43 protein-coding genes (2 of these 43 only partly in view) are annotated in these 57,671 nt (G+C 56.7%); 21 read left to right on the forward strand and 22 right to left on the reverse strand.

The genetic code is table 11. The annotated features are described in order from the left end of the window. Both JF535_RS09040 and JF535_RS16720 read right to left on the reverse strand, forming a co-directional pair. Positions 1–2,040, reverse strand: the 5' portion of a protein-coding gene (locus JF535_RS09040) for an ADP-ribosylglycohydrolase family protein (RefSeq protein WP_340674154.1). 264 nt of this gene lie to the left of the window's left edge; the window shows 2,040 of its 2,304 coding nt (coding positions 1–2,040); its start codon is at positions 2,038–2,040; its stop codon lies off the left edge, out of view. 38 nt (positions 2,041–2,078) lie between these two features. Further along, the gene (locus JF535_RS16720; protein WP_422880008.1) at positions 2,079–5,237 is read right to left on the reverse strand and encodes a cellulase family glycosylhydrolase; all 3,159 of its coding nucleotides are present in this window, start codon (positions 5,235–5,237) and stop codon (positions 2,079–2,081) included. 687 nt (positions 5,238–5,924) lie between these two features. Between JF535_RS16720 and JF535_RS09065 the strand changes: the two genes are divergently transcribed. Then, complete coding sequence (locus JF535_RS09065) at positions 5,925–8,075, forward strand: carbohydrate-binding protein (protein WP_277987239.1); 2,151 nt, start codon at positions 5,925–5,927, stop codon at positions 8,073–8,075. A gap of 58 nt (positions 8,076–8,133) precedes the next feature. Here the strand turns inward: JF535_RS09065 and JF535_RS09070 are convergent, their stop codons facing one another. The 4 genes from JF535_RS09070 to JF535_RS09085 form a co-directional block, all read right to left on the reverse strand. Beyond that, on the reverse strand, positions 8,134–9,645 hold the full coding sequence (locus JF535_RS09070; protein WP_207001372.1) for a tryptophan halogenase family protein: 1,512 nt from the start codon (positions 9,643–9,645) through the stop codon (positions 8,134–8,136). Continuing rightward, positions 9,642–11,018 carry a tryptophan 7-halogenase gene (locus tag JF535_RS09075; RefSeq protein ID WP_207001375.1) on the reverse strand — a complete coding sequence of 459 codons (1,377 nt, stop codon included), beginning with the start codon at positions 11,016–11,018 and terminating at the stop codon, positions 9,642–9,644. The genes JF535_RS09070 and JF535_RS09075 overlap by 4 nt, the downstream gene beginning before the upstream one ends. Further along, entirely contained in the window at positions 11,015–12,553 is a 1,539-nt protein-coding gene (locus JF535_RS09080) for a tryptophan halogenase family protein (RefSeq protein ID WP_207001376.1), read from the reverse strand. Before JF535_RS09080 ends, JF535_RS09075 begins: the two co-directional genes overlap by 4 nt. 97 nt (positions 12,554–12,650) lie before the next feature. Beyond that, a complete protein-coding gene (locus JF535_RS09085; RefSeq protein ID WP_207001378.1) occupies positions 12,651–15,560 on the reverse strand; it encodes a TonB-dependent receptor in 2,910 nt (969 codons plus the stop codon). Positions 15,561–15,696: 136 nt separating this feature from the next. Between JF535_RS09085 and JF535_RS09090 the strand changes: the two genes are divergently transcribed. Together JF535_RS09090 and JF535_RS09095 are read left to right on the forward strand one after the other, a co-directional pair. Continuing rightward, positions 15,697–15,942, forward strand: coding sequence for a hypothetical protein (locus tag JF535_RS09090; protein WP_207001380.1), 246 nt, complete (start codon positions 15,697–15,699; stop codon positions 15,940–15,942). Positions 15,943–15,961: 19 nt separating this feature from the next. Beyond that, positions 15,962–17,164 (forward strand): helix-turn-helix transcriptional regulator, encoded by a 1,203-nt coding sequence (locus JF535_RS09095; protein ID WP_207001382.1) that lies wholly within the window; start codon positions 15,962–15,964, stop codon positions 17,162–17,164. 751 nt (positions 17,165–17,915) lie between these two features. Here JF535_RS09095 and JF535_RS09100 read toward each other — a convergent pair. The 3 genes from JF535_RS09100 to JF535_RS09110 all read right to left on the reverse strand — a co-directional run bounded on the left by JF535_RS09100 (position 17,916) and on the right by JF535_RS09110 (position 20,381). Further along, positions 17,916–18,965, reverse strand: coding sequence for an oxidoreductase (locus JF535_RS09100; RefSeq protein ID WP_207001384.1), 1,050 nt, complete (start codon positions 18,963–18,965; stop codon positions 17,916–17,918). A gap of 22 nt (positions 18,966–18,987) precedes the next feature. Continuing rightward, complete coding sequence (locus JF535_RS09105) at positions 18,988–19,668, reverse strand: zinc metallopeptidase (protein ID WP_207001386.1); 681 nt, start codon at positions 19,666–19,668, stop codon at positions 18,988–18,990. 152 nt (positions 19,669–19,820) lie between these two features. Further along, positions 19,821–20,381, reverse strand: a complete 561-nt coding sequence (locus tag JF535_RS09110; protein WP_207001387.1) for an NlpC/P60 family protein — start codon at positions 20,379–20,381, stop codon at positions 19,821–19,823. A gap of 510 nt (positions 20,382–20,891) precedes the next feature. On the opposite strand from JF535_RS09110, the gene JF535_RS09115 reads away from it, so the two are divergent. Next, positions 20,892–21,539 carry a GNAT family N-acetyltransferase gene (locus JF535_RS09115; RefSeq protein WP_207001389.1) on the forward strand — a complete coding sequence of 216 codons (648 nt, stop codon included), beginning with the start codon at positions 20,892–20,894 and terminating at the stop codon, positions 21,537–21,539. Between the two features lie 131 nt (positions 21,540–21,670). On the opposite strand, the gene JF535_RS09120 is transcribed toward JF535_RS09115, so the two are convergent. From JF535_RS09120 to JF535_RS09145, 6 genes are all read right to left on the reverse strand, one after another. Next, positions 21,671–22,198 (reverse strand): hypothetical protein, encoded by a 528-nt coding sequence (locus tag JF535_RS09120; protein WP_207001391.1) that lies wholly within the window; start codon positions 22,196–22,198, stop codon positions 21,671–21,673. A 318-nt stretch (positions 22,199–22,516) separates the two neighbouring features. Then, a complete protein-coding gene (locus JF535_RS09125; protein ID WP_207001393.1) occupies positions 22,517–24,169 on the reverse strand; it encodes a P-loop ATPase, Sll1717 family in 1,653 nt (550 codons plus the stop codon). Between the two features lie 226 nt (positions 24,170–24,395). Further along, a complete protein-coding gene (locus tag JF535_RS09130; RefSeq protein ID WP_207001395.1) occupies positions 24,396–25,697 on the reverse strand; it encodes a ribonucleotide-diphosphate reductase subunit beta in 1,302 nt (433 codons plus the stop codon). A 213-nt stretch (positions 25,698–25,910) separates the two neighbouring features. Then, positions 25,911–28,844 carry a ribonucleoside-diphosphate reductase subunit alpha gene (locus JF535_RS09135; protein ID WP_207001397.1) on the reverse strand — a complete coding sequence of 978 codons (2,934 nt, stop codon included), beginning with the start codon at positions 28,842–28,844 and terminating at the stop codon, positions 25,911–25,913. A 956-nt stretch (positions 28,845–29,800) separates the two neighbouring features. Then, entirely contained in the window at positions 29,801–30,715 is a 915-nt protein-coding gene (argF, locus tag JF535_RS09140; RefSeq protein WP_207001399.1) for an ornithine carbamoyltransferase, read from the reverse strand. Positions 30,716–30,733: 18 nt separating this feature from the next. Continuing rightward, complete coding sequence (locus JF535_RS09145; RefSeq protein WP_207001401.1) at positions 30,734–31,921, reverse strand: acetylornithine/succinylornithine family transaminase; 1,188 nt, start codon at positions 31,919–31,921, stop codon at positions 30,734–30,736. A 282-nt stretch (positions 31,922–32,203) separates the two neighbouring features. Between JF535_RS09145 and grxD the strand changes: the two genes are divergently transcribed. After that, on the forward strand, positions 32,204–32,548 hold the full coding sequence (gene grxD, locus JF535_RS09150; protein ID WP_207001403.1) for a Grx4 family monothiol glutaredoxin: 345 nt from the start codon (positions 32,204–32,206) through the stop codon (positions 32,546–32,548). Between the two features lie 70 nt (positions 32,549–32,618). On the opposite strand, the gene bfr is transcribed toward grxD, so the two are convergent. The 3 genes from bfr to JF535_RS09165 all read right to left on the reverse strand — a co-directional run bounded on the left by bfr (position 32,619) and on the right by JF535_RS09165 (position 35,246). Continuing rightward, entirely contained in the window at positions 32,619–33,101 is a 483-nt protein-coding gene (bfr, locus tag JF535_RS09155) for a bacterioferritin (RefSeq protein ID WP_066965668.1), read from the reverse strand. Between the two features lie 402 nt (positions 33,102–33,503). Then, positions 33,504–34,838: a DUF2254 domain-containing protein gene (locus JF535_RS09160; protein ID WP_207001405.1), complete on the reverse strand. Its 1,335-nt coding sequence runs from the start codon at positions 34,836–34,838 to the stop codon at positions 33,504–33,506. 195 nt (positions 34,839–35,033) lie between these two features. Further along, positions 35,034–35,246 (reverse strand): bacterioferritin-associated ferredoxin, encoded by a 213-nt coding sequence (locus JF535_RS09165; RefSeq protein WP_066965659.1) that lies wholly within the window; start codon positions 35,244–35,246, stop codon positions 35,034–35,036. A gap of 383 nt (positions 35,247–35,629) precedes the next feature. Between JF535_RS09165 and JF535_RS09170 the strand changes: the two genes are divergently transcribed. The 8 genes from JF535_RS09170 to JF535_RS09205 all read left to right on the forward strand — a co-directional run bounded on the left by JF535_RS09170 (position 35,630) and on the right by JF535_RS09205 (position 43,685). Beyond that, complete coding sequence (locus JF535_RS09170; RefSeq protein ID WP_207001407.1) at positions 35,630–36,232, forward strand: peroxiredoxin; 603 nt, start codon at positions 35,630–35,632, stop codon at positions 36,230–36,232. Positions 36,233–36,641: 409 nt separating this feature from the next. Next, on the forward strand, positions 36,642–37,841 hold the full coding sequence (locus JF535_RS09175; RefSeq protein ID WP_242523776.1) for a serine hydrolase domain-containing protein: 1,200 nt from the start codon (positions 36,642–36,644) through the stop codon (positions 37,839–37,841). Between the two features lie 133 nt (positions 37,842–37,974). Further along, positions 37,975–39,891 carry a molecular chaperone HtpG gene (htpG, locus tag JF535_RS09180; RefSeq protein ID WP_207001409.1) on the forward strand — a complete coding sequence of 639 codons (1,917 nt, stop codon included), beginning with the start codon at positions 37,975–37,977 and terminating at the stop codon, positions 39,889–39,891. A gap of 270 nt (positions 39,892–40,161) precedes the next feature. Next, positions 40,162–41,220 (forward strand): NAD(P)H-dependent glycerol-3-phosphate dehydrogenase, encoded by a 1,059-nt coding sequence (locus tag JF535_RS09185; protein ID WP_207001411.1) that lies wholly within the window; start codon positions 40,162–40,164, stop codon positions 41,218–41,220. Between the two features lie 8 nt (positions 41,221–41,228). Further along, on the forward strand, positions 41,229–41,507 hold the full coding sequence (locus JF535_RS09190) for a DUF4389 domain-containing protein (protein ID WP_066965648.1): 279 nt from the start codon (positions 41,229–41,231) through the stop codon (positions 41,505–41,507). Between the two features lie 69 nt (positions 41,508–41,576). Continuing rightward, a complete protein-coding gene (locus tag JF535_RS09195; protein WP_207001413.1) occupies positions 41,577–42,140 on the forward strand; it encodes a DUF4389 domain-containing protein in 564 nt (187 codons plus the stop codon). Positions 42,141–42,186: 46 nt separating this feature from the next. Then, a complete protein-coding gene (sixA, locus tag JF535_RS09200; protein ID WP_207001415.1) occupies positions 42,187–42,645 on the forward strand; it encodes a phosphohistidine phosphatase SixA in 459 nt (152 codons plus the stop codon). A 155-nt stretch (positions 42,646–42,800) separates the two neighbouring features. Continuing rightward, positions 42,801–43,685 carry an alpha/beta fold hydrolase gene (locus JF535_RS09205; protein WP_207001417.1) on the forward strand — a complete coding sequence of 295 codons (885 nt, stop codon included), beginning with the start codon at positions 42,801–42,803 and terminating at the stop codon, positions 43,683–43,685. Here JF535_RS09205 and JF535_RS09210 read toward each other — a convergent pair. Beyond that, on the reverse strand, positions 43,682–44,038 hold the full coding sequence (locus JF535_RS09210; protein ID WP_207001419.1) for a 5-carboxymethyl-2-hydroxymuconate Delta-isomerase: 357 nt from the start codon (positions 44,036–44,038) through the stop codon (positions 43,682–43,684). The genes JF535_RS09205 and JF535_RS09210 overlap by 4 nt on opposite strands. A gap of 40 nt (positions 44,039–44,078) precedes the next feature. Further along, entirely contained in the window at positions 44,079–44,618 is a 540-nt protein-coding gene (folE, locus tag JF535_RS09215) for a GTP cyclohydrolase I FolE (RefSeq protein ID WP_207001421.1), read from the reverse strand. 155 nt (positions 44,619–44,773) lie between these two features. Here folE and prmB point away from each other — a divergent pair, with 155 nt between their 5' ends. Both prmB and aroC read left to right on the forward strand, forming a co-directional pair. Continuing rightward, a complete protein-coding gene (gene prmB / locus JF535_RS09220) occupies positions 44,774–45,706 on the forward strand; it encodes a 50S ribosomal protein L3 N(5)-glutamine methyltransferase (protein WP_207001423.1) in 933 nt (310 codons plus the stop codon). Positions 45,707–45,767: 61 nt separating this feature from the next. Beyond that, positions 45,768–46,868, forward strand: coding sequence for a chorismate synthase (gene aroC / locus JF535_RS09225; RefSeq protein ID WP_066965633.1), 1,101 nt, complete (start codon positions 45,768–45,770; stop codon positions 46,866–46,868). Positions 46,869–46,971: 103 nt separating this feature from the next. Here aroC and JF535_RS09230 read toward each other — a convergent pair whose 3' ends face one another. Beyond that, complete coding sequence (locus JF535_RS09230) at positions 46,972–47,709, reverse strand: TIGR04219 family outer membrane beta-barrel protein (protein WP_207001425.1); 738 nt, start codon at positions 47,707–47,709, stop codon at positions 46,972–46,974. Between the two features lie 146 nt (positions 47,710–47,855). Continuing rightward, entirely contained in the window at positions 47,856–48,734 is an 879-nt protein-coding gene (locus JF535_RS09235) for a LysR family transcriptional regulator (protein WP_066965627.1), read from the reverse strand. Between the two features lie 114 nt (positions 48,735–48,848). Between JF535_RS09235 and leuC the strand changes: the two genes are divergently transcribed. The 6 genes from leuC to JF535_RS09265 all read left to right on the forward strand — a co-directional run. Next, positions 48,849–50,297: a 3-isopropylmalate dehydratase large subunit gene (leuC, locus tag JF535_RS09240; protein WP_207001428.1), complete on the forward strand. Its 1,449-nt coding sequence runs from the start codon at positions 48,849–48,851 to the stop codon at positions 50,295–50,297. Then, entirely contained in the window at positions 50,297–50,944 is a 648-nt protein-coding gene (leuD, locus tag JF535_RS09245; RefSeq protein ID WP_207001430.1) for a 3-isopropylmalate dehydratase small subunit, read from the forward strand. Before leuC ends, leuD begins: the two co-directional genes overlap by 1 nt. Positions 50,945–51,054: 110 nt before the next feature. Next, entirely contained in the window at positions 51,055–52,128 is a 1,074-nt protein-coding gene (leuB, locus tag JF535_RS09250) for a 3-isopropylmalate dehydrogenase (protein WP_207001432.1), read from the forward strand. 100 nt (positions 52,129–52,228) lie between these two features. Next, on the forward strand, positions 52,229–53,344 hold the full coding sequence (gene asd / locus JF535_RS09255; RefSeq protein ID WP_207001433.1) for an aspartate-semialdehyde dehydrogenase: 1,116 nt from the start codon (positions 52,229–52,231) through the stop codon (positions 53,342–53,344). Positions 53,345–53,495: 151 nt separating this feature from the next. Beyond that, positions 53,496–54,500, forward strand: a complete 1,005-nt coding sequence (locus JF535_RS09260; protein ID WP_207001435.1) for an Asd/ArgC dimerization domain-containing protein — start codon at positions 53,496–53,498, stop codon at positions 54,498–54,500. A 299-nt stretch (positions 54,501–54,799) separates the two neighbouring features. Continuing rightward, positions 54,800–57,671 carry the 5' portion of a motility hub landmark protein FimV gene (locus JF535_RS09265; protein WP_207001437.1) on the forward strand. 347 nt of this gene lie beyond the right edge of the window, so the window shows 2,872 of its 3,219 coding nt (coding positions 1–2,872); the start codon lies at positions 54,800–54,802; the stop codon falls past the right edge of the window.

Here is a 57,671-nt window from a genome sequence, read left to right on the forward strand (position 1 = left end):
ATTGGCGTGACGAACTTGGTCACTTTCGTGGTCCCAATGTACATCAATGAGCCCGAAACGATAGGCACCGCGACGCAGGATGACCAGTTCGCCGGTGCGTACCGCATTGGGGCCATCGGTCATGTCAAAGCGTACGTTATACTCGAATTCCAGCCCTTGGCAGCGGTTGGCAAAAACTTGATAACGGCGCATCCAACAATCGCCTAAAGCTTTGGCCAGCGCTTCTGCGCGGCCGTAATCGGTGGGTAGGCCGCGGATCTGCCAATCGTTGGCACCCTCCTGAACTGCCAGCAGATCCACGTCATGCTCGTTGACGAGCTGCGCATAGTCGGCCGCAGCCGCTGGCATAGTGGCGTGCCCGTAAAGGTTCAGTGACAAGACGGTAATGGGCGCCGCAGCGCCCTGTGACTTTGCCAGGCGTTGGTTCTCAGGTGCCTCTATACGCTGCCCGACACATGGGTTTTTTTTCGCCGGGCGTGGGATGTGCCAGTAATTGCCTTTTGTGTCTATTGATCCGCCCAGTACTTCTTGTACTACTCGGTCTACGATATTTACACCTACCTGCGCCATACGCACAAACGTGTCTTGTCCATTATTGGGAAACCCGCCGCGGGTGCGGTGTATATTGAAGTCGTCAGATAGCGGGCCAAACAATTCGATGAGTTTTTCATGTCCGTAGATAAAACCCAGTAGTCCACCCCAGGTCGCTGCTGGGTTATCGGAATCCCAGCCCATTAATACTGCCAGCCTTACGGTTTGCTGGTAGCTCCCCTCACCATAGAAGAGGCTAATCAAGCTGGCACCAAAATTAATGCCAGCAGCGAAGCAACCATTGCAGTAGAGGTTGCGTGTGCCTAGATCGTACCCGGCTGCGCCTTTTACCTGATACCTCTCGTAAAGACCATTGCGCACCTCTTCCCAGGGGACTTTCCGTTGATACTGTTCTTTCACATATTCATACATGTCTGCACTGTAACTGCCCGGGGGTAACTGCTGGCGAGCGTGTTCGGCGATGTGAAGGATCTGGGGCTTGACCGGCTGAGTGGGGTCAATTGCGGCAGCAAGGGCGTGCATGACCACGTAAAATTCGGCAGTCCAGGCAGCGTTTTTGCGCGCGGTAGTGCGGATGGGAAGGTGAGCCATGGCGAGTGCAGTATCCGGTCTGCCGGGGGCAAAAAGGCCGAATATCTCCGTGGTCAACTGTGCGTCGATCATTTCGAAATGGGGGTTGTTGGCGGGCTCGCTGGTCGCAGGTGGTAGTAGTGACTGTTCGCGCATTAAGTCATGAGCACGTTGGTTAGATACCCAGAGAAAATTCTCCGGCTTTCCCTCGGATGTGGTAAATGGTGTATTTTCGTCTGAATAAATATGCGTTAGCCAGCCGTCTCTGATTTGCTCGGGCGTAAGTACCGTGGCCTGGTGCTGATCCAGTAAGTGTTGATACAAATATTCGATGTCGGTGTCGTCATCCGCTCCCCACACTTCGCCCGGTCGGCGCAGGACCCAGTCGATGGTTTTCGATAGGTCACTCGGTATTCCTTGCCCCCAGATACTCGGCTGGTCGGTTTTGCCCCAGTCGTTACGGGTATAGAAGACGCCGTGGGGTCCTGCACCACCAATTTTATCCATTTCAGTGACCAGACCTGTCCAGTTGGCAATGCTTTGCCCTAACCAGAATCCACGTAGCTTGTCCTGGTACTGCGCACGCGATAGCGTAATTGCCCCGGAATTGGTGGCGACTGGTGCTGGCGTATCAGCCAAGCACTGTGGCCCGCTGATAATACTCGCGAAGGCCAGAATGGCGGCCGTGAAGGTCGCTGCTATCCGGCGCTTTTTGATACGATGGATTTGTGTCATTTTTAATGCCCGATCAAGCTTTTTCGATTTGGCGTGTTTTCTAGTCGTCGCGATCAATTGAATGGTGCATGTGGATTTCCATTTGATACCTCGATAGAGGAGAATTATTTTTGCGACGATCTTTTGGATTGCACTGATTTCTCGATGGGATACAAGTATTTCAGATACCCAAAAAAAGGGCACGCTAAAAGCGTGCCCTTTTCATCTCTGGCTGTAGGATATTACTGAACGACCGGAGTCATCCGGATCCAGTTCAGGTTGTAACCACCTTGCGGAACGCCGACACCAAAATTCTGCTGCCCGGCATTCAGTTGTACCTGCATGCTGATGGTCGTCCAGTTCTGCCAACCGCCGGTTGCCTGCACGTTAATCGTGCCGAGTACGGTTGTGCCTTCATTTTGCTCCAGGCTGATGGAACCACCACCAGTTTCAGCCGCTATACGGAACTCAACCTGGTAGGTGCCCGCCGTTTTGACGTTGATGTCGTGGTACGCCATCCAGTCGCCGGCATCGATGTAACCCACGTTCTGTCCACCACCAGCATCAGAGGTTGCCTCTGTTTGGACGCCGCTCATGTAGGTGTAGTTCTCTGCTTCGATGAAAATTGGCTCGCCTGTGGGCGGCGGGGGAGGCGGTGTTCCATCCTGGTTGATCTGGAACCAGTTCAGGTTGAAGCCGCCCTGCGAGATTGCCAGTCTGATTCTCTGCACTCCCGCATTCAGGTTGACTTGGTGAGAAGCATCAGCCCAGTTTTGCCAGCCGCCAGTAACAGGCATGGAAAGGTCAGCCAAGGTCGTACCGGAGACGCTCAGGCTCAATTGACCTCCCGCGCTTTCACTGGCTACTCGGTAGTCCACGCTGTAGAGCCCCGCCTCGGCAATGTCCACCTCATACTCTAGCCAGTCACCGGCATCCAGCCAGCCAACATTTTCGCCACCGCCCTGATCGGAAGTAGCTTCCGTCTGAACGCCACTCATTGCGCAGTAGCGCTCTGCCTCAATACGTACACCCACGCTTGCGATTACGCATTCCTGCGGCTGGTTGCCGTTCCAGTTGCGAATCATGTCGCGTACATACAGGCCCGCACTTGTGAGCTGACTGTCGCTCCAGCCTCCTTGCGTGCCAGAGCCAGGCACCAGATGTGAAGAAGGCTCGGGCTTGTCGATAATTGACCAGGCGGCGCTAGAGATATTGTTGGTCTTGAGGAAATTGGCCCACGCGTCTGCTTCGCCGTAGTCACAGCAGGTATTTCCAGCACCCCAGAACCCCCACTCGGTGACAAACAATGCAGCTCCCATGTTGAGGGCGTTTTGCGCCTTGTCTCGCAGGGACTGCCCGTGAGTACCTACGTAAAAATGCAATGCATAGGCAATATTGCTGTGACTGGTGATCGGGTCCGCGGCCGCCGCGTCTACGTCCTGCGACCAAGTGGGCGTGCCCACGACAATCAGATTGTCCGGGTCAATCGCACGGATCGCCGCGATAACCTGTTCGGCATAGGGTTTGATGGTGCCACTCCAGGAAACTTGCAGCGGTTCGTTGTAGATCTCATAGATCACATTGGGCAGGTGCCCGTAGTTTGTCGCCATTTCCTGAAAGAAGGCGATGGATTGAGCGGTGTACTGCTCGGCATGATGGGAGTGCCAGTCGATGATGACATACATGTCATTGGCTACGGCAGCATCCACCACCGCCTTGACCCGGCTCTTGTTACCTTGTGGGTCTTCCAGATAGCCACCGCCATCCTCAACACCCATGGCGGCGCGAATCAGGGGGCTCTGCCAGTCAGACTTGAGCCAGCTCACCACATTGCTGTTGTAATACGCATCTCCCCAACCGTTATTGCTCCAGAATAGACTGTTGCCGGCAAAGCTCGCTGGCTGGCCGCCGGCAAGTACCTGGTTGCCACTCACAGAAAGCGGTCGGACGCTGCCAGAGGTGGGAGGGGGAGGAGGGTCAACCGGGTCGGTGAAATCACTTTCCTCAAATTTGATCCAGTTGAGATTGAACTCGGCAGAGACCACCGCAAGGGTGATTTCCTGCTCACCGGCCGCCAGAGCTAAGGTCTGGGTTACAGTGGTCCAGTTCTGCCAGCCGCCGGTGTCCGGGACATTAACAACCGGATTGTTGCCCAGCTGAAAGGCTCCGCTACCATTGTTGCCGGCTACGCGGTAGGAAACGTCGTAGTCGCCTGCGGTGGCAACATTGATCTTGTAGGTGAGTGAATCACCGGGGTCTAGCCAGCCCACATTGCTGCCGCCACCCGCATCGCTGGTGGCTTCAGTCTGTACACCCTGCATGGAGCAGTAGTCTTCCGCCTCGATGTGGGCGGGGACCGACGCGGCGTAGCACTCTTGCGGCGGCGGAGGTGGTAGCGTTAGTCCGCCCCAGTTGCGAATGATATCGCGGACCTTGTTACCTGATTCTGTAAGCTGAGACCCAGACCAGCCACCGGTGCCGCTGGCACCCGGCACCAGCGAAGATGCGCCTTCGCTCTTGTCATTGATCGACCAGTTTGCGTGGCTGATATTGTTTGACTTGAGAAAGTTCATCCAAACGTCGGTTTCGCCATGGTTAACCGCGCCGTTGCCATCGGCATTGACGGTCCCCCATTCAGTAACGAACAGGGCAATGCCGTTGTTCAGTGCCGTCTGAGCCTTGTCGCGCAGATATTGACCGTGTGTGCCCGCGTAAAAATGCAGGGTGTAAGCAATATTGGTGTAGCCGGTGATTGGGTCGAATGAGGCCTGATCCACATCCTGAGACCAGGTGGGTGTGCCTACGATAATCAGGTTGTCGGGATCGATTGCTCGGATCGCACCAATGATCGCCTCCGCATAGGGCTTAATGTCCGCACTCCAGGATACCTGCTTCGGCTCATTGAATACTTCGTAAATGACATTGTTGGTGTGCCCGTAATCTTGAGCCATGCGTTGGAAGAAGCTGATTGCACGACTCCAGTCATGAGTGTTGGCGTAGTGTGAATGCCAGTCGATGATGACATACATATCGTTGGCGATGGCTGCATCCACGATAGCGCGTACCTTGGCTTCGTTTCCTGCGGGATCATCAAAATACCCGCCGGGGTCTTCGACTCCCATCGCGGCACGCACTACGGTGGAATTCCAGTCTGACTTCAACCAGCCTACGGTGCTGGCGTTATAGTACTTCTCACCGCCCCAGCCGTTATTGCTCCAAAAGTAGCTGTTGCCGGCAAGGCTGCCCTGATTGCCGCCGATCAGAATTTGATTGCCTGATACGCTCAGCGGCTCAACCGCCATCGCGCCAAATGAAAGAAAGCTAAGGATAAACAGGAAAATACCGCCTACGAGCCGTAAACGCTCACAAACAGAAAAAACCCATCTTCGCATGATGCTCATTGTCTACTCCATTATTGGATTATTATTTTTATTCGGAATATCGCAGCGCAGGGATATACGGGTTCGGAAGTGCACTCGATTAAGAGCATGTGTGGATCAGATCTGCCGCAAACACGCTGATGATTGCCGAACAATCTGGCCCAAAAACAGAATGCTAGGCCTGCGATACCTCTATCGCTTTTAGTTCTCAGATTCGAGGTTTTCGCGGCATTTATCTTGCATCGGTTTTCAGAGTTTAGAACATTTTTTCGCTCGAATGGGTTAAAAACGCGCTTAGTAGGATTGGACGTTTTTATTTCGGTTTACATCACCGCCAAAGCTGCACTTTAGTGCCAGATTCACTGTGTTATTCATGGCGGTTCAAGGCTGGCAGGCTAAAGTGTTTCTGCTCATTCTATGGGTCATTGAGTGCTCGAGAACGATTGGCTATTCAAGGTGTTTTCTTCATGCGGCCAAATAGTATGCGCCTGCCATTTAATCTTTATTTTGATCCGCTTTGTCGAAAACTATTTTTCGGGATTTCTATTTCATTGGCGAAATTATTTTTCATATTCCTGTCCAGTACCGTTAATGGCTTCATTGCGAGCGTTAAAGTCCCAATCTTGGTTAATACCGATTTTGGTACGAATGCCGAGGTCTCTCCCGATAAATTTCATCGCTCAATAATAAACTTTGATGGTGAGAATAATGATGAAGGAAAGTACACGTCGTCCTATCGGTCGGCGGATTCAGTCATCTGTCGCTGCGCTTTGCTCGGCGGTCGGTTTGGTGATCGCGGCCGGGACTGCTGCAGCGGTAGAACCGCTGCAAGTCCAAGGCAACAAAGTGCTGGTTGGTGGCCAGGCCAAGAGTCTGGAAGGGATATCCCTATTCTGGAGCAACACTGGCTGGGGCGCAGAGAAGTGGTATACCGCCAGTGAAGTTGCTCGTATCAAGAACGAATTCGGTGCGGACATTGTGCGCGCAGCCATTGGCCACGGTGAACCGGGCGGAATTCAGGATGACTGGGATGGGAATATGGCCCGCCTGGATACCGTAGTACAGGCAGCGATCGATAACGATATGTATGTAATTGTGGATTACCACAGCCATATTGCCCACACCAACTGGGAGGCCGCCGATTCTTTTTTCACCCAGGTGGCACAAAAGTGGGGCCAGTACGACAACGTAATCTACGAAATCTATAATGAGCCGAAGCAGGTTGACTGGCACACGTCGCTAAAGCCCTACGCAGAGCATGTGGGCAATACCATCCGTGCCATTGACCCAGATAACCTGATTATCATGGGTACGCCTATCTGGTCTCAGGATGTAGATATTGCCTCCACCAATCCGGCCAATGTCTCCAACATGGCTTACACCATTCACTTTTACGCCAACTCCCATAAGGGGGAGCTGCGGGCCAAGGCGCAGACCGCTATGAACAATGGCATTGCCCTGTTTGCCACCGAATGGGGTATGGTGAATGCGAACGGTGCCGGTCCGGTCAACTACGACGAAACCTGGGCCTGGATGGATTTCCTGCGCAGTAATGGCATCAGCCATGCCGCCTGGGCCTATCACGACAAAGAGTTCAATCATCTTGGTGAAGTCGAGTCTAGTTCTTTTTTTTGGGCTGACGGCACTTATAAGGACTCTGGTAATTTCATCAAAGAAATTCTTGGCGGCGGCGGTGATCCTGATCCGGACGGCAGCGTCGTTGATGGCCCCTGTGATACTGGTGGCGACGGCACCCAAATTGAAGCCGAGAGCTTCTGTCAGGCCAGCGGTATTGAGTTCGAAACCGCCAGTGACTTTGGTGGCGGCCAAAATGCAGGCTGGATTGATGATGGCGACTGGCTCACCTTTGATGTGAATCTGCCTCAGGCAGGTACGGCTACGGTCACTTACCGTGTGGCTTCCGCGCAGAGTGGCGGCCGCATCAAGCTGGAGCAGGGTGGCGGCACCACCACTTATGGTACGGTGGATGTACCTAATACCGGTGACTGGCAGAGCTGGATGGATATTTCCCATGAAGTGCAGCTACCTGCGGGCCAGCAGACTCTCGGTGTTGCCGCGGAGGTCGGCGGCTGGAACCTGAACTGGCTGCGTATTGATGTTACCGGGCCTTGTACCTCTGGCTGCGAGCCCGACGGCGAAGGCGTACGTATTGAAGCGGAAAACTGGCGGGAAGCCGGCGATGTGCAGACGGAAGCAACCACCGATGTTGGCGGCGGTCAGAATGTAGGCTGGATTGATGCCGGCGACTGGATGACGTATGACGTAACTCTGCCCGCCAGCAGCTCTGGTGAGTATGAAATCAGTTATCGTGTGGCCTCGGAGGGTGGCGGCAGTCTGAAGCTGGAACAGCCTGGTGGCGGTGTAGAGTACGGCAGCCTCAGCTTCGGTGCGACCGGCGGCTGGCAGAGCTGGACCACGGTATCCCATACCGTAAACCTGCCTGCGGGTACGGCGGAGCTCGCCATCGCCGCGAACAGCGGTGGTTGGAACATCAACTGGTTTGAAATCAAGGCGGTCAATGGTTCTGGCTGTAATAACGATCCGAGCTGCCTGGATGACGACAACGACGGCGTGTCCAACGCTGTAGACCAGTGCCCGGCGACTCCGGCCGGTACAACCGTAGACAGCAATGGTTGCCCCGTTTCCACCGGCGGTCAATGTGACGGCGTAACCGAGTATCCCAATTGGTTACACGCAGACTACGAAGGTGGTCCCAATACCCACCTTCTGGGCGGTGACCAGATGACTCATGAGGGGAATCTATATGAGGCCAACTGGTACACCAATAGCGTCCCGGGTAGTGATAATACCTGGACACTGATTGGCAGTTGCCAGTAATCAAAAAGAAAGGGGCTGCATCGCAGCCCCTTTTTTTTTGCGTTTGTTGATGAATCGTTTAGCGCAGCGATGCGCAGTAACGCGCGATAAAGTCCTGATGGCGAGGCAGTGCGCTTACCACCTTCTGAATGCCACCGCGCACCTCCTCCAGTTTTCCTATCAATTCCTGTTCGGGTAGCTTCATGGTGAGCGGGTGGTAACCATGGGCACGGATGCCCTGTCCGTGCAGCACGGCCAGCCAACTTGGCACGCTGAAGAGTTCATCGTCCTCGCGGAAAATATGTCCGGTTTCCCGATACAGCGAGAGCTTGCCAGCGAGGTGGTCCGGAATATTTGCGGCGGCGCAATAACGCCAAAACGGCTCTGGCCGCTTGTTGGCCCAGTAGTGCAATATGAGAAAATCGCGGATTTTTTCGTACTCGTGCACGGTGCGCTGATTGAAAATGCGCCGCTTCTCTTCCTCGCAGGCCCGGCTTGGGAAGAGCGCCAGCAGCTTTTGTATTGCCGTCTGGATGAGGTGGATGCTGGTGCTTTCCAGCGGCTCCAGAAAGCCGGCAGAAAGTCCAATGGCTACACAATTTTTCTCCCAGAATGTGTGCCGGCGTCCGGCAGTAAAGCGCAGTACCTTTGGCTCCCCCAATGCTGGCCCCGGAAGATTATGCAGTAGTATTTCGGTAGCCTGATCTTCATCGATATATTCGTCGCAGAATACGTGGCCGTTTCCTGTGCGGTGCTGTAGAGGAATTTGCCATTGCCAGCCGGCAGCTCGCGCCGTGCTGCGCGTGTAGGGGCGTAGTTCCCCTGGATTTTCGCTGGCAACGGCAACCGCGCGATTGCAGGGTAGCCAGTGGCTCCAGTTCTCAAACCCCACGCCGAGTTCACACCCCAAAAGAAGCGAACGAAACCCTGAACAATCGATAAACAGATCGGCACTGAGTTCCGAGCCGTCCTCGAGCTGGATCGAAGCGATAAACCCATCTTCGGTACGGCGCTTACAATTTGTGATACGCCCCTCGATACGACGAACGCCACGCGTCTCCGCATATGTACGCAAGTAGCGGGCATAGAGCGAGGCATCAAACTGGAAGGCGTGCACCAGGGCATCGAAAGGGGCCTCAGTGAGCGGCGCCATGCGGGCGAATTTCCCTGCACGTGCTGCTGCCGCAGCCAGTGAGAACTGCTCCAGGTCCGGCACCTTGCCCTCGTTGTATAGACGCAGCCACCAGTGGTGAAAGTCAATATTGTCGAGGCCCTTGCCATAGGTGCTGAAAGGGTGGATATAACTCTCGCCCTCTGCCCCCCAGCCGACAAACTCGATCCCGAGTTTAAAGGTTGCCTGAGTCGCGGCCATTAACTCATTTTCGTCCAGCCCCAGCATCTGGTTGAACTGTGCAATGCTGGGAATGGTGGCTTCACCGACACCGACGGTGCCAATTTGCTCAGATTCCACAAGGTGAATTTGGCACTCTGTGCCCTCATGTGCCTTGGCTAGGGCTGCCGCAGTCATCCAGCCAGCGGTGCCGCCGCCGACGATCAAAATATTGCGTATCGGCGCGATGCGAGGATTCATGGTGCCTCCCTTAAACCCGCTTTGTGCATCAGGGTTTCCAGATGACGTTGATAGCTTGGCAGAGTTGTGGCCAGCTTCCGGTATCGCTGGGCGAGACCGTCTAACCAGCGCATATAGTCATCCCCGTTTGTGGGGACCGGAAATGCGCTTTTTCGTGGCGGCAGTCCGGCAAGTAGTGGCAATAGAAGCCAGGTTTCATCGCTGAGTAAGGTCTCGTCGGCCTGCTTGGTACGACCGCAGGTTCGGAATAGTGCAAGCTGTTCCCGGGCACCTGCGGAGAGTCGCCGGCTGTGACCTGCCAACCAATGGCAGAGACTGTGTAGGTCGATTACTTGCTGATTGTATTGTGCTACCCGCTCATTAAATTCTTCTTGCTGAGCGCGGTAATTGGATCCTTGTGGTAGTAACGGCAGTAAAAACTGCAATTGTTGTTGCGCTTGTGCCAGTGGGTCGATTGCGAAATGCCCCAAATTGAGGGCATTGCCAAGGCCGATGAGGTTACCGATCCACGCTGATTGAAAACCGGAGTGAAACTTTCCGGCGATAATTTGATGATCGATCCGATCCCCGCGGATATCGAGCAGCCAGCGGGTTGGTTCAATGACACAACTGGCGGCGGGGCTACGTTGATATGGCCTGCTGGGTGTCTGCGTGCTTCGGTTCGCTGGAACGGGCAACAGCGTACGCATGTGGCCATGATCAGCGGCGGCGCTTGCTAGTAACGCACCGTCGCAGTCGAGGATAAAGTCTGCGTGTTGTACGGTGGTGTCGTCCAATATCAGATTGTACTGCGAGCCATTTTTCGCCGATAGCAATGCACTTTGGTGTAAAACGGTAAGGCCGAGCGCGCGCGCTCGTGCCGCTAAGTGATTGCAGTAGTCGGTATAACGAAATTGCATTCCTTGGTGAACTTTTGGTGCGCCGGGCGGGGTTTCGCCGCAGCGTCCGGCGGCGGCAGCAAGGCAGTTAAGGTTAAACGTGGTAGCCGTCGGCGCATTGGGCAGCTGCTGGCTCGGTTGCCACCACTGAAAAAAAGGCTGGCGCCGGTGCGAAAAGCCATAACCGGCGGAGGCAAGCCATTGAGGTGCACGATTATGTGGCGAGGTTACTGCCAGGGCTAGAAAAGTGTCAGCAATGTCGCTACATAGCAGTTCCTGTGTGCTGATACCGATCTCGCAGTGCGCCTCGGCCGCCGTAGAATCTATGAATCCTGCGCCCGAAACAGGCGAGGGCGGTGCGACAAGGAGGACATCCAGATGTTCCTGAGGTATCTGTTGATACAGGTAGTGGAGGCAATAGTGTGCGGCCGGGTTGTTACCATAGATGACACAGCGGAGGGTTTTGGACGATTTTGAGGCATGGGAGGTGATCATTGCTCAGCTCCTCGGTACAGGCTCATTGCAGCCGAAGGCGCTTGCCGGGGTCTGGCGCTGAGTTGGCGTGCAATTACATCTGCGTGTGCGGGTAATGCTGCGACACCCTTGTGAACGAGCTGACTATAGCCAGAAAGCAGCTGGCCGATCTCTTTGTTTGCCAGGTGGTCAGCCTGAATGGAATGGTTGTCCGGCAGAATACGCTGCCCGTGGTAAACCGCGAGCCAACTGGGTTCGAGAAACAGGCCGTGACGATAATTCACGATATGCCCCTGCTGCCGGTACAAGTCCATTTTCCGCTGCAGGTCATCCGGAATGGGCATGGTGCGACAGTAGTTCCAGAAGGGGGTGTCGTCGCGTTCGGTTGCGTGGTAGTGCAGGACAAGAAAGTCACGGATACGGTCGTACTCCAGCGCCATCTGTCGGTTGAATTCATTTCTGCAACTGCGGTAATTGTCCGTCAGAGGAAGCAGGGCCAGGAACTTAGTGATAGCGATCTGGATCAGATAAATACTGGTGCTCTCGAGAGGCTCCAGGAACCCGGCCGAGAGTCCAACCGCCAAACAGTTTCGTTGCCAGGAGTGTTTGCGCCGTCCAGCCTTAAAGCGCAGCAATCGAGGCGCGTCCGTGGCTGCTCCCGGAAGATTGTCCAGCAGGTGCTGGCAGGCTTGGTCGTCACTCATGTACTCGCGGGCGTAGACCAGGCCATTCCCCATGCGGTGTTGCAGCGGTATCTGCCACTGCCAGCCGCTGCCGTGAGCAATGGCTTTGGTGTAGGGCAATGGTGCATCGGTCATGTCACTGGGGACCGCTACGGCACTGTCGCAGGGTAGCCAGTGTGACCAGTCGATGAATTCTGTTTGCAGTGCATCGCCCAGAAGCAACGATCGGAAGCCGCTACAGTCCACGAAAAAGTCTGCCGAGATCCGGTTCCCATCCTGCAATACGAGCGTGTGGAGATCACCGTACTCGTCATGCACTACCGCACTGACTCTGCCCTCGATTCGCTGTATGCCAAGCTGCTCGGCGAATTCACGCAGATAGCGCGCATAGAGTCCCGCATCCAGGTGAAAGGCGTAGGAGTAGGTGGAAAGAATTGACCTGGGGTTGCCATCGGGAAAATCGAATTTTCCGGCGGCTGCCGCCATGACCGGTAGTGAGTAGTGGTCCAGGGGTTCTGCAATACCGGCGCGGTGGGCCTTCAACCATAGTTGATGGAAGGGAATGCCGTCGAGTTCGCGTCCATATTCGCCAAATGGGTGGATATAGGCATCACCAGGCCTCCCCCAGTTCTGGAACTCGATACCCATTTTATAGGTGGCCTGGGTGGCCTTCATAAAGGCGTTTTCGTCAATGCCCAAAATCTGGTTGAAGAAACGCAAGTGGGGAAGTGTTGCCTCGCCGACACCGACGGTGCCGATTTGGTCTGATTCGACGAGCGTGACTTCAATGCCACTGGGGACTAACAGGCGGGCCATGGCTGCGGCTGTCATCCAGCCGGCGGTGCCTCCGCCAAGTATTATTATTTTTTTCATTCTTTGCGACCACTCAAAGCGAAATAGTGGAGCTACCGTCTAATGCAGCATTGAGCAGGCACGCCTGAAAGCGTGCCTGCTCAATGTTTTTCCGCACTTAGAAGTTCATGCGAATGACAGCCGCGATACGCCGGTCGTTAATAAACCACGAGCGATCGAGTTTTGTGCCATCCTCATCTACCTGCATACGTGTTTCGGTCACCTGATCGAGAATATTGGTCGCCTCCAGGCCCACCTTCAAGTTCTCGTTGATGTTGAAGAACACCGAACCATCCAGCTGGCCGCCCTCTCCATTATAAATGGGTAGTTTGGTGATAACGTCCCGGGTTGTCAGCAGGTACTCGGAACGCCAGTTGTAGGCGAGGCGCGCAGAAATGTCCTCGTATTCATACAGGCCTACTAGGTTATACGTGTGTTCGGACATGCCGGCAAGTGGCAAACTTTCAAATGCCACTTCGACGTTACCCCCTTCCTGTGAATCCAGGTTCTGATTGGGAACGCTTTTGCTGTCCACATAGGTATAGTTTGCCTGAAGACCCAGTCCACTCCAGGCGCCGGGCAGTGTGTCAAAGAACTGCTGATAGGCGAGCTCCAGACCATTGATTTGGCCATCGCCAAAGTTAACTGGGCCCTCAACTTCTACGATGCGTGTAACGCCGTTGTTGGTTATTTCACGGGGAAAGGCACCACTTGTAAAGAAGTCGGAGATATCCTTGTGGAACACGGTCGCGGAGAGCGCGCCCACATCGCTGAAGTACCATTCCAGGGCGATGTCAAAGTTATTTGCCCGCATGGGCTTCAGCCTGGAATTACCGGTGCCTGCGCGGTAGTCGGTGACGACCGCCGTATCCTCTACGTCATCATTGTCTGTATCAAAGGATTCAACAATTCCGTAGACGCCCAGGTAACTGCGCAGCATCCCCATATCCGGGAAGGCGATTGCCTGAGATGCGGCAAAGCGGGCCAGCAAGTCTTCCTGTATTTCGTACTTGAGGTTAAAGCTCGGTAGGAGATGCTGGTCACTGACTTTGTCGTCGAAAGAGGTGGTCGCACCATTGAAGAACGCAATGTCATCGGCTGGCAGTGGCAGGCGATCGTCAAGCGGGTCAAACGAGGAGCCTCCAGTCGTTTCATAGCTCAGGTCGACATAGCGCAGGCCAATGTTACCGCTCAGGGTTTCAGCCGGGTTGGCAAATTCCGCCATTACGTAGCCTGCGAAGCGGTCTTCGGTAATTGGGTTGATTTCATCTGGCAGGAATGGCCCCTCTGCCAGTCCATCGCGGTCGGCGATGGAGGTAAACCATTCGGGAGAAAGTGCCTTGAGTTGCGAGCGATAGTTGTTAAAGCTCTGCACCAGGTTGGGGCTGGGAGCCAGCACGGTGCCCCCGGCAATGCCGGTCGTTTTCCCACGGAAGAAATCATTGAAATCGACAGTGCCGTATTCGGGGGCGGCGTAAGTGTCGGTACCCGGCTGTCCGTCCCAGGGGTTAGTGTCGTGAACCCCGTCAAAAAACTTCTGGCCGCCGGCCCAGTCGGCAGAAAGAACGCCCCACTGGTAGGTAGACCAGCGGGTGGTCTGTTCGCGCTGCGATGCACGCAGGCCGCCTTTTACGCTGCGGAACCAGCCTTTATCCAGCTCGTAGTCTACGTCCAGTGTGAACGCTGCTTCTTTACCTTCGTTGTCTTCAATGTGATCCATTTCGGCGAGGTAGAAGAAGTTCGCCGGATCGGTGAAGTACTCTTCGCTGGTCTGCGCGGACGCTGAGGGGGCCAGGAAGGCGACATCCGGGGTGCCACCACCGAAATCGGCATAAACATCAGCGGCAGTATGGCCGTAAACCGAGAGGTCGATGACCTCGGTACTGGCATCTACATATTGCGCGTCGAGCACAACCTGGAGGCGCTCGGTCGGATTAAGCTCCAGGTTCAGGGAGAAGTCTTCGACCAGGGTGTTGGAGTGGGACTGGCGCGTGTAGCTGTTATAACCGGTAGCGCCTTCAAGGGTACCACTGACAAAACGGCGATCGTTGTAAGTGCTGTCCGCAGAGGGCAGGCCTACGGTATTGTCGGACTGGAAGGCGTACTCCAGCCAGGACTGGGCGGCATCGGAGCGCACGTACTCTGCGGTAAATAGCTTGGTACCGTCATTATCGGCCCACTGGAACACCATACTACCGCCAGTGCGCTCACGGTCCTGGTCCACCTGGCGCGCGCCGACGTTGATTGGGACCCAGCGCTCGCCGACACCTGAGATTTCTCGCAGCTCGGGTACACCTTGCTGGATGGAGTTATTGCTAACTTTCAGGTTTGAATTGGCTGCACTGATCAGAAAGCCGAATTCACCCGCATCGGTTTCCCAGCGATTACTGTATAGCCCGGAAAAATCTGGAGTGGCGGCCTCACGCATATCGGTGTAGTTCACTGCGCTGTTGAAGGCGATCTGCTGGCCGTTGCTGTCGAAAGGTTTTCGGGTTTCCAGGTTAATAGTGCCGGCAATACCGCCCTCAATCATGTCGGCGGTCTGGTTCTTGTACACAATGACCGCGCCCATCAGCTCTGGCGGTACATCCTGAAAGTTCAGGCCGCTGCCGTTATTTGCGGAAAAGCTGTCACGGCCGTTGAATTCACTGCGGCTCTGTACCATACCGCGCAGGGTGGCACCGCTGCCCTCGATGGAGAAGTGGTCGGGGTCTTCAGCTGCGGCAAAGCGCTCTATGGAAACGCCCGGCACCCGTTGCAGGGCTTCCAGGACACTTTTGTCTGGCAGCGCGTTGATATCGGAAGCAGAAATCACGTCCGATACGGTCGATGCATCGCGTTTCATATCCTGGGCGTTCATAAGGGAGCCACGCACGCCCTCAACAACCACTTCTTCCAGCGCCTCACTGCTGTCCGCCTGCTGGGCCCAGCTGCCCGCACTTGCCGACGCTATACATGCCGCCAGTAGAGACCGCCTGAATATACTATGCCGCTTGACTTCCACTTGGACGATTTCTGTCTTACTCATCTCTAGTCTCACTCTTATCGTTGCAATTATTTTGCTTCGTCGTTGTAGGCGAGAAAAATGGAATTGGCCTGACCGAACTCGTAGTTGGCCTTTCAGATTTTTACGTCATTTTCCCGCCTAGCATGGTGTTTCTAACATGGATTGGAGAGGCTTCTTTTGGGTTGCGGTAAACGGGATTGAATCGGCGATAACTCGGAGGCAGGCCAGCGACTGGAAAATGACCGTAGATTTTAGCGATCCGGTTTTAAAACTATTTGCGGATGCGTCTTATGGGCTCTTGACCAATATCGGGCCGCTGCGTTGGCGATCCTTTTTACAAAGTGGCAAGATACGGGGATATATAAAAGGTGTTGATGTGACGCTTTTTGGCCTCAACGTATGAATTCGGGCGGCTTGGCGGTATGGACATAGTGCTATTTAATACGCACGATATCGTGATTTTCGTGACTATCTATCTTTGTCTCCTGTTTGCCGTCATCGCCATGGCTGGCAGGCACAGTCAAGGATGGCGAAATGTTTGGCTCAGCGGCTTCCTTTTGTCGCAGGCGTTCGTGGCGTTCTATGTGCTTGCGTTGTGGGGGGAGGGCTTTCACAGCTGGGTGCTCAGCCATACCCCCTGGATTTTCTCTGTCTTGGAGCTCGCTCTTTGGGTGGAGGGGCCACTTCTGTTGCTTTACGTGCGCAGCGTCCTTTTCAGGCGAACGCAATTTCAGCGATTTGACTTGATTTTAGTGGCCCCTGTCGCGGCCTATCTGGCGGTATTTATCGCCGTTCATTTAGCATTCGACTCCTCTGAAGGGCCTCCTATGCTGCAGCTGCTCAAATCTGCATCGGTGCAGCAGTATGAGGACGTTCGCAATCTCGTTCGGGCCAGCTTTGGGGGCTGGGCACTGTGGACCATTCTTCGTTATGAGCGGCATATGTCGGATGTGTACTCTAATGTCGACTTGTTGAGCTACCGCTGGCTGAAAATACTGGTGCTGGGTTTCATCGGACTGAGACTCTGGACCGTTTTGTATCTGACTGTTTACTTGGTAATCAATTTTGTGGCTGGAGCCGGTACCGTTGCCGCAGATGACCTTGGCACACTTGGGCTTCTTGCCAATTATGGTCAACTGCTGCTGATATCCGGTCTTTTGTATTATGGGCTGGGCGGTGGCTATGAAAGTCAGCGGGTGGCGCAGCGGACCTTGGAAGAGGTGGGAGAGGCCAAGGCGGATAACCGGCAGGCCTATTCGGCTGAGCAAGTTCAAAGGCTTTCGCGGCACATGGCGCAGGCGCGTCCCTACCTAAACAGCAACCTCAGGCTGGAGGATCTGGCGCACCAGGTGTCGCTTTCGAGCAAGTTGTTATCCAATCTGATAAACAGAGAGTTTGGCTGTAATTTTTTTGAGTATGTGAATCGTTATCGCTTGGCTGAGGTAAAGGCTGCGCTGGCTGATCCGGAGCAAGTGGACACTTCGGTATTGGATCTCGCTTTACGTGCGGGCTACAACAGCAAGACAACGTTCAATCGGCTATTCAAGCTGGATACCGGGGTTACTCCTTCCCAGTTTCGAAAAACGGAACTCGCGGTGGTGCCGGTACGAGAGCCGGCCGGTTAGTTTTTAATCGGCAGGGCGGCCCTTAGCTGCATGAAAGGGCAAATAGTAAGTGCCATCTTCGGATTTGCACCGATTTGATACGCAAATCCTGTCACTTTTGAATAATTTCACCCTCGGATAATAAAATAATATTTCTGAGGTGAGAGATGATGGCGAAAAACCTGAGTGCCAGGTGGCTTAGTAGTCAGCCCCGACCAGTGCGCATCGCGATTGATACGGCAACGATTATGTGTGTACTCGCCGCGTTATTTGGCGCGCTGACCGCAGAAGCTGCGGCAAAGCCAGGGTATCCTGAGAGAGAGCTATGTCACGTAAACGTCTCATTCGATGAGATAAGTCTTCCTCCTATTGAGCGCCCTTCTCGTTAGGGGAGAGCAGGCACACTATCTGGTACGCACGCTTGGCCTTATGAGGTGCGTTGCCACAAAAAAGCGGGCTTTCGCCCGCTTCAGTACCTATCGTTCTGTGAGTCACTGTTTTGTGTAGGAATCCCTTCTCTGCCGTGAGTGCAATGATTGGCTGGCGGCTCACCACTGCAGCACACCCCTGGTTTGGTATTCGATAACCCGTGTATTGACGAAGTCTTGCCCCTTGCGCCGGTTGCGGGACGATGAGGTGGCGTGGGGCCAGCCTCCATCGCGAGCGGGTCACTGGCGCCGGGCTCGAGTGGTTAGTTGCATGACCAGGGTCAAAGCAGAATGTATGTATCACAGCGGGTTTTGCGCTCGGGCGCGCGCCCTATCAGGGAAAATCAGTTGTTGTGATCGACCTGGATTGTTTGGCCACTGGCAGCGCTCTGCTGCGCCAGGTGGATCAAGCGGATATTCCACAGGGCCTGCTCTGCGCTCACCGGTACTTCGCCACCATCTAGAATGGCCCGCGCAAGCATATGATAGTAATGCTGGTAGCCGCCGGTTTCTGTGGGGATTGTGGTAACCCCGTCGGCTGAGTAAAGCTGACCGTATTGCTCCGGGGGCTCCTGCGCCCACGTTTCGGTAACCGGTAGTTGTCCTGATCTCAGGTGATCTTCCTGAGGATCCAGGCCGCGCTTTATAAAATTGCCGGTCTCACCCTGTACCTCGAAGCGCAGGTTAGGCGAGGCACAGAAGGGGCTGCTGCGCAGCACAGCCAAGTGCTCTGGGTAGTGCAGGGTGAGGTGGAAAAAGTCATCGACTTCCGCCTGGGGGCGCAGGGTTTTTACCTGTGCCGTAATCGCCATCGGTGGGCCAAACAGTTGTAGCGCCTGGTCGAGCATATGCGGCCCGAGGTCGAACAGGATGCCACCGCCTTCTACCGCAGACTCCCGCCAGCGCTTGCGCACCTCGGGGCGGAAACGGTCGAAGTGGCTTTCAAAGTAACGCACCCTACCCAGGCGGCCATCGGCAATCAGTTTCTGCACCGTCAGGAAGTCACCGTCCCAACGGCGGTTGTGGTAAACGCTCAATACCCGCTGCTGTTTTTGGGCCAGTGCGATCAGCTCGTCTCCCTGTTCAACGCGGGTGACAAAGGGCTTTTCCAGCACCACATGCTTGCCCTGCTGCAGGGCGAGCTTGGCCAATGCAAAGTGCGCTTTGTTGGGCGCGGTGATGATTACCAGGTCGGCATCGCTCTGGCTTAAAAGGGCTTCCGGCTCCGCATAAACCTCTACCTCCGGGTGCTGTTGCTGGACCTGTTCTCCCTTGGACGTACTGACCGCGGTAAAGCGGAAGGGCGGCAGGTTCAGGATGAACGGCAGGTGAAAAGTGGTGGCGGAAAAACCGTAGCCGATTAGGGCGGTTTTGATTTCGGCGGTGGTGGTCATGGTAAAGCGGGCTCCGCAGAACTTATCGGAAAAATCGTATCCAGCGCCACAGCCTGAGTACGTCCAGCAGGGCACCGGCCACGTAGGTCAGGGCGCAGGCCTTAAGCACACTGTGGGCCTTGCCCCACAGGTGTTCCGGCAGGTAGCCCTCTCTCAGTATCGGCAGCGCCTTGTTGAAGCTCGCATCATACTCTTCCGGCAGTATCGCCACGTACATCAGCGCGGACGCGAGCATGGTAATCACCGCCACCACGCCAATCCACAGGAAGATGACCGGTGACTTGATCAGCAGGGTGAGAATAGGGGCGGCGATCAGAATGGTGGCGCCAATCTTCTGGATCTGGCCGGCCCGGCCCAGGTACTTGTCCCGGAGTTTGGAGATAGGCTCCTCGCGGCAGAACTGCATTGCGTGGCCCACTTCATGGGCGGCCACCGCCACTGCGGTGACTGATTTGCCGTGATACACGTCAGGGCTCAGTGCCACGATCTTTTCCGACGGCGAGTAGTAGTTCTGGTCCTTGCCGGCCTCGATCACCTTTACACCCTCGAGTTCGTAGCGCTCGATCAGGTGTTTGGCCAGTTCGGCGCCAGACCCCGGCATATCACCAAGTTCAGTGGAGTGCCGCCAGAGTACAAAGCGCACCCACAGCTGGGGGCCGATGATAAGGGCCACTAGGGCCAGGGTGATCAATACGTAGGGCATCTGTGGCGATCGTGCTCAATAGGTCGCGGGGTTGGGTGGGTCGCTGTGGCGGACGTCAAAACTCTACTCCGGCCCCGATGATTATTCCAGCGTAAAGGCGTATAGAAGCGGTTGATCAGCGGGCGCGGTGTGGCCACTGGCGCTCTGGGTGATCAGGACTGATTGCTGGATTCGAGGTCCAGCCTGCGTGCCCGCCAGTAGCGGCTTTTCCAGTAGTAATCCGTCAGCTGAGAGATGGTGACGCCCTTGGACACGGAAGCGTGCAGAAACTTTCCCTCCTCGATATAGATCCCCACGTGCCGGCCCCGGCGGCCGGTTCTGAAAAACACCAGATCCCCGGGGCGCAACTCGCCCTGTTCAATGGCCTCGCCGGCCACGGCCTGATACTGAGTGGTGCGGGGCAGCTGGATTCCCATATGGTCGCGGTAGATGAGGTACACCAGCGCTGAGCAGTCGATGCCGCGCCTGCTCATACCGCCCAGTCGGTACGGGATACCCTTCCGTGCCTGATGTTGCTGGTACAGGCTGGCCTTGAGCAATTCAGCCGGTGAGGGCGCGGGTTCGGGCGTGGGTGGTTGGGCGGGCTGCGGGCGTCCTGTGGCGGGGCTGTGCGAGGCGTCGGCGGCGTCATCTGGCGAATGCTGATAGGGCGCCATGCTGCAGCCGGCGGTTGTCAGGATCGCGAGGGAGTAGGGCAGCAGCTTTCTTTTCATCGGTTACATCAGTGCCAATACAGCAAACAGCGCCCACTGGGAGCGGCCGAGGTTGGTTTTAGGATGACACCATCGTACCGGTTCTGGCTGAATCGACGCTGAACCGCTTAGTTTCCGGGTAATCCAAGCGCGCATGTTTGCACTCAGGCTGCTCGCGATTCCTGTGCGCTTTTTGATCGTGTAGGCCAGTGGCGGCGAATCGAGTTGGGGGCGGGTTTGTGCGTTAAATCTCAGCTCTGCCCTTAACATTCTGTTCTCTGTCTACCCAGCGAATTTTTGCTAGTGGGGTTCAATGTCAGCATGTTGATCTGACCCATATATTTAGTTCCGCGCCAGACCCGGGCATATCACCGATTTCGGTGGCGTGCCGCCAGAGTACAAAACACACCCACCGATGGGGACCGACGATAACGGCCGCTATGGCCAGGGCGATCAGCGCGTGAGGCATGGGGCGGTCGTGTTCAAGAGAGTATCGTTTTATATGCCAAAGCCTGACTGTACCGCAAAAATTTGGCCCTGATTATTATACTGACCTGGAGACTTTCCGGTGTAGTGGCGCGCTACCGCTGGTTTTCACCGCCGCAGGTCTCATCACTGCCACAAACGACGGGGTCGGAATTGATGCATTGCAAGTTGTTTGATGAATCGGAGGCCGAGCAGGTTATCGCCCTGTTCCGGTCCGTGTTCTCCGTCTCGGAGGGGGCCGCCGAAGGTGAAACAATCGCCACCCTGGTCTCGCATTTGATTGAGCAAACGGCGCCAGATGATTTACTCGGGTGTGTGGCCAAATGCGGAAACCGTATTACGGGTAGCATCTTTTTCAGCCGCTTCACCGTGCCGAATGGAGCGACAGCCTTTATTCTCTCACCCGTCGCCATAGCCACCGATGTACAGGGGACAGGAGTAGGACAAAGGCTGATTCGTTACGGGCTGGATGAGCTGCGATCGCGCGATGCGCGCTTGGTATTTACTTACGGTGACCCTGCTTTCTATTCGAAAACCGGCTTCCAGCAAATTGGCGAAGATATGGTCGCCGCGCCTTATCCGCTCAGCCAGCCCATTGGTTGGCTGGCCCAATCTCTCGATGGCGAGCCGGTTCCCGCCATGCAAGGGGCCACCCATTGTGTTGCGGCATTGAGTGACCCAGGATATTGGTGAAAGCAAAGTGGGCCCCCACCGCTATGGATTGGGAATAGGGGCACGATGGCCGGGGATGATGAGTGCGTATGGCCATTACAGATGTCACGTTACCATATCGATGGCATTACGGTGAGAGAGCTACCCTCTCGCTAATTATTGTGTAAAAAATTAGCGAGACCGTTGTCTGGGTCCATGATCTTCTTGGCGGCACCCAGCAGAACTATATCGCTGAATTGACCGTCGACAGTGAGCCACCTCTGGCCGAGTTCGGTTCCATAAAACTGGAATCGGTCGGATTTCTTTTCGCTCCCTGATAGCGCATTGGAAATAGCCCTGAGTTCAGCGGTGCTGAAGTTGTCCTTCAGTAGCCTCTCCAGTTCTGGCCTGAAATTGGAAAGCTCTATATTTTCCGAGAAATAGCGTTCAACCAGATCGCTTTTCTCTGACAATCCTGGGTTGTCTTGATAGGCGTCTTGAAGGAACGCCTGGTTCGTTTCCGCCAAGGTCTCTCTTATACCCGAGTATTCGATAATGCTGTCTATGTCATCAGCCATTACAGATGTGGAGATGATTAGCAGCGCTATCAGTAGCAGTGCCTGCATAAGGTTATCCTCGAATTTTCCCGCCGGGCATTGTCTGCTCGTTGAAAGTGCAAAATTGAGCTTGATTTCGTCCATCTTGCATCATTGGTTGTTCTGGGGGTAGGGCAATATACATGTCAAAACTTTGATCTGACCCCAATTATTCAAGGGGGTCGGTAAGGGACCGGAAGGCGTGCTCCGAATAGGTGATGACATCGCTATTGCTGTCCCATCCTTCGGCAAAACTATCCCAGCTGTTGTCGGTCATTGCGGATTACTTCTCCAGTGATCAGTGCGAGCTTAGGGTCGTCGGTAGTCGGTAAAGTGAAGCTATTGGCTTATCTTTGTGTTGGGTGTTTGAACGCCAAAAGTTTGATCTGACCCCATTTATTTCTAAGCAGATAATCGCATTGGCTAAGTTACCCTTTTATCTATTGCTAAGCATCGCCATAGAATTTTATGAATATGTACGATTGAAGTTGTGTCGATCATTTTGGGGGTTAAGTTTTGAGTTCTATCATGTCCCCATCTAACTGAACTAGTTCCATCCACCTTAATTCCAATGACGCCTATTTTGTAAAGTATAAAAAGGATATTCTGCCTTAGCTGCATCATGAGTGCTTGAGAAGAGGGGTATTCAGACTTTAAATAGGCGTGAGCATTTTTTACTGCGATATCTCCAGTTTCCTCTTCTAGCTCAGCCAATTCAAGGATTATTAGTTCTAACTCTTCATCTGAAATGCTATTTACTTTGAATCTACTAGTTTTTTGGTGGAGTAATTCAATGTATTTCCCTAATAGTGGATGTTCGACCTGCCATTCAAATTTTAGTGAGTCTAAGCGGCCTTGGGAGTAAGCAAGTTCGGCTTGCTTTATCATTGCTCCGGTTATTTCAGTTTTTCCTTGCGCTTCAATTAGGCATTCATTCACAAATACAATTGCATCTCTTGGGCGAAGGAGTGTTCTGTCGATTATGTAATCCAGGGAAGTTGTTTTGTCGATCTTGCTGGGAAATATGTCTTCGAAGTAGACATCGCTATTGGTATATTTATTTTTCAATAGCTGGTTTACGCGTTTATCTAATAGGCATTTTAGTTGTTCTTTGTTCCAGCCCATTTTTAAATATAGGCTGTTATATTTCTCTGGCTGGAATCCAGAATCTACTGTTTTTTCCAAAACTCTATTTAGGAGGTCTGTTCTTAATGTTATTACTATTTTTACCGGTTTAATGTTTCTGAATTTTTTTATAGTTTCTATTAATGATTTTATTAGTTTATATCTAAGGTCATCGTCGACCCAGTTTTCATCGAGTCTGTCAATTAGGATGTAAGTTTTTTGCTGTCGATCGTTGAATATGTCTTCGGCGAGTAAGTGAACGATTTTCGAGAGTTTCTCAATTTGTACTGTGCTTACTACTTTTTTTCCGTAGTGAATTACTTCTGATTTTTGTTCTTCAGATAGTGTTGCGCCTGCTGTACCGGAAATTTTAATTCCAGGAACATTTGAGTCTATTGATGATTTTAGGTTTGCCTCAAGTTTATCTGTAAACTCTTTTATTCGCGTTTCTGTGTCAACCCAGAACTTATCGCCCCATTCTTCTATGTAATTTAGGGCCTGTTGTTTTTTGTGGTTTCCGCTTAGTAAAGAAGAAATTTGATCTATAAATTTTGTTTTTGCATGGGCAGAATCAATATTGTATTTATTTTTTATTAGCTCTACGGCAAAAGTGTGCTGCCAGAGTAGGTTGTAAAATATATCTAAGTTTACGCCAATTTCCTCGAAAAATTTTAGGATTGTGGAGTTTGATATATGCCTTAGTGCAAGGGCTTCTGGTTCTATTCGGATTACGCGTTCAGAATTATTTTCTAACTGTTCGATTAGCGCACTTTTACCTATTCCAGTTCTTCCAAGTACGATCGACTGCGAATTTTCAGTGTTCTCTACAACTTCATAATCTCCAATGTCTACAAAGCATTCCGCCAAGAATTGAGTGTCATTTTCTGCGTCTGCTTCGCCAACTGACATGTGTTTTTTGAAAATAAAATCTTGCCTAGCTACTTTTGCCATTTTTCCACTTATTGTTTCTTGATGAGCATTAATTAACTAATCTTGCTTTTGCCTAATTGATAGAGCTACCGGGAGGAGGGAGAGGAGAGGTGGTAATTACTTTGTATGTGATCGTTATAAAAAAAGCGGATGCATCTCGCGATACATCCGCTTCAATACCTCTCATCCTGTGAGCGACTCTTTCTTGTAGGTATTCCTTATCTACGGTCGATGTGTTCTCAGTGCGTTACCACTGCAGTGCACCGCCAGTCTGGTATTCAATAACCCGCGTTTCGAAGAAGTTCTTCTCCTTGCGCAGGTCCATGATCTCGGACATCCAGGGGAAGGGGTTCTGGGCGCCGGGGAACTGTTCTTTCAGGCCCAGCTGGCTCAGGCGGCGGTTGGCGATGAAGTGGAGGTATTCTTCCATCATCGCGGCATTCATGCCGAGTACGCCGCGGGGCATGGTGTCGCGGGCGTAGGCCACTTCCAGTTCCATACCTTCCAGAACCATCTGCGTCACTTCCTGCTGGAACGCGTCGGTCCACAGGTGCGGGTTTTCCAGTTTGATCTGGTTGATGACGTCGATACCAAAATTGAGGTGCATCGACTCATCGCGCAGGATGTACTGGAACTGCTCGGCAACGCCGGTCATCTTGTTGCGGCGGCCCATGGACAGGATCTGGGTGAAGCCACAGTAGAAGAAGATGCCTTCAGTAACTGCGTAGAAGGCGATCAGGTTGCGCAACAGTTCCTGGTCGGTTTCTACGGTGCCGGTCTTGAAGTTGGGGTCGCTGATGGAGCCGGTGTGCGCGAGGCTCCAGGCGGCTTTCTTGGCAACGCTCGGGACTTCGCGGTACATGTTGAAGACTTCGCCTTCGTCCATGCCCAGGGACTCTACACAGTACTGGTAGGCGTGGGTGTGGATGGCTTCTTCAAAGGACTGACGCAGGATGTACTGGCGGCATTCCGGGTTGGTGATGTGGCGGTAGATGGCCAGCACCAGGTTGTTGGCTACCAGGGAGTCGGCGGTGGAGAAGTAACCCAGGGAGTATTCCACGATGCGACGCTCGTCCTCGGTCAGACCGTTGGGGTCTTTCCACATGGACACGTCTTTGTTCATGTTCACTTCCTGCGGCATCCAGTGGTTGGCACAGCCGTCGAGGTATTTCTGCCAGGCCCAGTCGTATTTGAACGGTACCAGCTGGTTCAGGTCGGCGCGGCAGTTGATGATGCGCTTTTCGTCCACCTGGATACGGGCGGCGCCCATTTCCAGTTCTTCGAGGCCCGGGGCCGGGTCCAGCTCGCTCACTGCGGCGCGCGCGGCTTCTACCGCGGAAGACGCGGAGGCGGTGCTGGATTGGCTTTGGGCCGCGGTCGGTGCCGGGGCACTGCTGGCGCTATCTACCTGGTAGTTAGCGCCGGGTTCGGTGACTGCCTGCTGCTCGGATGGCAGTGCTCCCGGCACCGGTTGCGGTTCGGCTTTCTGTTGTTGGCCGCTGAGGGCTCCTGTTTCGGGTTTGGAATCGATATCGTCCCAGCTCAGCATGACTTCCCCTTATTTTTTCCGGTGACCCCTGTGGTGGCACAGGCGATCGAAAGTGTGTCGTGTGCGGCCTGCGCCCGACCCGGGTGTTCACTCTTGTACTGAGTGTTGGCCCGGTGCCGGGGCGGCGCTTATGGTCTTGGTTGCGCATTGCCGCGATTGGTTCGCGGCGTTGCGCGGTGCTCTCCCCCGAGAGTCTTTAAAACAGCGTGACGCTTACTGGCAGGCTTCGCAGTCCGGGTCGTCCAGTGAGCAGGCCGCGGGTACGGCTGCCGGTGCTGGCTCGGCTTGCGGTGCTGCCGGGGCTGCGCTGGCGGCCGGGGCGCCACCGGAACTTACTGCGTTCAGGGTGCCGCTGTTCACGGTGGATTTCTCCGTGGAGGTGGCAGCCAGTGCACGCAGGTAGTAGGTGGTTTTCAAACCGCGGTACCAGGCCATGCGGTAGGTGAGATCCAGCTTCTTGCCATTGGCGCCGGCGATGTAGAGGTTCAGGGACTGGGCCTGATCGATCCACTTCTGACGGCGGCTGGCGGCGTCCACGATCCAGCGCGGCTCCACTTCAAATGCGGTGGCGTACTTGGCTTTCAGGTCGGCCGGGATGCGGTCGATCTTCTGCACGGAACCTTCGTAGTACTTGAGGTCATTGACCATCACCTTGTCCCACAGGCCGCGGGCTTTCAGGTCGTGTACCAGGTAGGGGTTCACGACGGTGAATTCGCCAGACAGGTTCGATTTCACGTACAGGTTCTGGTACGTGGGCTCGATGGACTGGGATACGCCGGTAATGTTGGCGATGGTTGCGGTCGGGGCGATGGCCATGACGTTGGAGTTACGCATGCCCTGGCTGGCAACCTTGTTGCGCACCACGTCCCAATCCAGGGTGCTGCTGGTGTCCTGGTCGATGAACTGCTCGCCGCGGTTCTTGGCCAGGATTTCGATGGAGTCGATCGGCAGGATGCCCTGGCTCCACAGGGAACCTTCGTAGCTGGTGTAGCTGCCGCGTTCCGCCGCCAGATCACTGGAGGTGGAAATGGCGTAGTAGCTGATCGCTTCCATGGTGGTGTCGGCGAACTGTACGGCTTCATCGCTGGAGTAGGAGATGCCGGCCTTGTACAGCGCGTCCTGGAAGCCCATCAGGCCCAGGCCCACCGGACGGTGGCGCATGTTGGACTGACGCGCGGTTTCCACGGAGTAGTAGTTGATGTCGATGACGTTATCGAGCATGCGCACGGCGGTCTTCACGGTGCCTTCCAGCTTGACCATGTCGAGCTTGCCGTCTTCGCCAATGTGCTGGGACAGGTTGACCGAGCCCAGGTTACAGACCGCGATTTCGTCGTTCGCCTTGGTGTTCAGGGTGATCTCGGTGCACAGGTTGGAGCTGTGTACCACACCGGCGTGCTGCTGCGGGCTGCGCAGGTTACAGGCGTCCTTGAAGGTGATCCAGGGGTGGCCGGTTTCAAACAGCATGCCCAGCATCTTGCGCCACAGGTCCAGCGCGCGCACTTTCTTGTGCAGCTTCAGCTTGCCGGTGGCGGCCAGGTTTTCGTAGTGGGTGTAGCGCTCTTCGAACTTGTCACCGAACAGGTCGTGCAGGTCCGGGGTGTCTGCCGGAGAGAAGAGGGTCCACTCTTTGTCTTCGAACACACGCTTCATGAACAGGTCCGGCACCCAGTTGGCGGTGTTCATGTCGTGGGTACGGCGACGGTCGTCACCGGTGTTCTTGCGCAGCTCGAGGAATTCTTCGATATCCAGGTGCCAGGTTTCCAGGTAGGCACACACCGCGCCCTTGCGCTTGCCGCCCTGGTTCACCGCTACCGCGGTGTCGTTGGCCACTTTCAGGAAGGGCACAACACCCTGGGATTTGCCGTTGGTGCCTTTGATGTAGGAACCGAGCGAACGCACTGGCGTCCAGTCGTTACCCAGGCCGCCGGCCCACTTGGACAGCATGGCGTTGTCCTGAATGGCACCGTAAATACCGTGCAGGTCGTCGGGCACGGTGGTCAGGTAGCAGGAGGACAGCTGCGGACGCAGGGTACCGGCGTTGAACAGGGTTGGGGTGGAGCTCATGTAGTCGAAAGAGCTCAGCAGGTTGTAGAACTCGATGGCGCGCTCGTTCGGGTTCTCTTCATTGATAGCGAGGCCCATGGACACGCGCATGAAGAACAGCTGCGGCAGTTCGAAGCGCACGTCGTCGGAGTGCAGGAAGTAGCGGTCGTACAGGGTCTGCAGGCCGAGGTAGGTGAACTGGTGATCGCACTCGGGCTTGATGGCGTCGCCCAGTTTTTCCAGGTCGAAGTTGGCCAGTGCCGGGTCCAGCAGTTCCAGTTCGATACCTTTGGCCACGTAGGCGGCCAGTGCCGGCTTGTACAGGGCTTTCATTTCCTGCTGGGTGGCGGACTCGGCGACACCCAGGAAGCGCAGTGCTTCGGCGCGCAGCTTGTCCAGCAGCAGGAATGCGGTGGCGTAGGTGTAGTTGGGTTCCTGTTCCACCAGGGTGCGCGCGGTAATTACCAGCGCGGTATTGATGTCGGTTTCGGAAACGCCGTCGTACAGGTTTTTCAGCGCTTCGTTCAGGATTACCTCGCCGTCTACATCGGTGAGACCTTCACAGGCTTCTTGCACGATGGTGCGCAGGCGCTCCATGTCCAGCGGTACCAGAGAACCGTCTTCCATTTTTACCCGGATGCTCGGGTGGGCAGCGGCAGGCTGGGCCGCCGGCTTTTCTTTTTCTTTCTGAGCACGCAGGCGCGCGTGCTCTTCGCGGTACAGCACGTAGTCACGGGCAATCTTGTGTTCGCCAGCACGCATCAGCTCCAGTTCGACCTGGTCCTGAATTTCTTCGATGTGAATGGTGCCGCCGGAGGGCATGCGACGCTTGAACGTCGCACTGATGTGGGAAACCAGGTCGGCCACGCGCTCGTGGATACGGCTGGACGCTGCGGCAGTACCGCCCTCAACCGCGAGGAATGCCTTGGTGACGGCCACGGAGATTTTGCTGTCGTCATAAGGTACGACGGTGCCATTGCGCTTGATGACGCGGACCTGACCGGGGGCCGTGGCAGCCAAAGAGGTGCTGCTGGCTTGGTCTGTTACCGATTCCTTGGTAGTGCCGTTGGGCACAGACTGGGAGCGCCCTGTCTCTGTGTGCATGAAATTCTCCGTAAAGTTTGCGCGCGTGTCTGGTCGACTTGCTTTGGTTTTTGCTTTGGTTTTTGCGTAACAAATAGTGCGTACGCCGGCTTGTGGCCGAACATTCTTTACCGCTGCCTACTGAACACGGCGATACACCGGGCCGCTGGGGCAGTCTGTACAAGTCGCAGGCACAAGCAGTGTCGGCGAAGCCGCGGCTCCGCTCGGGTAACTCTTGTGGGGTACTGCTTGAGACTGCGTATGAACGTCGATGCCGCCCAGCGCTCGGGGTATGGTACCGATGGCTCGGTGGGTGGATGGCTGCGCGGGGTTTCCCTCGCGTTAGTTATCCACCGTTATCCACTTTTCCCGATACCCGCCTGTGGGCAGGTTGCTGCTAGTTGGTACGGTTGAGGCCAAACACAATATGTTGTGGTCTGGAATTTGCGCTCTGTGCCGCTTTCGCCAGGTTATACACCTGCTCGGGAGCACTTTGCGTAGCCCTTCAGGGCTACTCAAACCCTATATGTTGGGGTTCGACCTCGGATGAGCAACAAGATAATGCGATTGAGGGGGTAATTCAAGGCGGATAACTTCGGGGTTACTTGTGGATAATTTGTGGGTAGGCCGGGCGACGTGGATTTTTTCCGCCGCCAGCGCCCGCCACTGCTAGCTGGGTATAAAAAATGACCAGGCGCTTTTGAAGGCGGGTGTTTTTAAGAATATTTTTTAATAGTAAGCGGGTCTTAAATTAAGCGGGGCAATAACCCGCAAGGCTTGATTATTCGCTGATCAAAGGGGCACTGCCAGGTCAGTTTGTACAGCTCTGACAGGTGGCGCCTGAGACCTTTGTTGGGTGTTTTTTACGCAGCGCCAGTTGTGGACAACTTTGCCGAATGTCGGGCGACAATATTGGGCGGCAAAGAAGCGCCGGAGGTATGTCCGGCGCCTCTCGTCTGGGGTTGAGGAAGGCGCAATCAGTTGCTGTTGTCCTGCAGGAATTCCATCAGGGCCTTTTGCGCGTGCAAGCGGTTCTCGGCCTCGTCCCACACCACCGAAATCTTGTCGTCTTCCAGCAGCTCGCCACTGACTTCCTCACCGCGGTGCGCCGGCAGGCAGTGCATGAACACGGCGTCGCTGTTGGCGTGGCTCATCAGCTCATGGTCAACCAGGAAGCCCTCAAAGGCCTTGAGGCGAATCTGCTGTTCGGTCTCCTGGCCCATGGAGGCCCACACATCGGTGGCAACCCAGTCGGAACCGCGTACCGCGTCTTCCGGTTTGCGGAAAATCGACACCCGGTCGCCCGCGGCGGCAACGATGCTCTCGTCCGGGTCGTACCCTTCCGGGCAGGCAATGCGCAGTTCGAAGTCGTACTGGCGTGCGGCATTAATGTAGGAGTGGCACATGTTGTTGCCGTCGCCTACCCAGGTCACCACTTTGCCTTCCGGGCTACCGCGATGCTCGACATAGGTCTGCAGGTCGGCCAGTAGCTGGCAGGGGTGGTAGCTGTCGGACAGGGCATTGATCACCGGCACCTTGCTGTATTCCGCAAAGCGCTCGAGCACGTTGTGGCCGAAGGTGCGGATCATCACCATGTCCACCATGCGCGAGATCACCCGTGCGCTGTCTTCGATGGGTTCGCCGCGGCCCAGCTGGGTATCGCGGGGGGACAGGAACAGCGCGCTGCCGCCCATCTGCGCCATGCCGGCCTCGAAAGAGACCCGGGTGCGTGTCGAGGACTTCTCGAAAATCATTCCCAGAACTTTATTGCGAAAGGGTTCGCTGGCTACGCCCTGGTTGCGCAGGGCCTTGAGTTCAATGGCGCGCTCAATAATGTTGCGCAGCTCGTCTTTGCTCAGGTCCATCAGGGTAAGGAAGTGTCTGACTGCCATGGGTAAATCCTCCGTAAATCAGGCGGCCTGTTGGGCGAAGTCGCGTACCAGTGCGGCGACGGTGGTTGCGACCTGGCTGCACTCGGCGTCGGTGAGGGTCAGTGGTGGCAGCAGGCGCACCACGTTGCCGGCGGTAACATTGATCAGCATGCCCTGGGCGCGGGCCTGCTCGACCAGTTCTGCGCAGGGGCGATCCAGCTCAATACCGATCAGCAGGCCAAGCCCGCGAATCTCGTTGACCCGGGTACAGTTTGCCAGCTCGCGGTTGAGTTGATCCAGCAGTTGCGCACCGAGTTTTTCCGCGCGCTCGATGAGCCATTCGTTTTCCAGTGTTTCGAGCACCGCGAGGCCGGCGCGGCACGCCAGCGGGTTACCGCCAAAAGTGGAGCCGTGGGCACCGGCGGTAAACAGGGTCGCGGCGTCGCCGCGGGCCAGGCAGGCGCCGATGGGGACGCCGTTGCCCAGGCCTTTGGCCGTGGTCACCACATCTGGCAGCAGGCCCGGGTGGTGCTGGTAAGCAAACAGCTTGCCGCTGCGGCCATTGGCCGTCTGGATTTCATCCAGCATCAGCAGCCAATTGTGCTGGTCGCACAGGCGGCGCAGGCCGGGCAGGTAATCCCCATCGGGGATGCGGATTCCGCCTTCCCCCTGAATCGGCTCCACCAGGATGGCCACGATGTCATCGTGCTGGCTCGCCAGGGTTTCGATCGCGGCTACGTCGTTGAAGGGCACGCGCAGGAAGCCCTCGGGCAAGGGGGCAAAACCCTGCTGCACTTTTGGGTTGCCGGTGGCCGTCAGGGTGGCGAGGGTACGGCCGTGGAAGGCGCCGTCGGTCACGATGATTTTTGGGCAGGCGAGGCCGCGCTCGTTGCCGAGCTTGCGCGCCAGCTTGATGGCCGCCTCATTGGCCTCCGCACCGGAGTTGGAGAAAAACACGTTGTCCATGCCGGACAGGGACACGAGCTTTTCAGCGAGCTGTTCCTGGGGCGGGATGTTGTACAAATTGGACACGTGCAGCAGCGTATTGGCTTGCTCCTGAATCGCCTGGGTGACGGCCGGGTGGCAGTGGCCGAGGCCGCACACAGCAATCCCGGAGAGGGCATCGAGGTATCGTCGGCCGTTGTCGTCCCAAACGTAGTTGCCTTCACCTCTGACCAGGGTCAGGGTTCTGTTACCGTAGTTATGCATCAACGCGGGACTGGCCACTTTGCGATCTCCTCTGTGAGTGGGCCGAGACAGGAGAAACCGCAGAAAATACGCCTCAGGCGCGCTCTGTCCGCAATTTCTCCGGAAAGCCGGCAATACTAGCACAGCCTGGCGGCGGCACCACCAGAGTGCATCTGGAGAGAGTACCTTAATAGGGTATCTGAGCGGCGCGGTGGCAGGGGCGTGCGCTCACTCGGGAATCGGGTACAATGCGCGCTTTCAAGATGGATTGGTACCGGTCGCCGGTGCCGGAAATTCCCCAACCCGAGGTTTGCTTCCACTATGGATACTCTGGAAAACATCAAAAAGCAGATTGCCGACAATGACATCCTGCTTTATATGAAAGGCAGCCCTAACGCCCCCCAGTGCGGTTTTTCCATGCGTGCATCCCAGGCGATCATGGCCTGTGGCCAGCGCTTTGCCTATGTGGACATTCTGGCGAACCCGGATATCCGTGCGGAGCTGCCGAAGTACGCCAACTGGCCGACCTTCCCGCAGTTGTGGGTAAAGCAGGAGCTGATCGGCGGCTGCGACATCATTATGGAAATGTATGAGAATGGCGAGCTGAAGACCCTGATTGAAGAAGCGGCCAAGGGTGCCGAAGAGGGCGCCGGCGACGCTCAGTAATCGACGTTTTCCGCCCACAAAAAAACCGCGGCACTGGCCGCGGTTTTTTTATGCCCGGGTTTTGCGGGGCTTACTCTTCCGAGGCGCTAGCCATCTGGGTTTGCAGGTAGTTTTGCAGGCCGACCTTGTCGATCAGGCTCAGCTGGGTTTCCAGCCAGTCTACGTGCTCTTCTTCTGAGTCCAGGATTTTTTCCAGCAGCTCGCGGCTACCGTAATCACGTACGGACTCGCAGTAGGCGATGCCATCGCGCAGATCGGGGATGGCTTTTTGCTCGAGCTTCAGGTCGCACTTGAGCATTTCTTCGGTGTTTTCACCGATCAGCAGTTTGCCCAGGTGTTGCAGGTTCGGAATACCCTCGAGAAACAGGATTCGCTCGATCAGCCAATCGGCGTGTTTCATTTCGTCGATGGACTCGTGGTACTCCTTATCGGCCAGCTCCTTCAGCCCCCAGTCCTTGAACATGCGGGAGTGCAGAAAATACTGGTTGATGGCAATCAGCTCGTTTCCCAGTGCCTTGTTCAAATGTTCGATGACTTTGGGATCGCCTTTCATGGTGTTCTCCTTGAGCCGCTTGGCTGTGTCCTGTGCGGAAATGTATGGGTCAAAAACCGTTGGCGCTGAAAATTTTTAATTGAAAGCTGCGGGAAATTCCGGTGGACACCATTGCGGATGTCTTCGGGATACCCTTGCAAATACTTCCAGAATTGTAGAGTCAGCAACGCAAGATTGTGTGGAGTTTGCGTTGAGGAAATGGACAAGTCAAGCGCGGAATGTCGGCGAACGTGCGAGAAAAAAGCGGGAAAATTAACGGGAAAAAGGCAGAGAACTACAACGAGAATGATTGCCGTTTAGATTGTTTTGGTCGGCGCTGGTACAGGCCGTACATTCGGTCACCCCATGGAAGGTAGTTTGCCTACTGAATAGGCGTTTTTAATGAAGGAAATTCGTTGCGGGCTATTTCTGGGGAGGGCGGGCGTTGAGTGTATTGCGCATGGCATTGAGTTGCTTTTGTACCGTAGTGCTGTCGAAACTGTCCTGAACGCCTTTGCTGCAGTCTTCTTCCAGTCGCTCGATAAGCGTCCGCATGGCCTTGCGGTCGGCGTCTCGGGTACAGATTTCCGCCAGCTCGTTCAGTGCGCTTAACAGGTGACGCATTACCACACCGCTGTCGCGGCCATACTCCCGGATTTCGTCCAGCGCCGCGGCCAGCACATCGGCAAAGTCCAGCTCAATGGTGACCAGACGTAGCACATCCTCGTCGTCGCTAAAGCAATTGGGTAGTTCGGGGCGCTGCAGCACTATGCCCATTCCGTCAATCAGGCGGTCGATACAGGTGTAGGCGGTAAACGGATCATTGATGCCCGGTGACAGTGCCCGTACGGCAATCTGTGCCAGTTGCCGGACCGAAAAAATCACATCCTGCTCGGCGGTTGGCTGCGGCCCCAGTGCAATGGCTCCGAGAACAACATCTTCAATGGCGCGGGTGTCCATGTGTCGGGGCGGGTTGTAAATCCGGGCGACGCTTCCCCAGTGGTACAGGAAGGTTCCGGGGTGCATATCCAGCCAGATACAGCACTGGTGTTCGCTGGCCCAGTCGATCAATTTTTGACGATCGATGCGTTGCACGTACCCCTCTTTGTGCGCCCGCACACCCAGGACATCATCACCGAGATGGATTTTTCTCAGGTCCTGGCGGCGGAAGCGTGGATCCAGGCAGTGCTCGCGGGGGTAGATGCCATCCAGCGCCGCGCGGAACTCGCTGTTTATCCGGAAGGTGATGTTGTCGATCTGGATCGACTGCGCCACGTTGTGGATAAAGTAAATCAGGTAGGCAATACAGGCCAGCGTGAGTAACAGGGCGAAGCTGATGGTCAGCGTGTGGCGGTTACCCGGCACACTGGTGTCGATGCCACGCATTGCCAGCAGCGCATAAACGAAAGTCGAGAGAAAGATGCCCAGCGATATTTGAGTGCCGCGGTCGCGGATAAAGTTGCGTACCAGTCTCGGGCCAAATTGATTGGAGGCGAGAGTAAGGGCGACGGTGGTGATGGAAAACACGGTGCCGGCGACGGTGATGGTAGAGCTGGCGATGGCGGCAAGCAGCGCGCGGGCACTGTCCGGGTCGCGCAGTGTCAGCCAGCCCAAACCGGGCAGTTGATCCAGGTCCCGATGTTGGTCAAAGGCAAGACACCCCTGAGCGAGCAGAATGGCCGCGGCCATCATGATCGCCGGAATTACCCAGAAGCTGGCGCGTAACCGCTCTGAAATATGCAGGAGCTGATGCTTCATGGCGTCCGTTTCAAGTGACTGGCGACCGGCCGTGGTACTTGGCGGCGGTCGTGGCACTTAAAGATAGGACAGCAGGGGGAGCTTGCCAGATGGATGTGTTCAGGGAAGGGGCGGTAACAGCGGGAGGGGTAGCAAGGCCGCAAGTAACTGTGGGCACCGTGAATCGCGGTGCCCTAGTGCGGCTGAATCGTGCACTCAGCCCGCAGAGTAGAAGAGGGCGCTGTTGGTATTGGCCATCATGCCGGCAGTCATGGTTTCGTCGATGATTTCCTGAGTCAGCTCTGCACAACGGCCACACTGCGAGGACACGCCCAGATGGCGGCGCAGGGCTTTAACCGAAGTGGAGCCATCGTACACGGCTTCTTTGATCTGGCTGTCGGTGATGCCTTTACAGATACAAACGTACATCGCTGTTGACCCTGGCGGAAATAAGCTTAACTTTCAAACGGATGTTGATCTTATTGGTAATGAGAATAAGTGTCAATAAGATTATGCTCCCGTTCGTTAATTATTCTAGTTGGCCGGAAAGTGACCGGAAAGTGCATTTTGGACTGGGCAGTCAAGGTGCCTGGTGCGGTTTTTTGCGCGGTGGGGTGCGGGTGTCTGGGGGCGAGGCGGTGCGTGTCTGACCGTGAGGCGCCTGCTATCGCGTTTATATAAAAATTTAATGGGACAGGCATAGGTGCCTGTGTATCATAGCGGCCCCCTATCAAGCATTCGTTAATTTATAGCTATTGGTTATAAATTGAACACCCCTAAAGTAAAACATTTATCTCATTGAGGAGGTTCTCATGGCCGTATTAGTAGGCAAGCCCGCTCCGGACTTCACCGCCGCTGCAGTACTGGGTAATGGCGAGATCGTTGACGCGTTCAACCTCGCAGAAACCATCAAAGGCAAGAAAGCGGTTATCTTCTTCTACCCGCTGGACTTCACTTTCGTATGTCCTTCCGAGCTGATCGCTTTCGATCACCGCTTTGAAGAGTTCAAAAAGCGTGGCGTTGAAGTGATTGGTGTGTCCATCGACTCCCAGTTCTCTCACAATGCTTGGCGTAACACCTCCGTCAACGAAGGCGGTATCGGCCAGGTACAGTACACCCTGGTTGCCGACGTTAAGCACGAAATCTGCCAGGCTTACGACGTTGAGTCCGAAGGCGGCGTTGCTTTCCGTGGTTCCTTCCTGATCGACGAAGAAGGCACTGTTCGCCACCAGGTAGTGAACGACCTGCCGCTGGGCCGTAACGTAGACGAAATGCTGCGCATGGTAGACGCACTGGCGTTCCACCAGGAGCACGGTGAAGTGTGTCCGGCTGGCTGGCAGGAAGGCGACAAGGGCATGAACGCTTCTCCGGAAGGTGTTGCCGCTTACCTGAGCGAGAACTCCGACAAGCTGTAAGGTTTGTCTGAGCCGGGGGCAGAATTTGCCCCCGCCGCGTGAAAACCGCCGCAAGGCGGTTTTTTTATGCCTGGAAGCGGGGTGTATGCATGTCCAGACCTGCCCAGAGTGCGCGTTTGTATCGGTTTTATTACAATGCGCGGGGACCACTGTGCGCAGCCTCGCATTTCCGGCGATAACGTGATCACGGTGACGGTGTTATGGTGTCGGCCGGCTCGATGAAATCGTCGGATGGCCATGAATTTTTTCTGGGGCTGCTAGTCTTAATACAGGTTCCCCAACAAGTATTCGGCAAAGCCGGCGCTCCCGGTGGGCGGCAGTTGTCGGGGTGGTCTGCAGTACGGCACATGGTGTTTTCACGGTGAACCAAGGCATTTTGAATACAAACCGAGGCCTCCGGGCAGCGCTTTTGCCTCTTTTGATGCTGGGGTTGCTGGTGGCAGCGATCCCGGTGGTCGCCGATTCCGCGCGCGTGGGAAAGCCTGCTCGGGGCGGCGCCAAGGCCGTGAACAAGAGCGTTGAGGCGAGCGCCAAAGAGTTCGACCGCTATTTTCGCCAGTTGTTGAAGCAGCACGGCATCCCCGGTGCCGCCTATGTGATCGTCGATCACGACCAGACTGTGGCCATGAATACTTATGGTGTTCGGGTCAAAGGCAAGCGTGAAAAAGTCACCACCCACACGGTGTTCCGGCTGGCTTCCGTTTCCAAGACGTTCGCCGCCAGTATGGCGGCGGTGCTTGAGGATGAGCAGAAATTCAGCTGGGGCGACCGGGTGGTGCGCTATGTACCCGAGTTGAGCTTCAAAACCCCGGCACTGTCCATGCAGCTGCAGGTACAGCACCTGCTGAGCCATTCTTCCGGGCTTACCCCCAACGCTTACGACAACTACCTGGAAGACAATCGGCCCCTGTCCAAGATTCTGCCGATGTTTGCCACCATTGACCCGCACTGCAAGCCGGGAAAATGCTACGGCTATCAGAACGTCCTGTTCAGCCTGATTGAAGACGTGATCCATAAGGCTACCGGTGTGCCCTATGGTCGTCAGCTCAAGGAGCGTTTCTTCACCCCCCTGAAAATGCAAGATGCATCCCTCGGGTGGGAGAATTTTATGGCGGCCGGCAACCGCGCGGCGCCGCATGTGCAGACCGGTCGCGGCTGGCGCCCGGTAAAAGTGGAAAAGGAATACTATCTGGCGGCCCCGGCTGCCGGTGTAAACGCCAGTATCAGCGATATGGGGCAGTGGCTGAAGGCGCAGATGGGTTACTTCCCGGATGTGCTGTCACCGGCGGTGATTGAAGACCTCACCACCGAGCGGGTGGAAACCCGGCGTCACCTGCGTCACCGGATCTGGCGCGACTACATTGATCACGCCGGTTACGGCCTCGGCTGGCGCCTGTATTCTGTCGGTGATGATCGCGTCATCTTCCACGGTGGCTGGGTGGCCGGTTTCCGTGCGGCTATTGCCTACTCCGAGAAGCGCAAGGTCGGTATCGTCATTCTGATGAATGCCGAGTCGCGCGTGATTTCGGACCTGACCGGCAATTTCATTGCCGATATCACCGGCCACGGCAAACTGGTTCAGGCCATCGCCGCAGCGGCGAAAAAGTAGCCGCTGCGCTCCCTCTCTCTCCTTCGCGCGCTCTTCCCGTAAAAACAGCGCTTGAATTGGCCGGTTGCGGCCCAATATCACCTCTCCTGAGTTTGATCTGCTGATGTTGATTTAAATAGGGGAGAACCGATCCATGACAGTTGAGGCGCATAAAGAGAGCCATGGCTTCCAGACAGAAGCCAAACAGCTGCTGCACCTGATGATCCACTCGCTGTACTCCAATAAGGAGATTTTCCTGCGCGAGCTGGTTTCCAATGCCTCCGACGCCGCGGACAAGCTGCGTTTTGAAGCCCTCTCCAAGCCGGAACTACTGGCCGAAGACCCGGATCTGCGCATTCGCATCGAGTTCGATAAGGACGCCGGTACGCTCACCATTAGCGACAACGGTATCGGCATGAGCCGCGACGAGGTGATCGAGAATCTCGGCACCATTGCCCGTTCCGGCACCGCCAGCTTTATGCAGAACCTCACCGGCGACCAGAAGAAAGACGCGCACCTGATTGGCCAGTTCGGGGTCGGTTTCTACTCCGCGTTTATTGTCGCCGACAAGGTAGACGTATTTACCCGTCGTGCCGGTGCCGATGCCAGCCAGGGTGTGCACTGGGAGTGCAGTGGCGAGGCGGAGTACTCCGTCGAGAACGTCGAGTGGCCAAACCGCGGCACTCGCGTGGTACTGCACCTGAAAGACGACGCAACAGAGTTCGCCGACGACTGGCGCCTGCGCTCCATCATCAAGAAGTACTCCGATCACATCGCCATCCCGGTGGAAATGCTGAAGCAGGCTGCGCCGGCTGGGGAAGATGACGAGAGTAAAGAAGAGAAAGCGCCGGAATTTGAAGCGGTCAACGCTGCCCAGGCGCTGTGGACCCGCCCGCGCTCCGAGGTGAAGTCCGAGGAGTACCAGGAATTCTACAAGCACATCTCCCACGACTTCGATGACCCACTGACCTGGAGCCACAATCGCGTGGAAGGCAAGCTGGATTACACCAGCCTGCTGTACATCCCGGCGCGTGCGCCGTTTGACCTGTACCAGCGCGACGCCGCCCGTGGTCTCAAGCTGTATGTGCAGCGCACCTTCATCATGGACGACGCTGAGCAGTTCCTGCCGCTGTACCTGCGTTTCGTCAAAGGGGTGCTGGATTCCAACGACCTGCCGCTGAACGTGTCCCGCGAGATTCTGCAGAAAGACCAGAATACCGATGCCATCAAGAGCGCGCTGACCAAGCGTGTGCTGGATATGCTGGACAAGCTGTCGAAGAAAGACGCAGACCAGTACCAGAAGTTCTGGGATCTGTTTGGCTCGGTGATGAAAGAGGGGCCGGCGGAAGACTTCTCTAACAAGGAGAAGATTGCCAAGTTGCTGCGCTTCTCCACCACCCACACCGACAGCGACAAGCAGGACCAGTCGCTGGAAGCGTATGTGGGCCGCATGAAAGAGGGCCAGAAGCACATCTACTACGTGTGCGCAGACAACTTCGCTACCGCCAAGTCCTCCCCGTACCTGGAGGTCTTCCGCAAGAAGGGTATTGAAGTGTTGCTGCTCACCGACCAGGTGGACGAGTGGTTCGTCGGCCATATGCAGGAGTTTGATGGCAAGCAGTTCCAGGATGTGGCCAAGGGTGCGCTGGACCTGGGTGATGCCGAGAACGAAGACGACAAGGCCGAGCGCGAGAAAGTCGAGAAAGAGGCGGGCGCGCTGGTTGAGCGGGTAAAAGAAGTACTGGAGTCCCGTGTAGAGGATGTGCGCGCGACCACGCGCCTGGTGGACTCTCCCGCGTGCCTGGTGGCCAGCGACAACGATATGGGGCTGCAAATGCGCCGTATACTGGAGCAGGCGGGCCAGTCCCTGCCCGACGCCAAGCCGATCTTTGAGCTCAACCCCAACCACCCGCTGGTGCAGCGCCTGGATCAGGAGCAGGACGAGGACCGCTTTGCCGACCTCACCAATATCCTGATGGATCAGGCCAACCTGGCGGCAGGTAATCAGCTGGCGGATCCGGCAGATTATGTGCGCCGCCTGAACGCGCTGCTGCTGGAGCTCAATACCTGAGCCGCTAATCCTGCGTGGGGCTTGTCGACGCTTTCTGTGTCGGCAAGCCCCGGCTTTCTCTCTTGTGTTCTGTGCCGCGCTCGCGGAGATCCCAGTCTGGTCTATAGTGTTTCTTGGTTATTTCTTGCCGGTTTTTTGCGCGATTTGGTCGGTAAAAGACGACAATTGCGGGTTAACTTGGCAAATATGCGCAATTTCTTGCCGCGGCGTTGGGCCTTGCCACCAGGCTCCGTATAATCGCCCGCTGCACAGCAAAATTTACAGAGTGTTATGACTCAGCAAGACGTACCTTCGAGCGCCCCTGAAACCCATCACTCCATCGCCATTCTCGGCGGCGGCAGCTTTGGTACCGCCATTGCCAATATTGTTGCCGGCAACGGCCACGATACCCGTCAGTGGATGCGCGACCCGGAGCGCGCTGCGGCGTGCATGGCCCTGCGCGAAAATCAGCACTACCTGCCGGGGGTGGCTTTGCACCCGGCGTTGAACATTACCGCGGATCTGGAGCAGGCGGTGAGCGGCTGCCAGATTGTGTTTGTGGCTATTCCCAGCAAGTCCTTTCGTGAGGTGGTACACCGCGCAGCGCCAATGCTGGCGCCCGATACCATGCTGATCTCGCTGACCAAAGGCATCGAGCACGACCAGTTTCACCTGATGAGCGATATCCTGCGGGAAGAAACCGAGGGTATGCGTGTGGGGGTGCTGAGCGGCCCCAATTTTGCCAAGGAAATCGTCGCTGGCCACTACACCGCGACGGTGATTGCCAGTGAAGACGAGCCCCTGTGCAGCACGATCCAGAAGGTGCTGCATTCGGAAACCTTCCGGGTCTACTCCAGTAACGACGTCTTTGGCGTTGAGCTGGCGGGGGCGCTGAAAAATATCTATGCGATCGTGACCGGCATGGCGGTGGCGCTGGGCCGGGGGCAAAACACCACCAGTTTGCTGATTACCCGTGCGCTGGCGGAAATGATGCGCTTTGCCGAGGCCATGGGGGCCGATCCGATGACGTTTATCGGCCTTGCCGGCGTCGGTGACCTGATCCTTACCTGCTCGTCCGATCTCAGCCGCAACTACCGGGTGGGCTATCTGGTGGGCAAGGGCAAACCGCTTGATGAGGCCGTGACGGAAATCGGCCAGGTCGCGGAAGGCGTGAATACCGTTCGTCTGATCAAGGCAAAAGCCGATGAATTGGGCGTCTACATGCCCTTGGTTTCTGCAATTCACGCCATATTATTTGAAGGTACCCCGATACCCACGGTGATCCGCGAGCTGATGTCTGGCGCGCAGACCTTCGACGTGGCCTATTCGGCCAAGCCCTCGACAGATTAGGACGTGCCATGAATAACGAACAACTCAAGCACAATCTTACCTCCACCGATCACTGGCTGCGGCTGTTGTTTATGGTGTTGTTTGTGGTGCTGCTGGAAGTCACCGGCGTGGTGATGCTGGCGCTCATCGTGCTGCAGTTTCTGTTTGCCATTGTCTCTGGTGGCCCGAACGAGAACCTTCGCCAGCTCGGTAACCAGATCGCTTCCTATATTTATCAGATTCTGCAATTTTTGATTTATAACAGCGAAGAAAAGCCATTTCCGTTCGCGGAGTGGCCAGAATCCTGATCCCTTCCGGCCGGTGCAGGCTGGCCGTTTATTATCTATGGTGCCCAACAACGGACTGGTGATCGCCCAATGAGCAACGAAGAACTGAAACAGAACCTGACCTCCTCAAACCAGTGGCTGCGCCTGATTTACATGGTGCTGTTTGCCGTGCTTTTGGAAATCGCCGGGTTTGTCATGCTGGCGGTGGTCATCGCCCAATTCCTGTTCGCTATCTTTAGCGGCAGTGCCAATGATAATTTGCGTCGCCTCGGCGACCAGATTGCTTCCTATATTTACCAGACCCTGCAATTCCTGATCTACAACTCGGAAGAAAAGCCATTCCCGTTTTCCGAGTGGCCCGAATCGGAAGAGGAGGATCTATCCTCTTATGAGAGCGCGGAAGAAATTGACGGTGAAGTGATCAGCGAGGAAGCGCCTGCCGCCGTCGACGAGCCCGAAGTAGAAGAAACAGCATCCGCGACCACCTCGGAAGCGAAGACCAAAAAGCCGCGCAAGCGCGCCTCGACCGCCGCCAAGAAGCAGGCTGATGCGCCGGAAGACGAGACGGTGATCGAGCTGGGCGCCGATGCGCAAAGTGCTGAAACGGTCGAGAGCGCCGACAATGATGAGAAACCTTCCGGCGAGAAGAAGTGATCAATCCCCCGGTAAGCCGGCTGTACTGTTTTGACGGGAGACCCTAGTGCTGTTGTTTGTGATGCGTCACGGCCATGCTGAGCCTTTCAGCAAGAGCGACGAAACCCGGGCGCTGACCGAGGACGGGCGCGCAGAAGTGGCGGCGGTGTGTAAAGAGCGCGCCTCGGAGCTGGCACAGGTAAAAACCCTCTGGGCCAGCCCTTTTGTGCGCACCCGTCAGACCGCCAAAATTGTGGCCGACACCTTTGGTCTCACGGTAGAAATTCAGGAGCTGCTGACCGGTGACACACCGGTTGACCAGCTACTGGATGCCCTCGCGCAGGCAGACCCGTCTGTTTTTCCATTGATGCTGGTCAGCCACCAGCCGCTGGTAGGACGGCTGGTCAACGGTCTGTGCGGCAGTGGCGATGAACACCCGCTGGGCACTGCCAGCCTAGCGTGCGTGCGGTCCGATGTTTGGGCCACGGGCTGCGCAGAGCTGGAATGGCTGCAACACCGGCCCTGATTCAGCGTTTCTGGCTCGACGGTTTTGATTTGGCGGTGCTGATTCAGCAGCCCGTGCCGAAGCGAGTGGCCACCCATTCTGATCCCTGTGGCCATTGAGATGGCAGGTGGCCGCTGTCAGCATCGGTGACCAAGACTGACAACGCCGTATCCCCCATGAGCCGATCTCCCCGCGACGCCTTTCGTGAAATTACCCTCGATATCCAGGGCAACCTTATTGCCGCACGCCAGTGGGGCAATCCTGAGGGTGTGCCGGTATTGGCCCTGCATGGCTGGCTGGACAATTGCGCCAGCTTCGACGCCATGGCGCCGTTTCTTGCGGAGCTAAACCTGGTGGCAGTGGACCTTGCCGGCCACGGGCAGAGCTATCACCGGCACCGGGACGCCAATTACACGGTGTGGACAGAGATTGAGGATGTGCTTGGTATGGCGGATGCGCTGGGCTGGGCGTCTTTCTCCATGCTTGCGCATTCGCGCGGTGCTGTGATTGCCACCATTGCTGCTGCTACCTTTCCGGAGCGGGTGTGCCGCTTGGCACTTATCGACGGGCTGGTGCCACCACCGACCACCGATGCGGAGGCGCCGGAAACCCTGCGCAAGGGCATCGAGCAGCGCGCGCGCTATCGGGCGCGCAACTCGAAGGTCTTTGAGTCTCTGGAGGTGGCGGTTGCCGCGCGCAAGAACGGGCTGTTCAAGCTCAGTGATGATGCCGCGCGCCGGCTGGTGGAGCGCGGCGTATGCCGCAGTGGTGAAGGGTATCGCTGGAGCAATGATCCCCAGCTGTTGGCCAGTTCACTGGCGAAATTGAACGAGCCACAGGTGCTGGCTTTTCTGGATCGCGCCATCATGCCGATTCGACTGGCGCTGGGTAAGGATGGGATTCAGGGCATGATCGAGCGTATTCGCCCCCTGGCCGAGCAGCACCCCAATATTGTGTTGCGGGAATTTCCCGGCGGCCACCATCTGCATATGGAAGAAAGCGCCGGCGCCATTGCCGCGTGGTTTCTGCCTTTCCTGAAAGGCGAAAACCCGCCGCGCTAGAACGGAATTCGTTTGGCGTAGCAGGCCTTTTCCATATCCCGCACTTCCACGGAAATTTCCGGCACTTCCGGGGCGGCCTCGCACAGGTAATTGAAAATAGCCGCGCTCAGGTCTTCTTTCTGCTGTGCGGTGCGGCCTTCCAGAATCCGCACCTCCGCGTGGATAAACAGGTTGCTCGACCCATCATGATTCTTGCCGAGTACAAAATCCCGGTAGGGCAGGGCGCGTGTCTTGATCGCGCTGGGGGAGAAGAGCCCGGTATCGCTCATCGCCTGCTGGCCGTTGCTGACCAGTGCAGAAATGGAAAGGCTGTCTTCCAGTTTTTGCGAATACTCAATGACCAGATGGGGCATTGCCGGGCTCTCCTTGGATGACTGACGTCATCGTCTGCGGTTAGCGAATCAGGGCAAGGAACTCATTGCGGGTGGCCTGCTGGTCGCGGAAAGAACCCAGCATGGCGGAGGTTTTCATGACGGAGTTCTGTTTTTCCACGCCGCGCATCATCATGCACATGTGTTTTGCTTCCACAATCACGCCGACGCCGGCAGCGCCGGTGACCTGCTGGATGGTTTGGGCAACCTCTACAGTCAATTGTTCCTGGATCTGCAAACGGCGCGCAAACATGTCTACAATGCGCGCCACTTTGGATAGCCCCAGTACTTTGCCGTCGGGAATATAGGCCACATGGGCCTTGCCGATAAATGGCAGCATATGATGCTCGCACAGGGAGTAGAGCTCGATATCTTTTACCAGCACCATTTCGCTGCAATCCGACGGGAAGAGTGCATCGTTCACGATCTCTTCTACGGTCTGCTGATAGCCGCGGGTAAGATATTGCATCGCCTTGGCAGCGCGCTGCGGGGTGTCTTTCAGCCCCGGGCGATCCAGGTCTTCGCCAATGGCTTCAATGATGTGTGCGTAATGTTCTTTCATCGTATGCTTCCAACGTCTCGCCCGCGGTTTGTTCTGCCATTAGTACGCAAATAATCGGGCGTTCGATCACCGGTACGCCGGTGGGGACTAAGGGTGCGCTACCCTAAGCCTTTGTCACACGGTAGTAAAGCGTCAAAAATTGAGGAATATCGCTAATGATAGAGAAACGGGAGTCCAGTTTGCACGAATTGTGTACCGTGCTGGACTACATCCGCTGGGGCGCCAGCCGCTTTAATGAGGCTGGGCTGTGGTTCGGTCACGGCACCGACAATGCCTGGGATGAAGCTGTCCTGCTGGTCACTCATACATTGCACCTGCCGGTGGACAGCAAGCCCGAGATACTCTCGGCGCGTCTTACCATGGATGAGCGCCGGGAAGTGATGGGCGTGCTTGAAAAGCGTGTCAGCGAGCGCCTGCCGGCACCGTATCTCACCAATGAAGCCTGGTTTTGCGATCTGCCATTTTATGTGGATGCGCGCGTGCTGGTGCCGAGATCCCCGATTGGCGAGCTGATTCGCACCCGCTTCGAGCCCTGGTTGCAGCAGGAGCCTCTCGCCATTCTCGACCTCTGCTGCGGCAGTGGCTGCATTGGCATTGCCTGTGCGGACGCTTTCCCGGAAGCGCGGGTGGACCTCAGCGATATTTCCGCCGACGCGATTGAAGTGGCCCAGATCAATATCAACCGGCACCAGCTGAACGAGGAAGTGCGTGCGGTGCAGTCCGACCTGTTTGCCGGGTTACCGGGCTGTAGCTACGACCTGATCGTCAGCAACCCTCCTTATGTTGATGCCCGTGACCTGGCAGAAATGCCGCCGGAGTACCATGCGGAGCCGGGGTTGGCGCTGGGCTCCGGCGACGATGGCCTGGACTTTACCCGCCGTCTGTTACTGGAGGCACCGGACTATCTGCAACCGGAAGGTATCCTGGTGTGTGAGGTGGGGAACAGTTGGGAAGCGCTGGAAGCGGCGTATCCGCGGGTTCCGTTTTTCTGGCCGGAACTGGAAGATGGCGGCCACGGGGTGTTTGTACTCACCCGGGAGGACCTGCTGGCCTGTCGTGAAATGTTTGAAGCCGGAGCGCAGCGTTAGAGATTCCTCTATAATGCGCCCCCTTCAACGAATAATTGACTATGGGTAAGGAATACCGGGTATGTCGGGCAACACTTTTGGCAAGCTGTTCTGTGTCACCACCTTTGGCGAGAGCCACGGTCCCGCGTTGGGCTGTATTGTGGATGGCTGCCCTCCGGGACTGGAAATTACCGCCGAGGAAATCCAGCTGGAGCTGGACCGCCGCAAGCCCGGCACTTCCCGCTACACCACCCAGCGTCGCGAGGCGGATGAAGTCAAAATCCTCTCCGGGGTGTTCGAGGGCAAGACCACCGGTACGCCCATCGGTTTGCTGATCGAAAACACCGATCAGCGCTCCAAAGACTACGCCAATATCGCCGAGCAGATTCGCCCGGCCCACGCCGACTACACCTACTGGGCCAAATACGGCCTGCGCGATTACCGTGGTGGCGGTCGCTCCTCCGCCCGTGAGACTGCTATGCGGGTGGCTGCTGGTGCTATTGCCAAGAAGTGGCTGAAGCAGCAGTTTGGCATTGAGGTGCGTGGCTACCTTTCACAATTGGGCCCCATCAAGGTGGAAAAACTGGATTGGTCGCAAGTAGACCAGAACCCGTTTTTCTGTCCCGACGCCGACAAGGTGCCGGAAATGGAAAGCTACATGCAGGCCCTGATTAAAGAGGGCGACTCCGTCGGCGCGCGTATTTCAGTGCATGCCAGCGGTGTGCCGGCGGGGCTTGGCGAGCCGATTTTCGATCGTCTGGATGCGGAGCTGGCTCACGGGCTGATGAGCATCAACGCGGTAAAAGGGGTGGAGATCGGTGCGGGTTTCGATTCGGTGGCCCAGAAGGGCACCGAGCACCGGGATGAGATTACTGTGGAAGGTTTCCAGTCCAACAATGCCGGCGGCATTCTCGGGGGTATTTCCAGTGGTCAGGAGATCATTGCGCACATCGCCCTGAAGCCGACTTCCAGCCTGCGCATTCCCGGCAAGAGCCTGGATACCAATGGCAATCCCATCGAAGTGATCACTAAGGGGCGTCACGACCCCTGTGTGGGTATTCGAGCGACGCCGATCGCCGAGGCAATGATGGCGCTGGTGCTGATCGACCATGTACTGCGCCAGCGCGGCCAGAATGGGGATGTGGAATTTGGTCTGAAGATTCCCGCGGGCGAAACGCGCTGACCCGGTCTAACGACGGGTACGAGATTGCAGATACAAAAGTTGGGTACAAAAAAGGCGGAGCGCCACAAGCGCTCCGCCTTTTTTCTTGCATGCCGCCTGTGGCTTACAGGTGCAGGCTCAGACCCACATACGGGCCCTTGATTTCCAGGTCGCTCTGGAACGCATCCAGTTCCTTTACGTCCAGGGTCATTGCGCGGTAACCCGCCTCAATGGCGAAGTCCAGCGCGGGTACGAAGTCCCAGCGCACTTTGGCGGTCAGGTCGGTGTGGCTGTCGCCGTTGTAGCTGGTGCCGTTGCCCTGGGCGATGATGGACCAGCCGGTAAAAGGCAGGTCGAAGCGGGCTACGCCGTACACCATCGGCAGCACGCCGGTCAGTTCGATATCTTCAGACTGCAGGTCGCTGGTGACGGACATTTCGCCGCTGTACATGCGCGCAGTCAGGCCCAGGTCCAGGTTCACCCAGTTATCCAGAATCTCGTAGTAGAGCGTGGCGTCGGTGTGGGTCAGGTTCATGTCGGCGTTGATGTCGGAACCGACGTTAAAGGTCTTGTCGCCGAAGGTGACTTCGCGGGTCAGCATCGCCGCACCGTTGGTCTCTACCTTGCTGTGTGCAACCAGGATGTTCGGGATAACCGGGATCGGGTGCTCCAGAGCCGCCTGAATAAAGGTGACGTTGTCTTCGGCGAGGGCAAACTCATCGACGTTGAAGTCGTCGACACCAACAGCACCGGTATAGCTGGGCTGCCATACACCGGCGGTGGCGTCGAAGCCGAGGATGGTATCAGCGCTGACGCTGGCGGAGGCCAGGGTCGCGCAAAGGGCCAGGGTTATTTTTTTCATTTGGAGTCTCTCCCGTTGAATTCTGCGGCAGATTCTACAGGGTTTTGATGAAATTTCCCTGAATCGGTGTCGATTTCGGGGTGATCGGGCCCAATTTTGCGTACTGATTGGCGTTCTAGCCCGTGCTGCTGCCCCCTCTGGGCCGCTCAGAGCCCCCGCGCCTCCTTGAACAGGAGCTGTTGCAGCGCATTGGCGGCGTTGCTCAGGGTGCGATTGCGGTGGTAGATGATCCCCAGGTTGCGCACGATACTGAGCTGGGGCATGGGCAACTCGGCCAGACTGTCGTCAATCAGGGTCTTGGGCAGCACGCTCCAACCGAGGCCAACACCGGCCATCATTTTGATGGTTTCCAGAAAATTGGTGGCCAGCTTGGCGGTCAGCTTGAGCCCGTGGGCGTCGAACTCCCGCTTGATCAAGCGCCCGGTATAGGTGTTCAGGTCGGGCAGAATGGCGGGATATCGGGCCAGCGCGGGCAGGTCCAGCTCGGGCATCTGAGCCAGGGGATGGTCCGGCGCTGCGACCACCACACAGGGGTCCGGCCAGATGATCTGGGCGTTGAGGCTCGGGTAGTCCTTGAGGGCAAGGGTGACCACCGCCAGTTCGTATTCCCCCGCCATCAACGCTTCATAGGCCTGCTCGGAATCCACGAAATCAATATCGAGGGCGACATCCGGATAAAGGTTGCTGAACTCCCGCAGAACCGGCGGCAGGTGGTGCAGGCCAACGTGGTGACTGGTGGCAATGCGCAGGCTGCCGCCGATGGTTTCACCGAGGCTGCGCAGTTCGTGTTCGGCGTCGCTGACCTCGTTGAGAATGTGGCGAGCGCGGGGCAGCAGCGCGCGGCCGGCGTTGGTCAGCTGCAGCTTGCGCCCGATGCGGTCAAACAGCGGCGTTCCCAGCTGCTGCTCCAGCGATGCCAGCCGTTTACTGACCGCAGGCTGGGTCAGGTGCAGCTGTTCTGCGGCTTCGGAAACGGAGCCCTGTTCGGAGATAGCGAGAAACGCCCTGAGCCACTGTATTTCCATCGAAGTTCCCGGTTTGGCATTCCAAAAGCGAATGCGCCATATAATAAATATAAATTGATGTTATTCAATGCCCCACCTAGACTCCGCCATGTTATCCATAGAGGAGATGGGGCTATGGGCCACCCACAGAACAAAAAACAGACGCTGTACGACAAGCTCTGGCAAGACCACCTGGTCAAAAGCCGCGACGACGGCACCGCACTGATCTATATCGATCGCCACCTGATTCACGAAGTGACTTCTCCTCAGGCCTTTGAAGGTCTGCGCCTGGCGGGCCGTAAGCCCTGGCGCACGGATTCCGTGGTGGCCACGCCGGATCACAATGTACCGTCCGATGCGGCGGAGCGCGCTGGCGGCATTGCGGGCATCCGCGATGAGGTTTCCCGTATTCAGGTACAGACCCTGGACGAAAACTGTAAGGATTTTGGCATCGTTGAATTCGGTATCAACGATCCGGGTCAGGGCATCGTGCATGTCATCGGCCCCGAGACCGGTGCCACCCTGCCGGGCATGACCGTGGTGTGTGGTGACTCCCATACCTCGACCCACGGCGCCTTGGGTGCCCTGGCGCACGGTATCGGCACCTCCGAGGTGGAGCATGTGATGGCCACCCAGTGTCTGATTCAGAAAAAGATGAAGAACATGCTGGTGCGCGTGGACGGCGAACTCGGCCCGGGCGTGACCGCGAAAGATGTGGTGTTGGCGATTATCGGCAAGATCGGCACCGCCGGCGGCACCGGCTATGCCATCGAGTTTGGTGGCGAGGTGATTCGCAACCTTTCCATGGAAGGCCGTATGACCATCTGCAACATGGCCATCGAAGCTGGCGCCCGCGCAGGCATGGTGGCGGTGGACCAGATCACCCTGGACTACGTGAAGGGCAAGCCTTACGCGCCCAAGGGTGAGATGTGGGAGAGGGCCGTAGAAGCCTGGAGTCACCTGCATTCCGACGACGGTGCGCACTTTGATGAAGTGGTTGTGCTGCAGGGTGAAGAGATCGAACCGCAGGTGAGCTGGGGAACGTCTCCGGAAATGGTTGTACCGGTAAGTGCTGTGGTGCCGGACCCGGCGGCGGAAAGCGATGCCACCAGGAAGGCGGGTATCGAGCGTGCGTTGGAGTACATGGGGCTCAATGCCGGCCAGAAAATTACCGACATTCACCTCGATCGGGTGTTTATCGGTTCCTGCACCAACTCCCGTATTGAAGACCTGCGCGCGGCAGCGGCGGTCGCCAAAGGCCACAAAAAAGCCGACAGCGTCAAGCAGGTGCTGGTGGTGCCGGGCTCCCAGTCTGTGAAGACACAGGCGGAAAAAGAAGGCCTGCACAAAGTATTTATTGAAGCCGGTTTCGAATGGCGCGAGCCATCCTGCTCCATGTGTCTGGCGATGAATGCGGACAAGCTGGGCGCGGGTGAGCATTGCGCATCCACTTCCAACCGCAACTTTGAAGGTCGCCAGGGTTACGGTGGTCGCACGCACCTGGTGAGCCCCAGTATGGCCGCGGCAGCGGCCATCGCCGGTCACTTTGTAGATGTGCGTGAAATGCAGAAGGAGGCGGTGTAATGAGAGCGTTTACCCAACACAAGGGCGTGGCCGCACCGATGGATCGCGCCAATGTCGATACGGATTTGATTATCCCGAAGCAGTTCTTGAAGTCGATCAAGCGTACCGGCTTCGGCCCGAACCTGTTTGACGAGTTGCGCTATCTGGATGAAGGGCAGCCGGGGCAGGATCACAGCCAGCGCCCGGTGAATCCGGAATTCCCGCTGAACCACCCGCGTTACCAGGGTGCTTCCGTATTGTTAGCACGCAAAAATTTTGGCTGCGGCTCCAGCCGTGAGCACGCGCCCTGGGCGCTGGATGACCACGGTTTCCGTGTGATTATCGCGCCGAGTTTTGCGGATATTTTCTTCAATAACTGCTTCAAGAATGGTCTGTTGCCGATCGTTCTGGAAGAAGAAATTGTCGAGCAGTTGTTCCAGGAAATGTATGCGGAAGAGGGCTACGAGCTGGTCGTCGACCTGGAAGAGCAGGTGGTGATCAAGCCCAGTGGTGAAACCCATGCCTTCGAAGTGGACGCATTCCGCAAGCACTGCCTGCTGAATGGCCTCGACGATATCGGCCTGACCCTGGAAGACGCCGACGACATCCGTGCGTATGAAGCCAAGCGTCGCGAGCAGGCGCCCTGGCTGTTTGATGCCGTGAAGTAACAAGAATGGCGGATGCGCTGTGCTTATCCGCCCTACGGTAAAGATTTGTTTGGTGTAGGGTGGATAAGCGCAGCGCATCCACCAAGAGACAACCGTAAAGGATTGCCCCAATGAGCAAAAAAATCATGATCCTCCCGGGCGACGGTATTGGCCCGGAAATTATCGAGCAGGCGGTAGCGGTACTGAAAACCGTCGACGAAAAATTTGGTCTGAACCTGGAATTTACCGAAGGTCTGATCGGTGGTGCGTCAATCGACGCCCACGGTGAACCACTGACCGATGCCGAACTGAAAAATGCCGGTGACTGCGATGCCGTACTGCTGGGTGCGGTTGGTGGCCCCAAGTGGGACACCCTGGATCGCGCCATCCGCCCGGAAAAAGGCCTGCTGAAAATTCGCAGCGGTCTCGGTCTCTACGCCAATCTGCGCCCGGCCATCCTGTATCCGCAGCTGGCCGGTGCCTCCTCCCTGAAACCGGAAGTGGTTTCCGGCCTGGATATTCTGATCGTGCGCGAACTCACCGGTGGTATCTACTTTGGTGAGCCCCGCGGCATCAAGACCCTGGAAAGCGGTGAGAAGCAGGGCTACAACACCTACGTGTACACCGAGTCCGAAATCGAGCGCATCGGCCGCACCGCTTTTGAAGCGGCACAAAAGCGTGGTGGCAAACTGTGTTCCGTCGACAAGGCCAACGTGCTGGAAGTGACCGTATTGTGGCGCGAGGTAATGGATCGTCTGGCGCCGGAGTATCCCGATGTAGAGCTCTCGCATATGTACGTGGACAACGCGGCCATGCAGCTGGTGCGTGCCCCGAAGCAGTTTGATGTGATGGTGACCGGCAACATGTTCGGCGACATCCTGTCGGACGCCGCTGCCATGCTCACCGGTTCCATCGGTATGCTGCCGTCCGCGTCCATGAATGAAACCGGCTTCGGCCTGTACGAGCCCTGTCACGGCAGTGCGCCGGATATTGCCGGGCAGGGTATCGCCAACCCGCTGGCGACCATTCTTTCCGCGGCCATGATGCTGCGCTATTCCCTGGATATGGGTGAAGCGGCAGACGCGATCGAGGCGGCGGTGAGCAAGGTGCTGGATCAGGGACTGCGCACCGCGGACATCTATACAGATGGTTGCAAGAAAGTTTCTACCGCGGAAATGGGCGCAGCAGTGGTGGCCGCTTTCTGATAGGAACACGCCCCCTTCAGCCGATTGCCCGGCCTGTCTTTAACGCTTTGGCGTTATATGGCCGGGCTCCCGAAACTCTCAGAATCGACAGGATATTGAAATGAACAAGGTAGGATTCGTAGGCTGGCGCGGTATGGTCGGCTCCGTTCTTATGGGCCGCATGCTGGAAGAAAACGACTTCGCGCACATCGCGGAGCCAGTATTTTTCTCCACCTCCAACGCTGGCGGAAAAGCGCCGGAAATTGGTAAGGAAGTGGCGCCGTTAAAAGACGCCTACGACCTGGACGCACTGGCCGAGCTGGACGCCATTGTCAGCTGTCAGGGCGGCGACTACACCAAGGATGTGTTCGGCAAGCTGCGCGAGAAAGGGTGGGACGGCTACTGGATCGATGCTGCCTCCAGCCTGCGCATGGACGACGACGCCATCATTGTACTGGACCCGGTAAACCGCGATGTCATCGACCGCGGTATCGATTCCGGCGTGAAGAACTACATCGGCGGTAACTGCACAGTGAGCCTGATGTTGATGGGCCTCGGTGGTCTGTTCAAGGAAGGTCTGGTGGAGTGGGTGACTGCTCAGACCTATCAGGCGGCCAGTGGTGCAGGTGCCAAAAACATGCGCGAGCTGATCTCTCAGATGGGCAGCATCCGCGATGGCGTGGCCGATGAACTGGCGGACCCGTCCAGCGCCATCCTGGGAATCGACCGCAAGGTGGCAGAGAACATGCGCAGTGGTGACTTCCCCACCAGCGAATTCGGCGCGCCGCTGGCGGGCAGCCTGTTGCCGTGGATCGACACCCAGCTGGAAACCGGTCAGAGCCGCGAGGAATGGAAAGCCCAGGTGGAAGCCAACAAGATCCTGGCCACCGACAGCGCCGTACCGGTCGACGGCACCTGCGTGCGTATCGGTGCCATGCGTTGCCACAGCCAGGCGTTTACCGTGAAGCTGAAGAAAGACCTGCCGCTGGCGGAGATCGAGAAGATCATCGGTTCTGCCAACGACTGGGTAAAAGTGGTGCCCAACGACCGTGAAGTGACGCTGAAAGAGCTGACCCCGACCGCGGTTACCGGCAAGCTGGATATCCCGGTTGGCCGTCTGCGCAAGCTGAGCATGGGTGGTGAATACCTTAATGCCTTCACCGTCGGTGACCAGCTGCTGTGGGGTGCTGCCGAGCCGCTGCGCCGTGTACTGCTGATCCTGCTCGGAAAACTGTAAGTTTTTCGCACATTTCGCCGCTCCGGTTCCGGGGCGGCTTCCCCCTCGACTCTCCGTGAGTATAATCCCCCGCAATTTCAGGTTGCCGCTTTAGTGGCCGACCTGGCTGAAAAGCAGCCGAAATCCCTCGCAAATACAAAAGAGCCCAAGTATGACTGAATCCACCCGGGAACTGGTGATCGTTGGTGTTGGCAGTGCGCCGTTTGATGCGCTGCTGGAGATCCTGGAAGACCGCAAGACCGTGACCCCGGGCCAGCTCAAACTGGTGATCGAGGACGAGGCGGACGTAGACCCGCAAGTGTTCGCCAACCGCAGCGTGGCGGTGACTCCACTGAAGGATTTTGTGTTTACCCCGGATCAGGTGGTGCTGCTATTGACCGGCGGTGAGCTGGCAACGGCCGCTCTGGCTCAGGCTGAGCAGGCGGGTGCCTGGGTGGTGGATGCGGCGGGTATTACCCGTGGCGACGAAAGTGTGGCGTTGATCCACCCGCTGCTGAACAGCGCGGAACTCAATCAGAGTGACGAGAGCGATCGCAAAGTGATCGCCGTGCCCGGTGCCGGAGCGGCCATGATCGCGGAAGCCCTGTATCCGCTGAAGTCCCAGCTGCAGTCGGTGGAAGTGGTACTGAATCAGCCGGTATCTGCGCTGGGCAAGGCGAGTGTGGACGCGGCGGCCGCGCAGACGGCGCGCCTGTTCAACGGGCAGGAACCGGATGTGGATGAGGGTACGGGCCAGCGCCTCGCGTTCAATCACCTGAGCTCCGCCGAGGCACTGCTGGAAAGTGGCCACAGTTTCAGTGAGCTGGCACTCGTACTGGAGCTGCGCCGGCTACTGGGGGAGGGGGTTGCACTGGATGCGACCATCAACACCGCCTCCGTTTTTCATGGCCAGCTGGCGAACCTGAGTGTGCAACTGAACACTGAGCAGCCGCTGGATACGGTGCGTGGCCTACTGAGTAATGGTGCGCGGCTCGAGATGTGTGAGCGCCCCTCGGCACAGGATGCCGTTGGCAGCGAAAATACGCTGCTGGGAAGGCTACGCACAGGCCTGGTTAGTCCGCGGCAGGTTATTTTTTGTGCGGCATCCGACAATTTGCGCAAAGATGTGGCAATTAACTGTGTACAGATTGTCCACTTGTTGCTAAAAACCCATTGATATTTAATACTTAGCGGCCTTTCTGAAGGTTTCTTCTTAACTTCGCCCGGTGCGGGCGGTGCCATTGCCTGGGGGGCAGTGGCAGGCAAAGTAGGCAGGAATCGGAAGGGCCTAGTCTTTTTCGGGGAGCGGTTCTTTCGCGAGGAAGTATCGCTGGAGAGTGGAGCCTGGTGTCTGAGCACTGGTTCTTTTGAACAATTACTGTGCAGGTTGATGGCTGCACAACCCCGGCACCTGTAAGCCCATTGGGCGTTTGTTTGCAGGTGCTGGTGTGATTCTAACAATAAAGGGAATCGGATATGCGTGTGCAAAAGCTGGCACTAGCGGTAGGACTGGTCAGCGCACTGGGTGGCAATGGGGCTCTGGCGCTCGGTCTGGGGGAGATCAAACTGAACTCCACCCTGAACCAACCTCTCAATGCGGAAATCAATCTGCTGCAGACTCGCGGCCTTGGCGAAAGTGAAATCAAGGTCCGTTTGGCCAGCACCGAGGACTTCGAGCGCGCGGGCGTAGACCGTGCCTACCTTCTCGACGACTTGCGCTTTGACGTGGACTATTCCAGCGGCAAACCCGTTGTCCGGATCTCCAGCCGCAATCCGATTCGCGAACCTTTCCTGAATTTCCTGGTAGAGACCCGCTGGCCCAGCGGCCGATTGCTGCGGGAATATACCCTGCTGATGGATCTGCCCGCCTTCTCCACCAATACCGCATCCCAGCCGGTGCGCGCTGCCGAGCGTGAACGCCAGCAGGTACGCCGCGATGCGCCCGTGCAACAGCCACTGCAGCCTACCGTTCAGCGTGCACCTGAGCCCGTGCAGGCTCCGGTACAGGCGCCGGAGTCACCAGCGGTCGAGGTGGCGGACGAGCTTCCAGAACCGATGCCGGAGCAGGCGCCGGAAGAGACGCCAGTCTCCGAGCCTCAGGAAACGGTGTACGAGGCGCCCGCAGAAGAGCCGGTTGAACTGCAGCGCGAGACGGTTGCCGACAGTGGCAGCCGTGTTTACGGTCCGGTAGAAGCCAACAAGACACTGTGGGAAATCGCCCGCGACAGCCGCGAAACCCGCGATGTTTCCGTACAGCAGACCATGCTGGCGATTCAGCGCCTCAACCCCGAGGCGTTCATCAACAACAATATCAACCTGCTGAAGAAGGGCGCGGTACTGCGTCTGCCAACCGCAGATGAAGTGCGCAACCTGTCCCTGACCGAGGCGGTCTCGCAGGTGGCTACGCAGAATGATGCGTGGCGCGAGCGCATCGGGGCGACCGAAGCCGACGTAACCGGGGCACCGCTGGATGGCCGCGCAACCGTGGAAGAAACCGTTGCCAGCGATACCGTCGAAGGGCGCGTGTCCCTCGCGGCACCTGGAGACAACGAATCCGTGCTGTCGGGCTCCGGCAGTGGTACCGGTGACAGCGAGTTGCTCGAAGGCGAGCTGGCGGTAACCGAGGAAGAACTCGACAAATCCCGCCTGGAAAATGCGGAGCTGCAGGACCGTTTGGGCGAGCTGAACGAGCAGATCGATACCATGGAGCGCCTCGTTGAGGTGTCCAATGAAGAGCTGCAGGCGGTGCAGGCGGCCGCTGAGCAGACTGCCGATGCGACGGAAACAGCCGTTGACGAGAGCGTTTTTGCCGACGAAGCCTCGCTGGACGAGGAGCTCGGGGAAGAGCCGGTTACATTGTCTGGCGAAGAAACCCAGAGCGGTGTATCCGCAGAAGAGAGTGTGGAGGCGGAGCCGGTTGCTGAAGTTGCACCTGCCGCAGTGACTGAGTCGGAACCTGAGGTTGAGGAGGACGCTTCACGCAACCGCGTGGTGGTGCAGACCCGCCCAGAGCCCACGCTGGTCGAGCGCGTCATGGACAACATCGTGCCGATTGGTATTGGTGCGGGAGCCCTGCTGGTGGGCCTGTTTGGCTTCATGAGCTGGCGTCGCCGCAAGGAAGAAGAGGAAGCTATCCGCCAGGTAGAGGCCGAAATGGCGGCCGAGCGCGCCCTCGCGGATGCGCCGCAACTGGCAGATGAAGAGGATAACCTCACCGCAGTTGAAGAGATGGAGGCCAATGAGACCTTCGATCTGGATCAGCTGGGGGAAGTGGAAACCGACGATCCGGTGGCCGAAGCCGAGATTCACCTCTCGCTGGACCAGTATCAGGAGGCCGAGGCAAAGTTGCTGGCGGGCCTGAAGGCGGCTCCGGAAAATATCGATGCGCGCCTGATGTTGCTGGAAGTGTATGCAAACCAGCAAAACGGCGAGCAGTTTGATGCGCATTACCGTCAGTTGCTGGGCTACAGCGATGGCCCGGCGGCAGACCGCGCGGCGCGCCTGCGTGAAACCATTGCCGGTATCGGGGCCTTCAGTGCGCCGGACAATGATTTCTCCAGTGAATCCCTGGAAGCTGCACAGCTCGATGATATGGGCGCGGATTTCGATGCCACCGCGAGCTTCGACGATCTGGATGAGTTCTCGGGTAGCAACACCAGTGCTGCCACGTCCGAGTCCGCCAGTGACGACGATTTTGGCCTGCTGGACGACCTGTCCCTGGACCTGGACGATGACCGCAACACGGCAGAAGCTGGCGGCTCGGAGGAAGAGTTCTCTTTGGATCTCGACCTCGGCGATGATCTGGGTGATGACCTGGGTGATAGCCTCGACGGCGATCTGTCTCTGGACGAGACGCCCGCCGCTGGCGCCGAAGAGGAAATCTCTTTTGATCTGGACCTGGCCGGCGGTGCGGAAGAGCCAGCGCTGGACGCGACGGACTCAGGCAGTGCAGACAATTTTGATCTTGATGACCTGGTTGCAGACGGTGAGCTGGACCTTGATAGCCTCGACAGCCTGGACCTGGATTCTGATTTCAATGTCGACTCTGCGAGTGAGCCGGTAGCGGAAGCCGCTTCAGGCGCGCTGGGGCAGTCTGCCTCCATCGATGTGACCGCCCAGAGCGCTACTGCGCAGGCGGTGGAAGAGGGTGGTCTGGAGTTTGACCTGGACCTCACGCCGATGGAGGGCGAGGTGGCTCTGGGTGAGCCGGGCGGCGACGCGCAGAGTGCAGAGTCCCTCGATGACCTGGATAGTTTCGGTGACGACCTGGGCAGCCTGGATCTGGATTCCATCGATTTGGGTGATCTGGACCTGGACGGTGATGACCTGTCCTCTGGCGCGTCCAGTC

It is taken from the genome of Microbulbifer salipaludis (assembly GCF_017303155.1).
Taxonomy (GTDB): domain Bacteria; phylum Pseudomonadota; class Gammaproteobacteria; order Pseudomonadales; family Cellvibrionaceae; genus Microbulbifer; species Microbulbifer salipaludis.

Bases quoted from the DNA above. Each gene is read 5' to 3' on its own strand.
- JF535_RS09135 (WP_207001397.1), bottom strand. From the start codon at position 28,844: ATGCACACAGAGACAGGGCGCTCCCAGTCTGTGCCCAACGGCACTACC.
- argF (WP_207001399.1), bottom strand. From the start codon at position 30,715: ATGGCAGTCAGACACTTCCTTACCCTGATGGACCTGAGCAAAGACGAG.
- leuB (WP_207001432.1), top strand. From the start codon at position 51,055: ATGAGCAAAAAAATCATGATCCTCCCGGGCGACGGTATTGGCCCGGAA.
- folE (WP_207001421.1), bottom strand. From the start codon at position 44,618: ATGAAAGAACATTACGCACACATCATTGAAGCCATTGGCGAAGACCTG.
- JF535_RS09100 (WP_207001384.1), bottom strand. From the start codon at position 18,965: ATGACCACCACCGCCGAAATCAAAACCGCCCTAATCGGCTACGGTTTT.
- JF535_RS09260 (WP_207001435.1), top strand. From the start codon at position 53,496: ATGACTGAATCCACCCGGGAACTGGTGATCGTTGGTGTTGGCAGTGCG.
- JF535_RS09230 (WP_207001425.1), bottom strand. From the start codon at position 47,709: ATGAAAAAAATAACCCTGGCCCTTTGCGCGACCCTGGCCTCCGCCAGC.
- JF535_RS09065 (WP_277987239.1), top strand. From the start codon at position 5,925: ATGATGAAGGAAAGTACACGTCGTCCTATCGGTCGGCGGATTCAGTCA.
- grxD (WP_207001403.1), top strand. From the start codon at position 32,204: ATGGATACTCTGGAAAACATCAAAAAGCAGATTGCCGACAATGACATC.
- JF535_RS09090 (WP_207001380.1), top strand. From the start codon at position 15,697: ATGGATTGGAGAGGCTTCTTTTGGGTTGCGGTAAACGGGATTGAATCG.
- JF535_RS09105 (WP_207001386.1), bottom strand. From the start codon at position 19,668: ATGCCCTACGTATTGATCACCCTGGCCCTAGTGGCCCTTATCATCGGC.
- JF535_RS09125 (WP_207001393.1), bottom strand. From the start codon at position 24,169: ATGGCAAAAGTAGCTAGGCAAGATTTTATTTTCAAAAAACACATGTCA.
- bfr (WP_066965668.1), bottom strand. From the start codon at position 33,101: ATGAAAGGCGATCCCAAAGTCATCGAACATTTGAACAAGGCACTGGGA.
- leuC (WP_207001428.1), top strand. From the start codon at position 48,849: ATGGGCCACCCACAGAACAAAAAACAGACGCTGTACGACAAGCTCTGG.
- JF535_RS09235 (WP_066965627.1), bottom strand. From the start codon at position 48,734: ATGGAAATACAGTGGCTCAGGGCGTTTCTCGCTATCTCCGAACAGGGC.
- JF535_RS09130 (WP_207001395.1), bottom strand. From the start codon at position 25,697: ATGCTGAGCTGGGACGATATCGATTCCAAACCCGAAACAGGAGCCCTC.
- aroC (WP_066965633.1), top strand. From the start codon at position 45,768: ATGTCGGGCAACACTTTTGGCAAGCTGTTCTGTGTCACCACCTTTGGC.
- JF535_RS09205 (WP_207001417.1), top strand. From the start codon at position 42,801: ATGAGCCGATCTCCCCGCGACGCCTTTCGTGAAATTACCCTCGATATC.
- htpG (WP_207001409.1), top strand. From the start codon at position 37,975: ATGACAGTTGAGGCGCATAAAGAGAGCCATGGCTTCCAGACAGAAGCC.
- JF535_RS09075 (WP_207001375.1), bottom strand. From the start codon at position 11,018: ATGATCACCTCCCATGCCTCAAAATCGTCCAAAACCCTCCGCTGTGTC.
- prmB (WP_207001423.1), top strand. From the start codon at position 44,774: ATGATAGAGAAACGGGAGTCCAGTTTGCACGAATTGTGTACCGTGCTG.
- JF535_RS09110 (WP_207001387.1), bottom strand. From the start codon at position 20,381: ATGAAAAGAAAGCTGCTGCCCTACTCCCTCGCGATCCTGACAACCGCC.
- JF535_RS09165 (WP_066965659.1), bottom strand. From the start codon at position 35,246: ATGTACGTTTGTATCTGTAAAGGCATCACCGACAGCCAGATCAAAGAA.
- JF535_RS09120 (WP_207001391.1), bottom strand. From the start codon at position 22,198: ATGGACGAAATCAAGCTCAATTTTGCACTTTCAACGAGCAGACAATGC.
- JF535_RS09095 (WP_207001382.1), top strand. From the start codon at position 15,962: ATGGACATAGTGCTATTTAATACGCACGATATCGTGATTTTCGTGACT.
- JF535_RS09085 (WP_207001378.1), bottom strand. From the start codon at position 15,560: ATGAGTAAGACAGAAATCGTCCAAGTGGAAGTCAAGCGGCATAGTATA.
- JF535_RS09080 (WP_207001376.1), bottom strand. From the start codon at position 12,553: ATGAAAAAAATAATAATACTTGGCGGAGGCACCGCCGGCTGGATGACA.
- JF535_RS09185 (WP_207001411.1), top strand. From the start codon at position 40,162: ATGACTCAGCAAGACGTACCTTCGAGCGCCCCTGAAACCCATCACTCC.
- JF535_RS09190 (WP_066965648.1), top strand. From the start codon at position 41,229: ATGAATAACGAACAACTCAAGCACAATCTTACCTCCACCGATCACTGG.
- JF535_RS09210 (WP_207001419.1), bottom strand. From the start codon at position 44,038: ATGCCCCATCTGGTCATTGAGTATTCGCAAAAACTGGAAGACAGCCTT.
- JF535_RS09195 (WP_207001413.1), top strand. From the start codon at position 41,577: ATGAGCAACGAAGAACTGAAACAGAACCTGACCTCCTCAAACCAGTGG.
- JF535_RS16720 (WP_422880008.1), bottom strand. From the start codon at position 5,237: ATGAGCATCATGCGAAGATGGGTTTTTTCTGTTTGTGAGCGTTTACGG.
- JF535_RS09070 (WP_207001372.1), bottom strand. From the start codon at position 9,645: ATGAATCCTCGCATCGCGCCGATACGCAATATTTTGATCGTCGGCGGC.
- JF535_RS09170 (WP_207001407.1), top strand. From the start codon at position 35,630: ATGGCCGTATTAGTAGGCAAGCCCGCTCCGGACTTCACCGCCGCTGCA.
- leuD (WP_207001430.1), top strand. From the start codon at position 50,297: ATGAGAGCGTTTACCCAACACAAGGGCGTGGCCGCACCGATGGATCGC.
- asd (WP_207001433.1), top strand. From the start codon at position 52,229: ATGAACAAGGTAGGATTCGTAGGCTGGCGCGGTATGGTCGGCTCCGTT.
- JF535_RS09160 (WP_207001405.1), bottom strand. From the start codon at position 34,838: ATGAAGCATCAGCTCCTGCATATTTCAGAGCGGTTACGCGCCAGCTTC.